This window comes from Bradyrhizobium sp. GW821-FHT13H06, assembly GCF_058803975.1.
Map to the genome: position 1 here is coordinate 115,344 of NZ_JBXAPN010000003.1, position 54,646 is coordinate 169,989.

At 65.1% G+C, this 54,646-nt stretch carries 55 protein-coding genes, 1 tRNA gene and 3 pseudogenes (2 of these 59 only partly in view); 32 read left to right on the top strand and 27 right to left on the bottom strand.

Features of this window, described 5'->3' with window-relative positions:
* From AC1RQP_RS12940 to AC1RQP_RS12980, 9 genes are all read left to right on the top strand, one after another.
* A protein-coding gene (locus AC1RQP_RS12940) for an acyl CoA:acetate/3-ketoacid CoA transferase (protein ID WP_492937251.1) crosses the window boundary here: on the top strand, positions 1-295 show its final stretch. 1,730 nt of this gene lie to the left of the window's left edge; 295 of the gene's 2,025 nt are visible here — the last part of the coding sequence; the start codon falls outside the window, past its left edge; the stop codon is at positions 293-295.
* A 109-nt stretch (positions 296-404) separates the two neighbouring features.
* On the top strand, positions 405-1,589 hold the full coding sequence (locus AC1RQP_RS12945) for a substrate-binding domain-containing protein (protein ID WP_492937253.1): 1,185 nt from the start codon (positions 405-407) through the stop codon (positions 1,587-1,589).
* 200 nt (positions 1,590-1,789) lie between these two features.
* Complete coding sequence (locus AC1RQP_RS12950) at positions 1,790-2,566, top strand: ABC transporter ATP-binding protein (protein WP_239628275.1); 777 nt, start codon at positions 1,790-1,792, stop codon at positions 2,564-2,566.
* Positions 2,563-3,285 carry an ABC transporter ATP-binding protein gene (locus tag AC1RQP_RS12955; RefSeq protein WP_492937255.1) on the top strand — a complete coding sequence of 241 codons (723 nt, stop codon included), beginning with the start codon at positions 2,563-2,565 and terminating at the stop codon, positions 3,283-3,285. The genes AC1RQP_RS12950 and AC1RQP_RS12955 overlap by 4 nt, the downstream gene beginning before the upstream one ends.
* The gene (locus tag AC1RQP_RS12960) at positions 3,282-4,292 is read left to right on the top strand and encodes a branched-chain amino acid ABC transporter permease (RefSeq protein ID WP_492937256.1); all 1,011 of its coding nucleotides are present in this window, start codon (positions 3,282-3,284) and stop codon (positions 4,290-4,292) included. Before AC1RQP_RS12955 ends, AC1RQP_RS12960 begins: the two co-directional genes overlap by 4 nt.
* Positions 4,289-5,374 carry a branched-chain amino acid ABC transporter permease gene (locus AC1RQP_RS12965; RefSeq protein ID WP_239628281.1) on the top strand — a complete coding sequence of 362 codons (1,086 nt, stop codon included), beginning with the start codon at positions 4,289-4,291 and terminating at the stop codon, positions 5,372-5,374. The genes AC1RQP_RS12960 and AC1RQP_RS12965 overlap by 4 nt, the downstream gene beginning before the upstream one ends.
* A gap of 174 nt (positions 5,375-5,548) precedes the next feature.
* Positions 5,549-8,659 carry a bifunctional diguanylate cyclase/phosphodiesterase gene (locus tag AC1RQP_RS12970; protein WP_492937258.1) on the top strand — a complete coding sequence of 1,037 codons (3,111 nt, stop codon included), beginning with the start codon at positions 5,549-5,551 and terminating at the stop codon, positions 8,657-8,659.
* Entirely contained in the window at positions 8,659-9,714 is a 1,056-nt protein-coding gene (locus tag AC1RQP_RS12975) for a sensor domain-containing diguanylate cyclase (protein ID WP_492937260.1), read from the top strand. The genes AC1RQP_RS12970 and AC1RQP_RS12975 overlap by 1 nt, the downstream gene beginning before the upstream one ends.
* A 59-nt stretch (positions 9,715-9,773) precedes the next feature.
* Positions 9,774-9,850, top strand: a tRNA-Arg gene (locus AC1RQP_RS12980).
* 29 nt (positions 9,851-9,879) lie between these two features.
* Here AC1RQP_RS12980 and AC1RQP_RS12985 read toward each other — a convergent pair.
* Together AC1RQP_RS12985 and AC1RQP_RS12990 are read right to left on the bottom strand one after the other, a co-directional pair.
* The gene (locus AC1RQP_RS12985; RefSeq protein ID WP_492937261.1) at positions 9,880-10,089 is read right to left on the bottom strand and encodes a hypothetical protein; all 210 of its coding nucleotides are present in this window, start codon (positions 10,087-10,089) and stop codon (positions 9,880-9,882) included.
* Positions 10,090-10,184: 95 nt separating this feature from the next.
* Positions 10,185-10,628 carry a TspO/MBR family protein gene (locus AC1RQP_RS12990; RefSeq protein ID WP_492937263.1) on the bottom strand — a complete coding sequence of 148 codons (444 nt, stop codon included), beginning with the start codon at positions 10,626-10,628 and terminating at the stop codon, positions 10,185-10,187.
* 43 nt (positions 10,629-10,671) lie between these two features.
* Here AC1RQP_RS12990 and dinB point away from each other — a divergent pair, with 43 nt between their 5' ends.
* Positions 10,672-11,772 carry a DNA polymerase IV gene (dinB, locus tag AC1RQP_RS12995; protein ID WP_492937265.1) on the top strand — a complete coding sequence of 367 codons (1,101 nt, stop codon included), beginning with the start codon at positions 10,672-10,674 and terminating at the stop codon, positions 11,770-11,772.
* A 105-nt stretch (positions 11,773-11,877) separates the two neighbouring features.
* Positions 11,878-13,290 (top strand): sensor histidine kinase, encoded by a 1,413-nt coding sequence (locus tag AC1RQP_RS13000; protein ID WP_492937267.1) that lies wholly within the window; start codon positions 11,878-11,880, stop codon positions 13,288-13,290.
* 117 nt (positions 13,291-13,407) lie between these two features.
* Here the strand turns inward: AC1RQP_RS13000 and AC1RQP_RS13005 are convergent, their stop codons facing one another.
* From AC1RQP_RS13005 to AC1RQP_RS13015, 3 genes are all read right to left on the bottom strand, one after another.
* Positions 13,408-13,701: a hypothetical protein gene (locus AC1RQP_RS13005; RefSeq protein WP_239628292.1), complete on the bottom strand. Its 294-nt coding sequence runs from the start codon at positions 13,699-13,701 to the stop codon at positions 13,408-13,410.
* A gap of 194 nt (positions 13,702-13,895) precedes the next feature.
* Positions 13,896-14,189 carry a DUF1330 domain-containing protein gene (locus AC1RQP_RS13010; RefSeq protein ID WP_492937269.1) on the bottom strand — a complete coding sequence of 98 codons (294 nt, stop codon included), beginning with the start codon at positions 14,187-14,189 and terminating at the stop codon, positions 13,896-13,898.
* A gap of 28 nt (positions 14,190-14,217) precedes the next feature.
* Positions 14,218-14,904 (bottom strand): DNA-3-methyladenine glycosylase I, encoded by a 687-nt coding sequence (locus AC1RQP_RS13015; protein ID WP_492937271.1) that lies wholly within the window; start codon positions 14,902-14,904, stop codon positions 14,218-14,220.
* A 155-nt stretch (positions 14,905-15,059) separates the two neighbouring features.
* Between AC1RQP_RS13015 and AC1RQP_RS13020 the strand changes: the two genes are divergently transcribed.
* On the top strand, positions 15,060-15,887 hold the full coding sequence (locus tag AC1RQP_RS13020) for a metallophosphoesterase family protein (RefSeq protein WP_492937273.1): 828 nt from the start codon (positions 15,060-15,062) through the stop codon (positions 15,885-15,887).
* On the opposite strand, the gene AC1RQP_RS13025 is transcribed toward AC1RQP_RS13020, so the two are convergent.
* The 4 genes from AC1RQP_RS13025 to AC1RQP_RS13040 form a co-directional block, all read right to left on the bottom strand.
* Positions 15,826-16,311, bottom strand: a complete 486-nt coding sequence (locus AC1RQP_RS13025) for a Crp/Fnr family transcriptional regulator (RefSeq protein WP_492937275.1) — start codon at positions 16,309-16,311, stop codon at positions 15,826-15,828. The genes AC1RQP_RS13020 and AC1RQP_RS13025 overlap by 62 nt on opposite strands.
* A gap of 255 nt (positions 16,312-16,566) precedes the next feature.
* Positions 16,567-17,307, bottom strand: a complete 741-nt coding sequence (locus tag AC1RQP_RS13030) for a di-trans,poly-cis-decaprenylcistransferase (protein ID WP_492937276.1) — start codon at positions 17,305-17,307, stop codon at positions 16,567-16,569.
* 31 nt (positions 17,308-17,338) lie between these two features.
* Entirely contained in the window at positions 17,339-17,713 is a 375-nt protein-coding gene (locus AC1RQP_RS13035; RefSeq protein WP_239628303.1) for a transcriptional regulator, read from the bottom strand.
* Positions 17,700-18,317, bottom strand: a complete 618-nt coding sequence (locus AC1RQP_RS13040; RefSeq protein ID WP_492937278.1) for a hypothetical protein — start codon at positions 18,315-18,317, stop codon at positions 17,700-17,702. The genes AC1RQP_RS13035 and AC1RQP_RS13040 overlap by 14 nt, the downstream gene beginning before the upstream one ends.
* Positions 18,318-18,520: 203 nt before the next feature.
* On the opposite strand from AC1RQP_RS13040, the gene AC1RQP_RS13045 reads away from it, so the two are divergent.
* Entirely contained in the window at positions 18,521-19,765 is a 1,245-nt protein-coding gene (locus AC1RQP_RS13045; protein WP_239629434.1) for a S1C family serine protease, read from the top strand.
* A gap of 151 nt (positions 19,766-19,916) precedes the next feature.
* Here AC1RQP_RS13045 and AC1RQP_RS13050 read toward each other — a convergent pair whose 3' ends face one another.
* The 5 genes and pseudogenes from AC1RQP_RS13050 to AC1RQP_RS13070 form a co-directional block, all read right to left on the bottom strand.
* On the bottom strand, positions 19,917-20,651 hold the full coding sequence (locus AC1RQP_RS13050; RefSeq protein ID WP_492937281.1) for a DUF899 domain-containing protein: 735 nt from the start codon (positions 20,649-20,651) through the stop codon (positions 19,917-19,919).
* Positions 20,652-20,667: 16 nt separating this feature from the next.
* Positions 20,668-21,003, bottom strand: a pseudogene (locus AC1RQP_RS13055) (SRPBCC family protein); the annotation flags it as partial.
* 8 nt (positions 21,004-21,011) lie between these two features.
* Positions 21,012-21,464, bottom strand: a complete 453-nt coding sequence (locus tag AC1RQP_RS13060; protein ID WP_492937282.1) for an ArsR/SmtB family transcription factor — start codon at positions 21,462-21,464, stop codon at positions 21,012-21,014.
* A 96-nt stretch (positions 21,465-21,560) separates the two neighbouring features.
* Positions 21,561-21,839, bottom strand: coding sequence for a DUF3551 domain-containing protein (locus tag AC1RQP_RS13065; protein ID WP_492937285.1), 279 nt, complete (start codon positions 21,837-21,839; stop codon positions 21,561-21,563).
* Between the two features lie 150 nt (positions 21,840-21,989).
* Positions 21,990-22,964, bottom strand: a complete 975-nt coding sequence (locus AC1RQP_RS13070) for a Bug family tripartite tricarboxylate transporter substrate binding protein (RefSeq protein ID WP_492937286.1) — start codon at positions 22,962-22,964, stop codon at positions 21,990-21,992.
* A 119-nt stretch (positions 22,965-23,083) separates the two neighbouring features.
* On the opposite strand from AC1RQP_RS13070, the gene AC1RQP_RS13075 reads away from it, so the two are divergent.
* Positions 23,084-23,494, top strand: coding sequence for a VOC family protein (locus AC1RQP_RS13075; protein WP_492937288.1), 411 nt, complete (start codon positions 23,084-23,086; stop codon positions 23,492-23,494).
* Between the two features lie 188 nt (positions 23,495-23,682).
* Positions 23,683-25,263 carry an AMP-binding protein gene (locus AC1RQP_RS13080; RefSeq protein WP_492937290.1) on the top strand — a complete coding sequence of 527 codons (1,581 nt, stop codon included), beginning with the start codon at positions 23,683-23,685 and terminating at the stop codon, positions 25,261-25,263.
* Between the two features lie 156 nt (positions 25,264-25,419).
* On the opposite strand, the gene AC1RQP_RS13085 is transcribed toward AC1RQP_RS13080, so the two are convergent.
* The 4 genes from AC1RQP_RS13085 to AC1RQP_RS13100 all read right to left on the bottom strand — a co-directional run bounded on the left by AC1RQP_RS13085 (position 25,420) and on the right by AC1RQP_RS13100 (position 29,422).
* Complete coding sequence (locus tag AC1RQP_RS13085) at positions 25,420-26,514, bottom strand: HD domain-containing protein (RefSeq protein WP_492937292.1); 1,095 nt, start codon at positions 26,512-26,514, stop codon at positions 25,420-25,422.
* A gap of 397 nt (positions 26,515-26,911) precedes the next feature.
* A complete protein-coding gene (locus AC1RQP_RS13090; RefSeq protein ID WP_492937293.1) occupies positions 26,912-27,583 on the bottom strand; it encodes a hypothetical protein in 672 nt (223 codons plus the stop codon).
* Positions 27,584-27,842: 259 nt separating this feature from the next.
* A complete protein-coding gene (locus tag AC1RQP_RS13095; RefSeq protein WP_492937294.1) occupies positions 27,843-28,520 on the bottom strand; it encodes a hypothetical protein in 678 nt (225 codons plus the stop codon).
* A 215-nt stretch (positions 28,521-28,735) separates the two neighbouring features.
* On the bottom strand, positions 28,736-29,422 hold the full coding sequence (locus AC1RQP_RS13100; RefSeq protein WP_492937296.1) for a hypothetical protein: 687 nt from the start codon (positions 29,420-29,422) through the stop codon (positions 28,736-28,738).
* A gap of 561 nt (positions 29,423-29,983) precedes the next feature.
* Between AC1RQP_RS13100 and AC1RQP_RS13105 the strand changes: the two genes are divergently transcribed.
* Complete coding sequence (locus tag AC1RQP_RS13105; RefSeq protein ID WP_492937298.1) at positions 29,984-30,685, top strand: helix-turn-helix transcriptional regulator; 702 nt, start codon at positions 29,984-29,986, stop codon at positions 30,683-30,685.
* Here AC1RQP_RS13105 and AC1RQP_RS13110 read toward each other — a convergent pair.
* Positions 30,672-30,917 (bottom strand): annotated as a pseudogene (locus AC1RQP_RS13110) (xanthine dehydrogenase family protein molybdopterin-binding subunit); the annotation flags it as partial. The gene AC1RQP_RS13105 and the pseudogene AC1RQP_RS13110 overlap by 14 nt on opposite strands.
* Before the next feature lie 73 nt (positions 30,918-30,990).
* Here AC1RQP_RS13110 and AC1RQP_RS13115 point away from each other — a divergent pair.
* The 3 genes and pseudogenes from AC1RQP_RS13115 to AC1RQP_RS13125 form a co-directional block, all read left to right on the top strand.
* Positions 30,991-31,149: pseudogene (locus tag AC1RQP_RS13115) on the top strand (alpha/beta fold hydrolase); the annotation flags it as partial.
* Between the two features lie 3 nt (positions 31,150-31,152).
* A complete protein-coding gene (locus AC1RQP_RS13120; RefSeq protein ID WP_492937299.1) occupies positions 31,153-31,488 on the top strand; it encodes a hypothetical protein in 336 nt (111 codons plus the stop codon).
* Positions 31,489-31,692: 204 nt separating this feature from the next.
* Positions 31,693-32,364, top strand: coding sequence for a dienelactone hydrolase family protein (locus tag AC1RQP_RS13125; protein ID WP_492937301.1), 672 nt, complete (start codon positions 31,693-31,695; stop codon positions 32,362-32,364).
* A 147-nt stretch (positions 32,365-32,511) separates the two neighbouring features.
* Here the strand turns inward: AC1RQP_RS13125 and AC1RQP_RS13130 are convergent, their stop codons facing one another.
* Together AC1RQP_RS13130 and AC1RQP_RS13135 are read right to left on the bottom strand one after the other, a co-directional pair.
* Positions 32,512-33,255, bottom strand: coding sequence for a polysaccharide biosynthesis/export family protein (locus AC1RQP_RS13130; RefSeq protein ID WP_492937302.1), 744 nt, complete (start codon positions 33,253-33,255; stop codon positions 32,512-32,514).
* Between the two features lie 155 nt (positions 33,256-33,410).
* Positions 33,411-33,728 (bottom strand): hypothetical protein, encoded by a 318-nt coding sequence (locus AC1RQP_RS13135; protein WP_028178126.1) that lies wholly within the window; start codon positions 33,726-33,728, stop codon positions 33,411-33,413.
* A 412-nt stretch (positions 33,729-34,140) separates the two neighbouring features.
* On the opposite strand from AC1RQP_RS13135, the gene rpsT reads away from it, so the two are divergent.
* From rpsT to murA, 10 genes are all read left to right on the top strand, one after another.
* Positions 34,141-34,407 (top strand): 30S ribosomal protein S20, encoded by a 267-nt coding sequence (rpsT, locus tag AC1RQP_RS13140; RefSeq protein ID WP_028178125.1) that lies wholly within the window; start codon positions 34,141-34,143, stop codon positions 34,405-34,407.
* 1,209 nt (positions 34,408-35,616) lie between these two features.
* A complete protein-coding gene (gene dnaA, locus AC1RQP_RS13145) occupies positions 35,617-37,026 on the top strand; it encodes a chromosomal replication initiator protein DnaA (protein ID WP_239628324.1) in 1,410 nt (469 codons plus the stop codon).
* 372 nt (positions 37,027-37,398) lie between these two features.
* Positions 37,399-38,517, top strand: a complete 1,119-nt coding sequence (gene dnaN / locus AC1RQP_RS13150; RefSeq protein ID WP_028178123.1) for a DNA polymerase III subunit beta — start codon at positions 37,399-37,401, stop codon at positions 38,515-38,517.
* A 126-nt stretch (positions 38,518-38,643) separates the two neighbouring features.
* Entirely contained in the window at positions 38,644-39,009 is a 366-nt protein-coding gene (locus tag AC1RQP_RS13155) for an endonuclease domain-containing protein (RefSeq protein ID WP_492937305.1), read from the top strand.
* Positions 39,010-39,098: 89 nt separating this feature from the next.
* A complete protein-coding gene (recF, locus tag AC1RQP_RS13160; RefSeq protein WP_492937307.1) occupies positions 39,099-40,235 on the top strand; it encodes a DNA replication/repair protein RecF in 1,137 nt (378 codons plus the stop codon).
* 109 nt (positions 40,236-40,344) lie between these two features.
* Positions 40,345-41,088 (top strand): hypothetical protein, encoded by a 744-nt coding sequence (locus AC1RQP_RS13165; protein WP_492937309.1) that lies wholly within the window; start codon positions 40,345-40,347, stop codon positions 41,086-41,088.
* 148 nt (positions 41,089-41,236) lie between these two features.
* Positions 41,237-43,399, top strand: a complete 2,163-nt coding sequence (locus AC1RQP_RS13170) for a hypothetical protein (protein WP_492937311.1) — start codon at positions 41,237-41,239, stop codon at positions 43,397-43,399.
* Between the two features lie 338 nt (positions 43,400-43,737).
* Positions 43,738-46,173: a DNA topoisomerase (ATP-hydrolyzing) subunit B gene (gene gyrB / locus AC1RQP_RS13175; RefSeq protein ID WP_492937313.1), complete on the top strand. Its 2,436-nt coding sequence runs from the start codon at positions 43,738-43,740 to the stop codon at positions 46,171-46,173.
* Positions 46,174-46,372: 199 nt separating this feature from the next.
* A complete protein-coding gene (locus AC1RQP_RS13180) occupies positions 46,373-46,840 on the top strand; it encodes a hypothetical protein (RefSeq protein ID WP_492937314.1) in 468 nt (155 codons plus the stop codon).
* Positions 46,841-46,977: 137 nt separating this feature from the next.
* Complete coding sequence (murA, locus tag AC1RQP_RS13185; RefSeq protein WP_492937315.1) at positions 46,978-48,273, top strand: UDP-N-acetylglucosamine 1-carboxyvinyltransferase; 1,296 nt, start codon at positions 46,978-46,980, stop codon at positions 48,271-48,273.
* A 110-nt stretch (positions 48,274-48,383) separates the two neighbouring features.
* Here murA and AC1RQP_RS13190 read toward each other — a convergent pair whose 3' ends face one another.
* The 5 genes from AC1RQP_RS13190 to AC1RQP_RS13210 form a co-directional block, all read right to left on the bottom strand.
* Positions 48,384-48,686: a cysteine rich repeat-containing protein gene (locus AC1RQP_RS13190; protein ID WP_492937316.1), complete on the bottom strand. Its 303-nt coding sequence runs from the start codon at positions 48,684-48,686 to the stop codon at positions 48,384-48,386.
* Positions 48,687-48,764: 78 nt separating this feature from the next.
* On the bottom strand, positions 48,765-49,208 hold the full coding sequence (locus AC1RQP_RS13195; RefSeq protein WP_239628342.1) for a periplasmic heavy metal sensor: 444 nt from the start codon (positions 49,206-49,208) through the stop codon (positions 48,765-48,767).
* The gene (locus AC1RQP_RS13200) at positions 49,205-49,633 is read right to left on the bottom strand and encodes a hypothetical protein (protein WP_492937317.1); all 429 of its coding nucleotides are present in this window, start codon (positions 49,631-49,633) and stop codon (positions 49,205-49,207) included. The genes AC1RQP_RS13195 and AC1RQP_RS13200 overlap by 4 nt, the downstream gene beginning before the upstream one ends.
* Positions 49,630-50,190, bottom strand: a complete 561-nt coding sequence (locus AC1RQP_RS13205) for an RNA polymerase sigma factor (protein WP_239628345.1) — start codon at positions 50,188-50,190, stop codon at positions 49,630-49,632. The genes AC1RQP_RS13200 and AC1RQP_RS13205 overlap by 4 nt, the downstream gene beginning before the upstream one ends.
* Positions 50,191-50,329: 139 nt before the next feature.
* The gene (locus tag AC1RQP_RS13210; protein ID WP_239628354.1) at positions 50,330-51,061 is read right to left on the bottom strand and encodes an outer membrane protein; all 732 of its coding nucleotides are present in this window, start codon (positions 51,059-51,061) and stop codon (positions 50,330-50,332) included.
* A 163-nt stretch (positions 51,062-51,224) separates the two neighbouring features.
* On the opposite strand from AC1RQP_RS13210, the gene AC1RQP_RS13215 reads away from it, so the two are divergent.
* From AC1RQP_RS13215 to AC1RQP_RS13225, 3 genes are read left to right on the top strand one after another with little or no spacing between them, the layout of a single operon-like run.
* On the top strand, positions 51,225-52,625 hold the full coding sequence (locus tag AC1RQP_RS13215) for an MATE family efflux transporter (protein ID WP_239628356.1): 1,401 nt from the start codon (positions 51,225-51,227) through the stop codon (positions 52,623-52,625).
* On the top strand, positions 52,622-53,110 hold the full coding sequence (locus tag AC1RQP_RS13220; protein WP_492937318.1) for a DUF2867 domain-containing protein: 489 nt from the start codon (positions 52,622-52,624) through the stop codon (positions 53,108-53,110). Before AC1RQP_RS13215 ends, AC1RQP_RS13220 begins: the two co-directional genes overlap by 4 nt.
* Complete coding sequence (locus AC1RQP_RS13225; protein WP_492937319.1) at positions 53,107-53,757, top strand: 2-hydroxychromene-2-carboxylate isomerase; 651 nt, start codon at positions 53,107-53,109, stop codon at positions 53,755-53,757. Before AC1RQP_RS13220 ends, AC1RQP_RS13225 begins: the two co-directional genes overlap by 4 nt.
* Before the next feature lies 1 nt (position 53,758).
* Here the strand turns inward: AC1RQP_RS13225 and AC1RQP_RS13230 are convergent, their stop codons facing one another.
* A protein-coding gene (locus tag AC1RQP_RS13230; protein ID WP_239628360.1) for an FUSC family protein crosses the window boundary here: on the bottom strand, positions 53,759-54,646 show its 3' portion. 228 nt of this gene lie beyond the right edge of the window; the window shows 888 of its 1,116 coding nt (coding positions 229-1,116); its start codon lies beyond the right edge, outside the window; its stop codon occupies positions 53,759-53,761.

Sequence of the window (54,646 nt, forward strand, 5' to 3'; positions counted from 1 at the left end):
CCTCGTCGAGGCCCGCCTGGCGCCGCTCGGCCGCCGGGTCTACGCCATCGTCAATTATGACAATTTTTCCATCCTGCCGGAGCTGATGGACGATTATTCAGCCATGGTGCGCAGCCTCGTCGACCGCTTCTATTCCGGCGTGTCGCGCTACACCACGTCGGGCTTCCTGCGCATCAAGCTGGGTGAAGCCCTGGAGAAACGCGGGGTCGCGCCGCACATCTTCGAAAGCGCGGAGGAGGCGCAGTCGGACTGGCGCCAGGTCGAGGCCGGCGCAGCGAGGCAGGCCCAAAAATGATGCATGCCCAAGCAAAGGCCAGCCCGCTCCATCGGAAGGTTCAATTGCAATGTTCGCAAGCTTGTGCAAATCGCTGTTACCGAGAAACTTCAAATCAGGAGGGACCATCGTGCGTCGATCACTCATCATAACAACAACCATTGTCGCGCTCGCCGCGGGCGCCTCCGCCCAGGCCGACGATCTCAAGATCGCGCTGATCTACGGCAAGACCGGTCCGCTCGAGGCCTACGCCAAGCAGACCGAGACCGGCCTGAAGATGGGCTTTGAATACGCCACCAAGGGCACCATGACGCTCGACGGCCGCAAGATCGTCGTCATCACCAAGGACGACCAGGGCAAGCCGGATCTGGCCAAGGCCGCGCTCGCGGAGGCCTATCAGGACGACAAGGCCGACATCGCGATCGGCACGACCTCGTCGGCGGCGGCGCTCGCGATTCTCCCGGTCGCCGAGGAGAACAAGAAGATCCTGATCGTCGAGCCCGCGGTCGCGGACCAGATTACCGGCGAGAAGTGGAATCGCTACATCTTCCGCACCGGGCGCAACTCCTCGCAGGACGCGATCTCCAACGCGGTCGCGATCGGCAAGCAGGGTGTCACCGTGGCGACACTGGCGCAGGACTATGCGTTCGGCCGTGACGGCGTCGCCGCCTTCAAGGAGGCGCTCGCCAAGACCGGCGCCACGCTCGCCGCCGAAGAGTACGCCCCGACCTCGACCACCGACTTCACCGCGGTCGGCCAGCGCCTGTTCGACGCGCTGAAGGACAAGCCCGGCCGCAAGGTGATCTGGGTGATCTGGGCCGGTGCCGGCAATCCGCTGGCGAAGCTCCAGGACATGGATCCGAAGCGCTACGGCATCGAGCTCTCCACCGGCGGCAACATCCTGCCGGCGCTCGCCGCCTATAAGGGCCTGCCCGGCATGGAAGGCGCGACCTACTACTTCTATGACATTCCGAAGAACCCGGTGAACGACTGGCTGGTCGCCGAGCACCAGAAGCGCTTCAACGCGCCGCCGGATTTCTTCACCGCGGGCGGCTTCGCCGCTGCGATGTCCGTCGTCGCTGCCGTCACCAAGGCGAAGTCGACCGACACCGAGAAGCTGATCACGGCGATGGAAGGCCTGGAGTTCGACACGCCCAAGGGCAAGATGGTGTTCCGCAAGGAAGATCATCAGGCGCTGCAGAGCATGTATCACTTCAAGGTCAAGGTCGATCCGAACGTCGCCTGGGCCGTGCTCGAGCCGGTGCGCGAGCTGAAGATCGAGGACATGGACGTTCCCATCCGCAACAAGCGCTGAGGTTTTCTTGCTTCACCTCTCCCGCTCTTGTCCGCCGAAGCCTTGGCGAAGGCGGATGCGGGAGAGGCCGGGAGAGGGCTCTATCCTCTCAGGGGTTCTCGCTTGCGGAAACACCCTCTCCCCGGCCCTCCCCCGCAAGCGGGGGAGGGGGCGTAGCGTAGCCGCGGATACATCTCGTTTCATCGATTGCCAGATACCCAATGCCGCTCACCCTCGAAACCCGCGACCTCACCATTCGCTTCGGCGGCCACGTTGCGGTCAACAACGTCTCCTGCACGTTTCGCCCGGGCGAGCTCACCGCCATCGTCGGGCCGAACGGCGCCGGCAAGACCACCTATTTCAACCTGATCTCGGGCCAGCTCCGCGCTTCACACGGCAGCATCCTGTTCGACGGCACCGACATCACGGGGCAGTCCGCGCCGATGCGCACCCGCGCGGGCCTCGGCCGCGCCTTCCAGCTCACCAATCTGTTCCCGAACCTGTCGGTGGAAGAGAACGTCCGCCTCGCAGTGCAGGCCGCCAGCGGCACCCATTACGACATGCTGCGGCCCTGGATGGTGCGCCGCGATTTGATCGCGCGCGCCGACGCCATCCTCGACCAGGTCGCGCTCGGCAGCCGCCGCGGCGTCGCCGCGACCGCGCTGTCCCATGGCGACCAGCGCAAGCTCGAAGTCGCACTGATGATCGCGCTGGAGCCGAAAGTGTTCATGTTCGACGAGCCGACCGCCGGCATGAGCATCGACGAGGTGCCCGTCGTCCTCAACCTGATCGCGCAGCTCAAGCAGGACAGGAGCAAGATCATCCTTCTCGTCGAGCACAAGATGGACGTGGTGCGTTCGCTCGCCGACCGCATCATCGTGCTGCATAACGGCCAGCTCGTCGCCGACGGCCCGCCCGCGGAAGTGATCGCCTCGCCGATCGTGCAGGAAGCCTATCTCGGCGTCGCGCCCAAGAACGCTGCAGAGAGCGCAGCATGACCGATCTCCTGAAGCTCTCCGGCGTGCACACTCACATCGGCCGCTATCACATCCTCCAGGGCATCGATCTCGCAGTCCCGCAAGGACAGGTCACGATGCTGCTCGGCCGCAACGGCGCCGGCAAGACCACGACGCTGCGCACCATCATGGGCCTGTGGCAGGCCTCGAAGGGCGAGATCACCCTCGACGGCGAGCGCATCGAGAGCCTTGCCACGCCCGACATCGCGCGGCGCGGCGTCGGTTACGTGCCGGAGAGCATGGCGGTGTTCTCCGATCTCACGGTGAAGGAGAACCTCGTGCTCGCGGCCCGCGACGGGCCGCTCGACGATACCCAGCTCGACTGGATCTTCGGCTTCTTTCCGGCGCTGCGCCGCTTCTGGCTGTCGCGCGCGGGAAGCCTCTCGGGCGGGCAGAAGCAGATGCTGTCGATCGCGCGCGCCATCATCGAGCCGCGCAAGCTGCTGCTGGTCGACGAGCCGACCAAGGGGCTCGCGCCCGCGATCGTGATGGCGCTGATCGAGTGCCTGAAGGAGATCAAGCGCAAGGGCGCCACCATCCTGCTGGTCGAGCAGAATTTCTTCGCCGCCCGCGAGCTCGGCGACAACGTGCTGGTCATGGACAACGGCGCCATCGTCCATCGCGGCGAGATGGCGGCGCTCGCCGCCGACGTGTCGCTGCAGGAGCGGCTGCTCGGCCTGAGTCTGGAGGCGCATCAGTGAGTGACATTGCCGCAACCGATCCGCTGCCGAAGCCGAAGCGCGATCTCGCGCCGATCCTGCTGCCGGTCGCGCTCGCCCTTCTGATGATCCCGCTGATCGGCTCGACCTCTTCCTGGCTGACCTTGACCGCCGCGAGCCTCGCCATGGGCATGATGATCTTCATCATGGCCTCCGGGCTGACGCTGGTGTTCGGCCTGATGGACGTGCTCAATTTCGGCCACGGCGCCTTCATCGCCGTCGGCGCCTATGTCGCCACCCTGGTGCTGGCGCCGTTCGCGGCGTCCATTCAGGCGGATTCGCTCTGGATGAACCTCGCGGTGCTGGCGCCGGCCGCGCTGCTGTCGATGGCGGTCTCCGGCGCGCTCGGCCTGATGGTCGAGCGCGTGCTGATCCTGCCCGTCTACGGCCAGCATCTGAAGCAGATCCTGATGACGACCGGCGGCCTGATCGTCGCCGAGCAGACGCTCTATGCGCTGTGGGGGCCGCAGATCATCCCGATGCCGCTTCCGACGTCGCTGCGCGGCTCATTCATCCTCGGCGACGTCGCGATCGCCAAGTACCGCGTGCTGGCGATGCTGATCGGCCTCGCCATCTTCATCGCGATCCAGCTCGTGCTCAACCGCAGCAAGGTCGGGCTCCTGATCCGTGCCGGAGTCGAAAACCGCGAGATGGTGGAGGCGCTCGGCTATCGCATCCGCCGCCTGTTCCTCGGCGTGTTCATGACGGGATCGGCGCTGGCCGGCCTCGGCGGCGTGATGTGGGCGCTCTATCGCGAACAGGTGCACGCCTCCATGAGCGACGACCTCACGGTGCTGATTTTCATCGTGGTCATCATCGGCGGCCTGGGGTCGATCGGCGGCTGCTTCATCGGCGCGATCCTGGTCGCCATGGTCGCCAATTACGGCGGCTTCCTGGTGCCAAAGCTCGCCCTCGTGTCCAACATCCTGCTGATGGTCGCCATTCTGATGTGGCGGCCGCGCGGCCTCTATGCGGTGACCAGCCGATGATGATCCTCTCAGGCGATCCGCCGAAGAGCCGCGTGCTCACGCTCCTTCTCGTCGTCATCATCCTGGCGCTCGCGGCGACGCCGTTCCTGTTTCCGGGTGCCAAGGCGCTGAACGTCGCGGCCAAGATCTGCGTCTTCGCCGCGTTGGTCGCCTCCTACGACCTCCTGCTCGGCTATACCGGCTCGGTCTCGTTCGCCCACACCATGTTCTACGGCATCGGCAGCTACGCCATCGCGATCGCGCTGTACGGGATGGGTCCGAACTGGGCCGCGGTCGCAACCGGAATCGTGACCGGCCTGCCGCTCGCAGCCCTGCTCGCGCTGGCCATCGGGCTCTTCTCACTGCGCGTCGCGGCGATCTTCTTCGCCATGATCACGCTGGCCGTGGCGTCCGCCTTCCAGGTGCTGGCCTCGCAGCTGTCCTGGCTGACAGGAGGCGAGGACGGACGCAGCTTCCAGCTGCCGGAGCTGCTGCGCCCCGGCACCGTGCTGATCTCCAAGAGCCTGTTCGGCTTCGAGATCAACGGCCGGATCCTGACCTTCTATCTAGTGTTCGCCGTTTCGGCGCTGATGATCCTCGCTTTGCTCCGCGTCGTGAACTCGCCGTTCGGCCGCGTGCTCCAGGCGATCCGCGAGAACCGGTTTCGCGCCGAGGCACTCGGCTTCCGCACCGTATTCCACCTGACCTACGCCAACTGCCTCGCGGCGCTCGTGGCCGCCAGCGCCGGCATCCTGAACGCGCTGTGGCTGCGCTATGCCGGCCCCGATACCTCGCTGAGCTTCTCGATCATGCTGGACATCCTGCTGATGGTCGTGATCGGCGGCATGGGCACGATCTACGGCGCGCTCATCGGCGCCACCATCTTCATCCTCGCCCAGAATTATCTGCAATCGCTGATGGGCGTTGCCTCCAACGCGGCGGGCGAAGCCGGCCTGCCGCTGCTGCCGGGGCTGCTGCATCCCGATCGCTGGCTGCTGTGGCTCGGGCTGCTGTTCATCGCCAGCGTCTACTTCTTCCCGACCGGCGTGGTCGGGCGGCTGCGCAAGGCCGGCGGCGACAAGAGCGCCGGCAGCTCGCATTAAGCCGTTAGTAATGATGCAGCGCGGCGTTTGCTACGCGCACCGCACAACCGGCACGCGATTCCCGCAGCAGCACATACGGACGCAATCACGCAACCGGATTAATGCTTAGGTAACTGGCTTTCCTAAGGTTTGCGCCATTTGTGTGGTGTAATCCTGTTCCCACGAGGAGGGGGAATGCGCCAGGTCTTTTCCAACGTGGCAGCCGGAATGTCTCTAGCCGCAAGGAACGGCTGGGAGGGATTGGCGCGACGTAGTCCCGTCCTGTGGTTGACGCTCTGCGGCGTGCTGCTGGTCGCCGGAATCTTCGCCGTCACGGCCATGGCCGTCGGCGAATTCCGCGAGCGGACCCTCACCAACCGCGAACGCGAGCTGGAAAACACGGTGCAGCTGATCGCGCGGCATTTCGATCAGCAATTCGACGATTCCGATGTCGTCGCCGCCGATCTGATCGGGCAGATGAACCTGGCCGACATCAGCTCCCCGGCAATGTTCCGCGAGCGCATGTCCGGCCCCGCCACGAACCAGATGCTGCGCAGCAAGATCAGCTCCGTGTCCCACCTGGGCGATATCGCGATCTATGATGCCGACGGCGAGCTGATCAACTGGTCGCGGGCCCACCCGCTGCCCAAGATCAATGTTTCGTCTCGGGCCTACTTTCAGACGTTCAAGACGAATCCGCAGTCCGAATCGGTGCTGCTGGAATCCGTCCGCAGCTTCATCATCAACAAATGGACCACGATCGTCGCACGCCGGTTGACCGGCGCCGACGGCACCTTCCTCGGCGCGATGGTGCGCCGGATCGACCCGGACAGCTACCGGCAGTATTTCGCGTCTGTCGCACTCGCTGAGGGCACGGCCATCTCGCTGTTCGACCGCCAAGGCAAGATGCTGGCACGCCATCCGCATGTCGAAGAGCTGATCGGGCGCGACTTCAGGGATGCGCCACTGATGCGGAAGGTGCTCACCAACGGCGGCCAGCAGACTCTCCGCGTCAGGGGCCTCATCGACGACGAGGAGCGGCTCGGCTCGGCGGCGTCGCTGACGCATTTCCCGCTGGTCATCGTCGGCACCAACACCACGGCGGCGGCCCTTGCGGACTGGCGGCAGCAGACCGGCTTCATGGTCACGACCGCCGCGCTTTCAGCCGCCGTCATCGCGCTGATCCTGTATCTGATCATCCGCCAGATCAACCGGCAGAACCGTGAGGCGCAGGAGCGGATCGAAGCGAAGCGGCTTCAGCTCGACACCGCCCTCAACAACATGTCGCAAGGGCTGATCCTGTACGACGCGAGCGGCACCATCGTCACCTGCAACCGCCGCTACGCCGACATGTTCGGCCTCTCCCACGACGTCATCAAGCCGGGCTGCCACATCCGCGAGGCGATGTATCATCGCAAGGAGCGCAACGCGTTCGACGGCGATGTGGAGACATTCTGCGCCGACGTGATGAGGATCGTCGCCGAAGGCACGGTCTCGACGAGAATTCATCAGTTGGCCAACGGCCGCGCCTTTCAGGTCATCAACACGCCGCTCGCACAGGGCGGATGGGTCGCCACGATCGAAGACATCACCGAGCGCCGCAACCTGGAACAGGAGCGCGACCGCAACTACACCTTCCTGCGCGAGATCATCGACCATATCCCCTCGCAGATCACCGTGAAGGATGCGCGCACGCGGCAATATCTGCTGCTCAACGGTGTCGCCGAACAGCTGTTCGGCAAGTCTCGTCAGGATGTCGTGGGCAAGACGGCGTTCGACATCTTCCCCGAGGCGCTCGCCGCCCGTATCACCCAAGACGACAGCAGCGCGCTGGAATCGGCCAGGGGATTGTTCAAGGACGAGCACGCCTGGCAAATGCCGGGCACGGGGCCTCGCTACATCACGTCGAGCCGGATCGGTATTCGCGATGAAGCCGGCGAACCGCGCTATCTCATCCATGTCATCGAGGACGTCACCGAGCGCCGCCGCGCCGACGAGCAGATCGCGCATCTGGCGCATTACGATGCGCTGACCGACCTGCCGAACCGAACCCTGTTCCGCGAGCAGATCGAATGCGAGCTGGCGAAGGTCGCCGACGGCAAGCAGTTCGCGCTGCTCTACATCGACGTCGACGAATTCAAGGGCATCAACGACTCGCTCGGCCACCATGTCGGCGACGAGCTGTTGAAGGCGATCGCGGACCGTCTCCGCGGCTGCCTCAGGCCGGGCGACCTGATCGCGCGGCTCGGCGGCGACGAGTTCGCGGTGATCCAGACCGGGATCGGATCCTCCGCCGACGTGCTGTCCTTCCTGGCGCGGATCTACCAGGCGATCCGGCAGCCCTATCATTGTCTCGGCCATCAGCTCTCCACCGATGCCAGCATCGGGATTGCGCTGGCACCGCAGGACGGCGCCGATCTCGATCAGCTGATCAAGAACGCAGACCTTGCGATGTACGGCGCCAAGGCCAATGGACGCCGCACCCACCGCTTCTTCGAGCCGGAGATGGATGCGAGCGCCAAGGCACGCCTGAGCATGGAGCTGGATTTGCGGCAGGCCCTCGTGAATGGCGGCTTCGAGATTCATTATCAGCCGCTGGTCGACCTGCGCACCAACGAAGTCTCCGGCTGCGAGGCGCTGCTGCGCTGGCGGCATCCCGAGCGCGGCATGGTGTCGCCCGCGGAATTCATTCCGGTCGCCGAGGACACCGGCATGATCAACGAGATCGGCGACTGGGTGTTGCGGATGGCCTGCAACGAGGCCGCGACCTGGCCGGCGCATGTGCGTGTCGCGGTCAACGTCTCGCCGGTGCAGCTCAAATGCGACACGCTGGCGCTGCGGATTGCGGGCGCCCTCGCCGCTTCCGGCCTGAACCCGCGTCGGCTCGAGCTCGAGATCACCGAGGCCGTGCTGATCCGCGACGACGAGGCGGCGCTCTCGATCCTGCATCAGCTCCGCTCGATCGGCGTGCGCATCGCGCTCGACGATTTCGGCACCGGCTACTCCTCGCTGAGCTATCTGAAGCGCTTCCCGTTCGACAAGATCAAGATCGACCGCTGCTTCGTCGTCGACATCGCAGAGGCGAGCGGCTCGCCCGTGATCGTGCAGGCGGTGGTGAACATTGCGGCCGCCAGCAGCATGACCACGGTCGCCGAGGGCGTCGAGACCGAGGCACAGCGCGACATGCTGCGCGCGCTCGGCTGCACCCAGATGCAGGGCTATCTGTTCAGCGCCCCGAAGCCGGCCAGCGAGGTGCGAAAGCTGTTCGGCCCCGGCGACTCCGCGCCCGTGGCTGCGGTGGCCTGATGGCGAAGTCGAGGACACTTCCGGCCACAGCCGTCGACGTTGCGGATTCCTACGCCGTGCGGCTGATGCAGCACCTGGTGGTGCCCACCTTCGTGATCGACCCCAAGCGCCGTGTGGTGATCTGGAACAGGGCCTGCGAGCGATTGACCGGCGTCGCCGCCTCCGAGGTGATCGGCACCGGCAAGCACTGGCAGGCCTTTTACGAGACCAGGCGCCCTTGCCTTGCCGACCTCGTCGCGCTCGACCGGCCGGAGCAGCTGCCGGAATACTATTCGGAATATGCCGCGCGCGGCCATAACGGGCTCGGCTTTTCCGCGGAGAACTGGTGCGTGATGCCGAAGCTCGGCAGCCAGCTCTATCTCGCCATCGACGCCGGTCCGATCCACGACGAGGCCGGCCGGCTGATCGCGGTGGTGGAGACGCTGCGCGACCTCACCGACCAGAAGCGCGCCGAGATGGCGCTGAAGGAGCTCGCCACCAAGGACGGGCTGACCGGGCTGGCGAACCGCCGCTCCTTCGACCAGATGCTGTCGGACGAATGGGCGCGCGCCCAGCGCACGCAGAAGCCGCTGGCGCTGCTGTTCGTCGATGTCGACCATTTCAAGCTGTTCAACGACCGCCACGGCCACCAGAGCGGCGACGAGTGCCTGCGCGCGGTTGCCGCCGTCGTCAGCCGGCACGCGGTGCGCCCGCTCGACCTCGCCGGCCGCTATGGCGGCGAGGAGTTCGCGCTGATCCTGCCGGACATGGATTGCGACACCGCCTGCAAAGTGGCCGAGGAGATCCGCTGCGCGGTCACGGCCTTGCAGATCGCCCACGGCGCCGCGGGCGCCGGCGACCACGTCACTCTCAGCGTCGGTGTCGCCAGCCACATCCCCGGCGGTGCCGACGGCGGCCCCGACCGGCTGCTGGGCGCGGCCGACGAGGCGCTCTATGTGGCCAAACGCCTCGGCCGCAACCGCGTCATGTGCGCCGAACGGGTGCTGGCCGAATTCGCCGCCCTCGGCCGGGAAGCGGCGACGGTTCCGGCTCCTGTCCGGCGCAAATCGGCTTGAGCGCATGCGGCGAGAAGCGGTTGCCCGCCCCTCGCCAATCGGCTAAATGAAATCCCACTGCACCCGTAGCTCAGCTGGATAGAGCGTTGCCCTCCGAAGGCAAAGGTCACACGTTCGAATCGTGTCGGGTGCGCCAGCGCTGCCAGCCGTTTTTCCGGCCGGACCTCACGTCAGCATCGCGACGATCGCCTGGACCTGATCGGAGGCGGACGTCACCAGTCCGTCATAGGACGTTTGGCCGTGTGCGGCGGCATTCAGGATGCATTCGGCGACGGCCGCCTTGAGACCGAAGACCGATTGATGGGCCGGCACGCTCGCCATCACAGTTTCCAGGGCCTGACGCATCGTCTGAATGAGCTCGGAGCTGTATTGCATTGGATGTCCTCCGCGGACTCATATTAGATCGCGGGCTCATGCCTGCCACTCACAAGCCCGGGACTGCTGTTTGAGATTGATTGAGAATCATCGTCTCAATTCAAACGCCAGATCGCCGCATTGAGCACGCCGGCAAACGCGACCCAGACGGCATAGGGCACGAACAATGCGGCCGCCAGTCTGTCTCGTGACATCTCGAGGCCGATGTAGGTCACGATCGCGGCGAACAGGCAGATGAGGATGACGAGCGCGGCGCCGATCTGGTGCATCGTGAACATGACCGGCGACCAGGCGAAATTGAGCGCGAGTTGCGCGGCCCAGGCCAGCATCGCCTTTCCCGACGGAGCACGACGAAAGGTCCGCCAGCCCGCGACGGCGATCATGATGTAAAGGATGGTCCAGGCCACCGGAAACGCCCAGTTCGGCGGCACGAAATCCGGCTTGGCCAGGCCCGCATACCACGCTCCGGGCAGATTGGTCGCGCCGATCAGCCAGCCGGTGCCGACCACGGCGACGACGAAGACCAACAACTGAAGCATCCATCACCTCGCGCTTCCCCTGGCCCGATTGTATCATCTTTCCATGAGCGAATCCGACACCGTGACCGGCGCAGCCTCGCCGGTGCGCAAGATCATCCATATCGACATGGATGCCTTCTATGCGTCGGTGGAGCAACGCGACAATCCGCAGCTGCGCCGAAAGCCGGTCGCGGTCGGAGGCTCCGCGGAGCGTGGCGTCGTCGCGGCTGCCAGCTACGAGGCCCGCAAGTTCGGCGTTCGCTCCGCCATGCCGTCGGTGACGGCGAAGCGGCAATGTCCCGAGCTGGTATTCGTCAAGCCGCGCTTCGAGGTCTACAAGGCGATCTCAAGGCAGATCCGCGAGATCTTCGCCGAGCACACGGCCATCGTCGAGCCGTTGTCGCTGGATGAAGCCTATCTCGACGTGACGGAGAACCTGCAAGGCATTCCGCTGGCGCGGGACATCGCGCTGAAGATCCGCGAGAAGATCAAGGCCGAGACGGGGCTCAACGCTTCGGCGGGCATCTCCTACAACAAGTTCCTGGCCAAGCTCGCCTCGGATCATCGCAAGCCCAACGGTCAGTTCGTGATCTCGCCGGAGATGGGGCCCTCTTTCGTGGAGACGCTGCCGGTCGGCAAGTTTCACGGCATCGGCCCGGCGACAGCTGCGAAGATGAATGCGCTCGGCCTGTTCACCGGCCGCGATATCCGCAACCAGACGCTTGAGTTCATGAACGCGAATTTCGGCAAGTCCGGCGCCTATTACTATTGGATCTCGCGCGGCGTCGACGAGCGGCCGGTGCGGGCCAACCGGATCCGCAAGTCGATCGGCGCGGAGAACACGTTCTCGATCGACCTCGACGCGTTCGATGCGCTGGCCGCCGAACTCAGGCCTCTCGTCGACAAGGTCTGGCGCCATTGCGAGGCGACCGGCAATCGCGGCCGCACCGTCACCCTGAAGGTCAAGTTCGCCGACTTCGAGATCATCACGCGCAGCAGGTCCGTCGCTGCGGCCGTTGCGGGACGGGACGAACTGGAGCGGCTGGCCTGCGGCCTGCTCGAAGCCGAGATGCCGCTGCCCAAGCGCGTCAGGCTGCTCGGGGTGTCGCTGTCCTCGCTCCAGGTCGGCGGCGATTCGGAGCCGCAGTTGACGCTCGGGATCTGAATGCTGCCTGGGGGCCGCTTCGGCGAACGCGGCATCTTTTTCGGCGACGCGCCGCAAAACCTGTCGTAGAGACGTCAAACAGGACTTTTCGCGATTGATGTTGGAATGCTTGCCTTATTGATACGCCTCGGACTGCGCTTCGAAGACCGCATCGAGGAGCGGCGATTTGTCGACCAATATGTCCGGGGCAGCCTCGGATGGACGCAGATCGCAATGCTGCTCGGCGCCGCCACCTATGCCGGCTACACGCTCTGGGATTGGGTGCTGTACCCCGAAGTGGTTCCGATCACGCTCGCAATCCGCGGCGGCACGGCCGTCTTTATCCTGCTGCCGTTGACGGCGCTGCTGTCGCGACGATGGATGAAGCCGCGGGCAGAGACGATCTTCCTCGTCTATTGCGTCATTCCCGGCTGCATCCTGCCCAGCATTTATCACGTGCTGCCGTCGGGCTTCACCTTTGCCGCGCCGGGCATGATGATGATCATCCTGTTCGTCTCGACCATGCTGCCGTTGCGGATCGGCTCGCTCGCGATTTTCTGTTTGCTCTCGTGGGTGGCGCTGCTGGTCGCCGAGTCGTTCGCGACGACGATGCCGACCGGGCTGAGCTTCATCAACCATTCTCTCGTCGGCAACGCCTACGCATTGTCGCTCTACGCCGTGGCTGCGCGCGAGTACCGGGCGCGAAGACAATTCCGGACGTCAGAGGCGCTGCAACGGGAAAAGGAACGCTCGGAAAAATCGCTGCGCGATCTGCGCGCGACCCAGGAGCAGCTCGTGCAGGCGGAAAAGCTCGCCTCGCTCGGCCAATTGGTGGCCGGTGTCGCGCACGAGGTCAGCACCCCGCTCGGCCTCGCCTTGACGACCTCGACCGCCATGCAGACCGATGTGCAGACGATGGCTGACGCATTGGGCGGAGCCTCGGTCCGGCGTTCCGACCTGACCAAGGGCATCGACAGGCTCAAGCAGGGGCTCGATCTGACCTTCGACAATCTGCACCGCGCATCCGAGATGGTGCACAGCTTCAGGCAGGTCGCCGTCCATCAGGCCGACGAGGACCGGCGGACCTTCGAGCTCAAGGACTGGCTGTCGGAGTTGATGTCCAAGCTCGGGCCCTTGCTGTCGCATCATGGCCTGACGGTCGAGGTCCGATGCCCGGCGGGGATCAAGCTCAACAGCTATCCCGGAGCGCTTGCTCAGGTGATCAGCAATCTCGCTCTCAATAGCGCGGGCCATGCCTATCCTGACAAGAGAGGCGGCCGGTTCGTCATCACGGTCAGCCAGCCGGACCCGACATCCGTCCGCCTCGTCTGCGCTGATGAGGGCGTCGGAATTCCCGAAGAGCTAAAGGCGCAGATCTTCGATCCGTTCGTCACGACCCGTCGTGAGAGCGGCCATGCCGGCCTGGGGCTCCACATCGCCTTTAATCTGGTGGCCTCATCGCTGAACGGGCGCCTTCGGCTCGACAGCAGGACGGGTCCGGGGACTCAGATCGCCATCGAGATTCCGCTCCAGACATGACTCCGGCAGCCATGTTGGAGCCGCCTCGAAAGGCGAAAACAGAGCGCCCGGCGAGTGCGACTGTCGGTGACGGATTTTCAGGCCCGCCACCGATGAAAGTCGATCTGCTCGGGCCGCTCAATGCCTCACGTGCTCGAACACCACGATCACGCCGGTCGGTTCGGGCTCATGCGCCATCAGGCGCGTCAGGTCGGAATCCCCCCAATCGGCGAGACTGACGACTTCGCCGCTCTGGCGATCGGCGCCGGGAGACGGCGTGGGCTCGAGGACCTTGAGGCCCGTCTCGTCGACGAAGAAGGTGTGCTCGCCGAACATGCTGTTGAGCTGCGGCATCGCGGGATGTTCGTCGGGCAGCACCTGAGCGCCGAGTTGGTTGACGGTCTGCTTCACCTGTTCGGATGTGAGCTTCATGAGCTGCTCCGTTTTTGTCTGCGGTTTCATTGACCCAGGCGGGAGCATGCGTTCCCTGCCCTTGTCCGCCTGGCTCAAAGTCCCGAACAGGCGCTGCGGACAAATGTTCCCGCAAAATGTATTTCGTGATCGCGCGCGGCATCTGCCGCGCTCGCGGCACGAGTTCGCCACAGGATGCACACGATCTGTCCGCTTTAGTCGGCGGCTTCGACGATCCGGATGTCGCGGTCGGCACCGTCGCCAAGCAGATCGTGGGCGGCCTGATAGGCCGGGCTCGCATACGCCGCCCTGGCGCGCTCCACACTGTCGAACTCGATGAGAACGACGCGTTCCATCTGGCCGAGCTCGAAAGCCGCAGCCGGCATCCCGCGTGCGAGCACACGGCCGCCGGACGCTTCGATCGCCGGACGCGACAGCTTGGCGTAGGCCGCCATGGCATCGGGATTCCTGATCGCTCGGTAGGTTGCAACCCAGTAGGCTTTGGCCATCGCTTCTCCTGACGTTCGGGGCGAATTGCTACTCGACGCGGTTCTCGCCGACCGACAAAGCGCAGATGCGTGACAGATAAGTGTAGGGCAGGCCGGTCTCCCCGGCCCAGGCATTGAACTGCGCCTGCACCTTGGCGAGGTCGCCCTTCGACTTGACCTCTTCGGCGATGTCGAGACCTGCATCGCGCAGGCAGACCACCACGTCCTTGGACGTCACGAAACCGTCCCAGCCGACGAAGCGCAGCAGCATCTGGCCGGTGTTGCCCCCTAACCGGCTGCCGCGCTTGTTGAGCAGATCGAGCAGGCCGATCTCGTCGGACGACGGCCACTTCGCCAGAAACCTCCCGAAGCTGCCGTGCTGCTTCGCGACCTCCTGAACGAAGGCGGCATTTTCGCGCACCGACATGATCTTGGCGCCGTTGCGCACGATGCGCGCGTCGCGCAGCAGGCCCTCCCAATAGTCCTCGGGCTGGAAGGTGAGCTTGGCGGGCTGGAAATGCAGGAAGGCATCTTCAAAGCCGTCCCATTTCGAATCGATCACGCTCCAGGCGAAGCCGGCGCAGAACACCCGCCTGGTCATCTCGGCGAGAATCCGGTCATCGCCGAGCCCGGCCAGCCGCTCGAGGTCCGGCTTGGCCGGCATCAGTTTCTCCAACGCCTTGGGCCCACCCTTGCGCTTCTCGGCCCGCGCGCGAATGGTCTTGAAGGGGGTCATACGGGCATCCGCGTTACGGTGCCCACGACACCAGAATTCGATCAACCGGTCCAGCCCCGCGACGATGACGCGCAGGGCGGCCACGGTGGTCCGCTTCTTGCTTCACGACGCCTGGAATTCCCAGACATTTTCGAGCTCTCGCCGACGGATTTTCGATGCGTTGCCTGGTCGTGGCCGACCTGCACTATTCGCTGCCCCAGCTCGACTGGCTGGTCAGCGCGGCGCCGCAATTCGACCTCGTGATCTTCGCCGGCGATGCGCTCGACATCGGCTCGATCGTGGACTTCCGCGCCCAGATCGTGGTGGTGAAGAAGTACCTCGCGCTGCTGGCCGCGCAGACCCGCGTGATCCTCTGCTCCGGCAATCACGACCTGGACGAGCGCAACGCCGAAGGCGAGAAGGTCGCACGCTGGATTTCGGAGGTGCGCGAGCTGGGCATCGCCTGCGACGGCGACAGCCTCGTCATCGGCGACACTCTGTTCACGGTGTGCCCGTGGTGGGATGGGCCCCTGGTGAAGCAGCGCATCGTCGAACAGTTGCACGATGCCGCCACCGGCCGGCTGCGGCGCTGGATCTGGGCGCATCACGCGCCGCCGGCCGATTCACCGACGAGCTGGGGCGGCAAGCGCTTCTTCGGCGACGTCGAGCTGGTGCAATGGATCATGCAATACCAGCCGTCGATGGTGATCTCGGGCCATGTGCACCAGTCGCCGTTCATCACCGGCGGCTCGTGGTTCGACCGGCTGGGCCAGACCTGGGTCTTCAACACCGGCCTGCAGCCGGGCCGGCCGCCGACCTGCATCGTCCTCGACCTCGACGCGGACAAGGCGTTCTGGCTCGCGGCCGGCGAAGCCCAGTGGATCGACCTGAATGCGCCGCTGACGCGCCCCGCCGCCCCCATCGAGGCGCCGCCCGACTGGCTCACATTCTTGGATCGGATTTCCGATCCGAGCCTGGCGAGACCTCAAGCGGCGGCAGGTTGATCATGCTCTGGAGCACCTCGCCGACCATGGCCAGATGCGTGCCATGGCCGGCATATTGCCGCTTGAGATCGGCGAGATAGGTGTTGGCGACATTGAGCCGCTGCGCCAGCATCTTTGCGATCAGCAGGGCCACACCCGGCTCCTTCTCGAGGAACGAGGCGGCGTCCTCGAACTCATAGACGATCGCGTCGGTGCAGGCCCGCACGGTGGCGGTGTGCGGCTGGCCCAGCAGCACGGACATCTCGCCGAGCACGGCGCCGGGTTCGGTGACGGTAGCCACCACCATCTCACCCTTGAGCACCTCGAGCTTGCCTTGCATCAGCACATAGAGGTGGCCGCTGGTGCCACCCTCGCTGACAATCAGCGCGCCGGCGGCGACCTGCCGCTCCGTTCCGCCGGTGCAATAATCCAGGACTGCGCGCATCGCAGAAGCTCCCGTCGCTGCGGACCCCATCGCCCCAGACCAGAGCATGATCCGTGCCACACGACAAATCAACGCGCCTATGACGGGCGCGGCGGCACTTGGCGAGGTGGACCAACCGCCAGTCTCCAGGGCCGGTATCCCCAAAACCCGCCTCCGTCGCCAGGCCTCGCATGTCCGAGGCCGCGCACCGGCCGCATCGTCTATGCTACCAACCTTGCGGCTGAAAACGAACAGCGCGTTCTCGCGTGCCGTGCGTCACACCCGGGAGAGCGAGGGTACCTCCTCCGGCACGATCGCCCGAAGCCCGCCGAAGCGGCGCTCGCGGCCGTGGAAGGCGGCGAGCGCCTCGGTGAGATCGGCGGCATCGAATTCGGGCCACATCCGCTCGGTGAAATGCAGCTCGGCATAGGCGCCCTCCCAGAGCAGGAAGTCCGACAGCCGCTTCTCGCCCGAGGTGCGGATGATGAGATCTACGTCGCGAAGGCCAGCCTCGCCGGTGACGAGCTGCGAGAACGCTTCGCGGGTGAGGCTGGTGAGCGCGGCCGCTTTGGCCGCCGCGTTGAGGATCGCATCGCGAGCCGAGTAATCCACGGCGATGCGCAAATGCAGCGCGCTTCCGCGGGCGGTCGCCTCTTCGGCGCGCGTGATCGCGGTGGCGATGCCGTCAGGCAGCCGGTCGCGGCGGCCGATCACGGTGAGACGCACGCCGTTCCTGACCAGGCTCTGCACCTCGTTGGCGAGATAGAAGCGCAGCAAGGTCATCAGCGCCGCGACCTCCGCCCTCGGCCTCCGCCAATTGTCGGCCGAGAAGGCGTAAAGCGTCAGCGTGCCGATGCCCTGCTTGGGCGCGGCCTCGACGATCCGGCGGATGCTCTCGACGCCGGCCTCGTGGCCGCGCACGCGGGACAGGCCGCGCCGCGTCGCCCATCTGCCGTTGCCGTCCATGATGATGCCGACATGAAGCTTCTCGTTGCGCGACGTGGATTCGCTTTGCATTGCAAAGTCTCCGGTCAATAAAAGGGGAGAATCAGGTCGAGGCGATACCGAGGCGGCCGAGCGGCGGCGCCTCGCGGCCGGCGGCTTTCGCCGCGTCGCGCACCAGCCGCTCGAGCACGGCGAGATAGTCGAGGAAACGGCGGCGGCCGGCCTTGGTCAGGCGACAGGTCGTGTGCGGGCGGTTGCCCTCGTAGCCCTTGGTCATCTCGACGAGGCCCGCGTCCTGGAGCACGGCGAGGTGCCGGCTGAGATTGCCGTCGGTGAGGCCGCAGAGCTGCTTGAGATCGCCGAATGCCAGCCCCTTGGGATGCGCCATCAGCGAGGTCAGAAGCCCGAGCCTCGCCTTCTCGTGGATCACGCGGTCGAGTCCTTCATAGGAGAAGGGCGCGCTGTCAGTCTTCGACATCATTGTCTCCAGACGCGAAATGCAGAATGGCCGCCATCACCGATTGCCCGATCACGAAGGGCAGCCCCATGGTCCATGGCGACAGCGTATGGGTTCGGCTTGCCAGCACCACCACCGCAAAGCCGGACACGAAATACCAGGCGCCGGCGAGTGCGACGGTGCGCGGCAGTGAGCGGACCGAGGCAAAGATGCCGAGCGACACCAGGATCTGCCACAGGCCCGGCAGCAGCCACAGCGTCTCGCTCGCGAACTTCCACATCACCACCGCGAGCAGCACGCCGGCAACGCCTGCCGGCAGGAACTGCTCGACGGCCTGGTGGATCATGGCATCCGCCAGGCCCGAATGGTGACGGCGCGAACGCGCCCGCATCTCGATGCCGATCATCAGCCCCGACAGCACGGCGGCACTGAGCCAGCCGATGAAGAACCCGAGCGGCTCGCCGGTGGGGTCATCCAGCAGCCAGAACTGCAGAACCGCGGTGATGAGCGCGACAGCGCCGGTCGCCACCATCGTCGCCGGGCCGTAGCCGCGGAAGGCGGTGCCCGCCGCGATCTGACTGCGGATCGCCACGATGTCGGCCAGCGCCTTGTCGAGATCGCGCATCGGCAACGTAAATCCTCGTTCCACCCGGGGCGTTTCGGGACGTGATGTCCCGTTACTTTGTATTGCAAAGTATATGGCGCCGCAAAGCAAAGGCAAGCCCGAATGTCGCGGCGGCCCGACCGGACGCGAGCGGACAACTGGCGGTTGCGCGCCACATACCCTGGCGGATAAGATGGACCCCGGAAGCGTTCCAGGGGGCTGGTATGTGGCTGAGGTCGTTTGTCGTTGCGTTTGTATTGCATGTGAGTGTTGTCGGCGCGAATGCGGCGGGACCGTTCGGTAGCGTCAATGTTGGCAACTGGATCGGTGGCGCCTTCAGCAATGATCAGACGGGCGCCTTCTCCCATTGCGCCGCGACAACGCCCTATGCGAACGGTGTCATCCTCGTCGTGAGCCAAAATGCCGCCGGCACCTGGTCGCTCGCCTTTGCGAGTCCCAGCTACCGCTTCAACAAGGGCGAGAGCGCCGCGATCGACGTGACCTTTGACGGGCAGGAGCAAGCCAGGCTGTACGCTACAGCGTATCAGTCCAACATGCTCACGGCCATCATGCCGCTCAAGGTCGTGCGTACGTTTCAGAAGGCGAGCCTTATGGTGGCAACAGCCGGCCGCGCCGTTCTGAATTTCGATCTGACATCGACCGGGCCGGTCATCTCGGCATTGGCCAATTGTGTGAGCAAGGTGAAAGCCGACGGGCTCGACAAGGCCGGCGACTTCACCAAAGGTGCGGCCAAGCCGGCAGCGACGTCGGAGAGACAGGCGTCACCGCCAGCTGGCGGCAAACCTGCGCGGTCCAAGAGCGGCACCGGCTTCGTGGTGAGCGCGAGCGGGCACATCGTCACCAACCACCATGTGGTCGACGGCTGCGCCGGCGACATCAAGGGCAATCTCACCGGCGAGGCCGCAATGGTGCTGCGCGTCGTGTCGAGCGACTCCAACAACGATCTCGCCCTGTTGCAGGCACCGTCGGCGACGACATTCAAGGACTTCGCCCGAATTCGTGACCGCTCGATCCGCTCCGGCGATTCCGTGGTCGCGATCGGTTTTCCCTACCACGGACTGCTGACCTCGGACTTCACCGTGACGACCGGCATCGTGAGCTCGCTCAGCGGCATGCGCAACGACTCGCGCTTCCTGCAAATCAGTGCACCCGTACAGCCCGGGAATAGCGGCGGGCCGCTGTTCGATAGCACCGGCCATGTCGTGGGCGTGGTCACCGGAAAGATCCCCGCATTGCGTATTGCCGCGGCGACCGGCAACATTCCCGAGAACATCAACTTCGCCATCAAGACCGGCGTATTGCGCGACTTCCTCGACAATTCCGTGGTGCCCTATCAGACCGCCGAACCAAAGGGCGAGCTCAAGACCACCGACATCGCCGCCAACGCCCGGCCCTATACGATGCTGATCTCATGCAACGGGACAGAGCAGGCGGACGCGAAGCGGTAGCGTGAGCTGCGCTTCAATCACCGCCGTCATTCCCCGCGAAGGCGGGGAATCCAGTGCGCCGCGGCTTCGCGATTCAACGACGCCCGTCTTGGAGTACTGGATCGGTCAAGCCGGGCGATGGCACTTTCTGATGGGGCTCCAGCGTGCTCCCTCAGCCCTGACAGCACGCCGCCTTCGCCTGCGGCTCGTACTGGTCGCGCAGGCGAACCCAGTCCATCGGATAGGGCAGCCCCTCCTCGTGACGACCGAGCGGCGTGAGGTCGAGATACTGATAGGCGGCGTTCATCATGTCGAGGCCGCGGGCGAAGCATGAATAGGTATGGAAGATCTCGCCGGCCTCGTCGCGGTAGAACACGCTGATGCCTGGCAGCTCCGGACCGTAGATCGCGGTCGTGCCGAAATTGTACATGGGTTCGCCGCTCGCAATCTCCTCCTGCGAGAACGTCACGCCGTAATCGCGGTTGAAGTCGGTGCCGCCTGAGGAGACCCAATCAAAGGTCCAGCCCATCCGCTTCCTGAACGCCTCGAGCTTTGCGCTGGGTGCCAAGGAGACCGCAGCCATGGACGTGTCGCGCGCGGCAAGATGCGGCACCATGCGCTCGAAACCGTCGGCCCAGAACGAGCAGCTCTTGCAGGCCGCGTCCCAGTCGGGTGCGAACATCACATGCTGCACGACGAGCTGCGGACGGCCTTTGAACAGGTCGCCGAGCGACACGACGCCGTTCGGCCCGTCGAATTGATAGGCCTTGTCGACCTTGACCCAGGGCAAGGCGCGGCGCTCCTCGGCGAGGCGTTCGCGGGCCGCCGTGAGCTCCTTCTCGCGCGCCAGATGGGCCCTGCGCGCGATGATCCATTGCTCGCGCGAGACGATCTGATGGTGCTGCATGGCGTTCTCCCTGGCGTCAGGTGACGAAGGCGTCGAGCTTGTCGAGGAACGAGTTCCAGCCGCGCTGGTGGTTGTCGCGTGCGGTCTCGTCGAAGAACTGGGCGTGATGGAAGACCATCAAGGTGCCGGCACCGTCCGGCTTCAGCGAGATCGTCACCAGCGATTCACGCTCCGGCGTCGAGTGCCACGCCCAGGTAAAGACGAGCAGCTCGTTCGGCACCACCTCGCGATAGAGGCCGCCGGCTTCGAAATATTCGCCGTCGTCGCGAATGAAGCTGATGCGGTAGCGGCCGCCGACGCGGACGTCGAGCTCGGCCTGAAGCGTCGCCGGCTTCATGTTCGGCGGCCCGAACCATTGCGCTAGCTGCGCGGCTTGCGTCCAGGCGGCGTAGACCTTTTCGGGCGGCGCGCGGAGCCGGCGCGTGAGCGTGAGGCTTGGACGTTCTGCCGGGCGTTCGGCGGCGTTGGCGGCTGCATTGGCCATTTCTCATCCTCCACGAAGGCGGCGAGACGATCGAAATTGTGGGACCAGAACTGCGCATAGCGATTGAGCCAGTTCATCGCCTGCTCCATCGGCTGCGCGGTGAGCCGGCAGGCGACCGTGCGTCCGGTCTTCTCCCGCATGATCAGGCCGGCATCCGTGAGCACGTCGAGATGCTTCATGATCGCCGGCAGCGAGACCGGAAACGGGGCCGCCAGCTCGCTCACCGTCAGGCCGCCCTGCTCGCCGAGGCGTGCGAGCAGCGCACGCCGTGTCGGGTCGGCCAATGCCGCAAAGGTCCGGTCCAGCGTCTCGTCCTTATACTTAACCATGTGGTTTAGTATAGACGCGGGCGGAAAGGCGTCAAGCAGGAACCCGTTCGGACGGGTCCGCACAACTGCGTGATCGGGCGAGCGTGCGACGCGCGATCAGTACGGAGTGACAGGCCGCGCGCGCCGGTGCGGCCGCGGTTGAGGGACCTGTTGCTGGCCGTAGGCAAAGCGAGGATTGCGATCGCAGAACAGCAGGCGGCCGGAGACGCTGGCCTGGCACTGCTCATAGGTGCTGTAGGCGCATTCGCCGGGATAATCGTACTCGCCGCCCTGCGCGCACCAGGGATAATCGTGCGCGGTGGCGGGGGTGCTGGCGGCGAAACCGGCGAGAGCCATGGTGGCCAGCGCCGGCAGCGCCAATTGCATCATGCGCATGATACCAATTCCTCTCTCTGTGACACGAGATACGGCCCCACATATCATCAGGTTTCGTTGCAGCCTTTTATTCCAGATCAACTGGCATTGAGCGCGCAAGAAAAAAGCCCTGCCGAACGGCAGGGCTCCATCTCGATCATCACAAGATCGCTACTCGACCTTCAGGCCGGCGAACTCGACGACCTTCTTCCACTTCTCGGTCTCGGCCTTGATCTCCTCGCCGAACGCCTCGGGCGTCTGCACCCTCGGCTCGCCGCCGAGCTCGACCAGACGCTTGGCCATGTCGGGCTCCTTCATCAGCGCGTTGACCTCGGCGTTGAGCTTGGCGATGATCTCCTTTGGCGTGTTCTTCGGCGCGCCCATCCCGAACAGCGCGCTGGCCTCGTAGCCCTTGACGGTCTCGGCGACTGTCTGCACGTCGGGCAATTGCGGCGAGCGCTCCGCCGTGGTGACGCCGATCGCACGAAGCGAGCCGGAGCGGATGTGCTGGATGATCGAGGGCATGTTGTCGAAGATCACCTGCACCTGGCCGCCGAGCATGTCGGTGATCGCGGGCGCCGCGCCGCGATAGGGCACGTGCTGCATCTTGCAGCCGGTCATGGCCATGAACATCTCGCCGGACAGATGCACCGAGGTGCCGTTACCGGACGAGGCCATGTTGACCTTGCCGGGATTGGCCTTCACATATTCGATGAACTCGGCGACGTTCTTGGCCGGCACGTCCTTGTTGACGGTCATCACGTTCGGCACGCGCTGGAACGAGGCGACCGGTGCGATGTCGTTCACGAAGTTGAACTTGAGATTCTTGTAGAGCGAGGCATTGATGTAGTTGGCCGGATTGACCAGCTGCAGCGTGTAGCCGTCGGGCTCGGCATTGACGACCGATTCGGTGGCGATATTGTTCCCGGCGCCCGGCTTGTTCTCGACCACGAATTGCTGGCCGAGCTTTTCCGAGAGCCGCTGGCCGAGCAGCCGCGCCAGGATGTCGGTAGCCCCGCCCGGCGGATAGCCGACTACCCATTTCACCGGGCGGGCCGGGTAATCGGCGGCAAGGGCCTTCGACAGCGGGGTGGCTGCAAGCGGACTGGCGGCGAGCAGGCCCAGCGCGGTACGGCGAGTGATCATCTCAAGGGTTCTCCCAGTGTTGTTCTTGAAAGTCGGATAGCTTGAAAGTCGCGTCGGTTGTAACAAAGCTTGCCACAGGCGGAAAGTGCGCAGCGCGCATCACGACGAAAGGATGAGACATGCCGGTCAAGGTTCACGCCCTGGATCATCTCGTGATCAATGTCAGCGATGTCGCGGTGACCGCGGAGTGGTATCGCAAGATTCTCGGCATGGAAGTCAAGCTGTTCGATCCTGGCGGCGGCAAGCCGCCCCGCACTTTGCTTGAATTCGGTAACCAGAAGATCAACGTCCGGCAACGCGACGCAGATAAAGTGGAGTGGTTCACCGCCGGCCACCCGACCGCCGGCAGCGAGGATCTGTGCTTTCTCACCTCGGCCACACCGGACGAGGTGGTGGCGCATTTGCAGGCACATGGCGTCGCGATCGAAGCTGGCCCAGGCCCGAGGCAAGGCGCGCGCGGCACGCTGCGCTCGGTCTATTGCAGGGACCCGGATGGCAGCTTGATCGAGATCTCGTCATACGAGGATTGAGGCCGACAGGACCGCACCGCCCGCCCCAAACACCGTCATTGCGAGGAGCGCTTGCGACGAAGCAATGACGGCCGAGGGAGCGCGGACGACATACGCCCCCAGATTTGCTCCCGGCGTCATCCGGTGGCAGGAAGACGCAATCATCAAAAAGCAGCCGCCAGCAAGATGCAGGCTGCACGGGAGGACCCATGGCTATCCAGAAAACCGCCGCCGGAATCGTGAGCCCCTTCGACGGGCTCGACGTGCCCTGGCTCTTGAGGATGCGCGCCGAGGTGCGCAGCTCCCATCCGTTCCTGATCTGGGCGCCGTTCGAGGAGCCGGCGCGGCACTGGAGCTATGGCGAATTTCACGAGCGAGTCGGTGCGCTCGCGGCAGGGCTGGCCAAGCGTGGCGTCAAGCCCGGCGAATATGTGCTCATTCATCTGGACAATTGCATCGAGGCGATGCTGGCCTGGTTTGCCTGTGTCGAGCTCGGCGCCATCGCGGTCACCACCAACACCCGCTCGGCGCCGGCGGAGATCGAGTATTTCGCCGATCATTGCGGCGCAGTCGCCGCGATCACGCAGCCGGCCTATGCGGAGGTCGTCGCGCAGAACTGCCGCAACATTCGCTGGATGGCGGTGACGTCGCATGACGCCGGCACGGCGCCTGCGCAGGCCGTCTCGCGCGGCGACAGTTTCGAGGCGGTGTTCGCCGACAGCGCCGACCGCCCGCAGCGGACAGCCGATCCGCTGGCGCCTTGCAGCGTGCAGTACACCTCCGGCACCACGTCGCGGCCGAAAGCGGTGCTGTGGACCCATGCCAATGCGCTGTGGGGCGCCAAGATCAACGCCGCGCATGAGGATCTGCATGCAAGCGACGTGCACCAGACCTATCTGCCGCTGTTCCACACCAATGCGCTGGCCTACTCCATGCTGGCGACGCTGTGGGTCGGCGGCTCCTGCGTGATCCAGCCGCGCTTCTCCGCTAGCCGGTTCTGGAGCGTCGCGCGCGAGCACGGCGCGACCTGGACCTCGACCATTCCGTTCTGCATGAAGGCCCTGCTCGAGCAGGAGATCCCGAAGGACCACAAATTCCGCCTGTGGGGTACGGCGATCAACGAGCCGCCGGCCTTCTCCGCGTTCGGGGTCAAGGTCATCGGCTGGTGGGGCATGACCGAGACCATCACCCACGGCATCGTCGGCGAGGTCGATCAGCCCAACATCCCGATGTCGATCGGCCGCGCCGCGCCCGAATACCAGATCCGCATCACCGATGACGACGGACGGCCGACGGAAGTCGGCGGCACCGGCAATCTCGCGATCAAGGGCATTCCCGGCCTGTCGTTGTTCGCCGAGTATCTGCACAACGAGAAGGCGACGCGCGAGGGTTTCGACGAGCACGGCTTCTTTCTCACCGGCGACCGCGTCGAGCGGCTTGCGAACGGCTACATCAAGTTCGGCGATCGCGCCAAGGACATGCTGAAGGTCGGCGGCGAGAACGTCGCGGCCTCCGAGATCGAGCAGGTGATCGCGCTGGTCCCCGGCGTGCGCGAGGCGGCGGTGGTGGCGAAGACGCATCCGATGCTGGACGAGGTGCCGGTCGTCTTCATCATCCCGCAGGGCGGCCTCGCGGGCGCCGCGCCCGATCTGCATGACAGGGTGATGGCCGCCTGCCGCAAGGGCCTCGCCGACTTCAAGGTGCCGCGCGAGATCAGGCTCGTCGACGACATGCCGCGCTCGACGCTGGAAAAGGTGGCGAAGGCGGAGTTGAGGAAGATGGTGGGGTAGGCGCAAACACTGTTCGACCCGTCATTGCGAGCGAAGCGAAGCAATCCAATTTTTCTCCGCGGAAGCAGTCTGGATTGCTTCGTCGCTACAGCGCAAAATTGCTACGCAATTTTGTCGCGAGCTCCTCGCAATGACGAGATCGGAGAGATCGGCGTCCTAGAACGATCCCAGCGCCACCGGCCTGAATGCCTGCAGCAGCTGCTGGTCGAGCTTGCCGCCCATGCCTTCCATCATCGTGAACGCGCGGGAGTGGGTGAAGGGCATCCGGTAGGCGCGCTTCTCCACCAGGGCGGCGTAGATGTCGACGATCGTCGTCAGCCGCACGATGTCGCTGATCTGGTTCGACGACAGGCCGTTCGGATAGCCGGAGCCGTCGAGGAATTCGTGATGATGCAGCACCACGTCCAGCATCTCCGGCGGGAAGCCGCCTTGCGCGGCGAGCGCTTCATAGCCGCGACGCGGATGCTGGCGCACCTCTTCCATCTCCTCGTCGGTGAGCTTGCCGGGCTTGTCGAGTAGCGCGGCGGGAACGAAGGCCTTGCCGACGTCGTGCAGCAGCGCGGCGCGGGTCAGGCGGCGCTGGTCGTCCTCGCGCATGCCGAGATGCTGGGCGAAGGCGACGGCGAAGCCGGTGACGAACAGGCAATGGCGATAGCTGCCGACATGGTGGCAGCCGACCGTGGTCAGCCATTCGCGCAGCGAGGAATGCTTGATCGCCTTCAGAATCTTGCTCTCGGCCGCAATGACGTCGTCGAAGGTCAGGGCCACGCCGAGCGGCATCTTCTCGAACATCTTGGCCAGCACCGCGTGCGCCGCCTCGACGCCGCGATTGAGCGTCTTGCCGCGATCGGTCGCGTCATAGGCGGCAGTGTCCGGGAAGGCGGCGCGGATGCGCTGAAGGATGGCCTCGGGCTGAAGCGGCCGCGAGATGGTGTCGGTGGCCCCCAACGCCCAGGCCTGCATGGTGCCGTGATGCAGGGCATCCGCGAGCACGAACAGCCGCGGCATCGAACGGTAGGCATCGCCGCGCAGCTTGTTGCGGACCCGCTGCACGCTCTCGGGCGAGCGCAGGTTGATGTCGACCACGAGGCCGGAGAGATCGCGCGCGGGCTGGGCGGGGATGGCCTCCGTCGTCACTGTCGAGACGTCGCCGACCGCTTTCAGAATGCTGGCGAGCTCGCTGCTCTCGTCGCTGCGATCGGAGGCGAGCAGAAGCCGACGTTTGGCGGCGGGTTTCGCTGAGGCGTTCATGACTTCCCCAAGGCACGGGACGGAATTTGGCGTCAGCCTAAGCCGGATCAGGTTCTCTGGCCCTTAAGAGGCGTGCTCAATGGAACCCTGCGGAATTGCGTACAACTTTACGGATCTTGGTTCCGCGACGGGAACAGAAAACGGTGAAACAACCCCATGCACAGTAGAGCGGCCGTTGTAAAAGCAGGGTTTTTTCGAACGAAAAATCCGCCGAAGGTTGGCCTCCGGCGGATCATCTGACCCGGCAATTATGCCTCGGCTTGCGCCTTCATCGCGCTCTTTAGGGCTTCCGTTGCGCAATGGCACCTGAAAGCGCCCCCTGTTTCCCCATCCTCTCATGTCGCTTGGCCGAAGCGGGCACTCGCCAACATTCCGCGACTGCGCAGGCTCGGATCCTCTACGAGGGTTTCGCCAGGCTCGCGTCCGGCCAGGTCACGTAGAAGTCTTGACCATTGATCGACCCGGTCGCCTGACGAATGCCTTGCGCCTGGATCTCGAGGTAGAGCTTCTTGTTGAAGGTGCCGCTGCCGAAGCTTACGCTGCCGAGGAGGTTCCCGTCGCTATACAGATCGAAGAAATTTGACTCGTAGCCGAGTTCGGGCACGTCGCTTGCCCGCTGTATTTTCAGCGTTCCGTTGGCGAGCGCGTCGTTGAAACCAGGCTCATCGGTCCAGTCCTCCATGCCGAACTGGAGGACCGTTTGCTTGAACTCTGCGTCGCTCAGTTTGACGCCTTCAACGCGCACCACCGCATCCGCCCCGAACCCCTTCAGATATTGGGCCTGATCCGCCGGCAGTTCGGAGACCTTCATCATGCGCGATTCGACATAGCCTTCGCGAGCGATAGCGCCGCCAGCAGCGCGGCCTCCAGTTGCTGCAGCCGTCTTTCCGTTGACGAGGGCGTCGATCTTCAGGAGCGCGTCGGCTACACCCGGCGCCAGCCGAGAAGATGCAGCGTTGATGTGCGGGATGACGCTGACGGGACTTGCTTCGGGCTCGGCAACCGTCTGAGCATCGGCGGCTTTGAGGATGGTGAGCGCGGTCGCGCCGACGGAATTGATGGCAACCATGTGGCCTCCTGGTCTGTGTCACCTGAACGTCCGCCAATCATTGCCGGGTCGCAAGCAGGGGCTGGCCTCATGCCAGTCGTCACGATAACACCGAGCCCTCAACCGCCCCGGCGGCTCCATCTCGCGTTGCCGGAGAGCACCGGCGGTCGCCGCCGGTGCGTAGCTGGCTCCGCAATAGATCGGCATGTCCAACGACCCGCCGATCTGCTTCAGCGCGGGTCCCCGCTCCCTCCGGTACGGGCCGACGCCGCAGGGTTGATCAGTTCTCCGAAGATTTAGCCAGGCTCGCGTCCGGCCAGGTCACGTAAAACTGCTGGTCATTGATAGCCCCGTAGGCCTGTCGAATGCCTTGCGCCTGGATCTCGTAGTAGAGCTTCGAGTTGAACGGGGAAGCCCCGAACATCACGCCGCCGAGCGAGTTTCCACCGCTGTAGATTGCGTACTGAACCGTTTCGATGCCAAGTTCGGGCACGTCGCTCGCCCGCTGTATCTTCAACGTTCCATTGGCGAGCGCCTCATTGAAGCCCGGCAGGTCGGTCCAGTTCTCCTGTCCGTACTGGAGGACCATTTGCTGAAAGTCCGCATCGCTCACTTCGACGGGATCAAAGCGTACGACCGCATCGGCGCCAAACTTCTCCAGGTATTGGGCCTGATACGCCGGCAGTTCGGAGAGCTTCATCATGCCTGATGCGGTATAGCCTTGGGAAACGGAAGCAGCACTCGCGGACTCTGGCGCGTTCGCAGCAGCCGCCTTTCCCTTGACGAGAGCGTCGATCTTCAGGAGCGCGTCGGCTACACCCGGCGCCAGCCGAGAAGATGCAGCGTTGATGTGCGGGATGACGCTGACGGGACTTGCTTCGGGCTCGGCAACCGTCTGAGCATTGGCGGCTTTGAGGATGGTGAGCGCGGTCGCGCCGACGGAATTGATGGCAACCATGTGGCCTCCTGGTCTGTGTCACCTGGACGTCCGTCAATCATTGCCGGGTCACAAGCAGGGGGCTGGCCTCATGCCAGTCGTCACGATAACAACGAGAACCGCCGCGCAGCTCCCTTTCGCGTTGCCGGAGAGCACCGGCGGTTTTCGCCGGTGCTCTCCGGCACTGCAATAGATCGGCGCTGATCTCGGGCCGACGCCGCGGGGCTGATCAGTTTTTACGAAGGTTTCGCCAAGCTCGCGTCCGGCCAGGTCACGTAGAACTCCTGACCGCGGATCGACCCGAGGGCCTGTCGAATGCCTTGCGCCTGGATCTCAAGGTAAAGCTTTTTGTCGCGGATGCCGCTCCAGCCTACGCCGCCGAAATAGTTTCCGCCGCTATAGAGATCGTACTGAAACGACTCGTAGAGTTCGGGCACGTCGCTTGCCCGCTGGATCTTCAACGTTCCGTTGGCAAGCGCGTCGTTGAAGCCCGGCAGATCCTTCCAGCTCTCCATGCCGAACTGGAGGACCGTTCGCTCAAAATCTGCATCGCTCAATTCGACGCCCTCAATGCGCACCGCTGCATCCGCGCCGAACCTCTTCAGATATTCGGCCTGATCCTTCGGAAGCTCGGAGAGCTTCATCATGGGCGAAGCGACAAAACCTTCGCGAGCGATAACCCCGCCAGCAGACTTCCCTGCATTCGCCGCGGCCGTCTTTGCGTTAACGAGCACGTCCTTTCCGTTGATGAGCGCGTCGATCTTCAGCAGCGCGTCAGATACGCCCGGCGCCAAGCGAGACGACAGAGCGTTGACATGAGGGACGACGCTGACGGGACTTGCTTCGGGCTCGGCAGCCGTCTGAGCGTTGGCGGCTTTCAGGACGGTGAGCGCGGTCGCGCCGACGGAATTGATGGCAACCATGTGGCCTCCTGGTCTGTGTCACCTGGACGTCCGTCAATCATTGCCGGGTCACAAGCAGGGGGCTGGCCTCATGCCAGTCGTCACGATAACAGCCGCACGTTAATCAGTATTAACCAGCCGAAGCGGATGCATCGAAAGGATGCCATGTCGCCGTCGACAGGCCTCGGTCGCGTTTCATCACACCCGCGGCTGATCAACCTCAAGGCGCGAAGCCGAATCAGTGCTCGCAGGCTAACGGTTCCGGTCAAGCCCGCGCAATCTGCGAAAATGCAAGTCAGCCCTCGGTGGTGAAGCAACTGTTAAACGGCGGTGCCGACTCCAGGATCACCCTGTCAGCCCGCCCAGATCACGCACGATTGGGATTCCACGCACGCTGCGAGCCAGCATGCCGGGAACATTCGTGTCGGGGATCGAATCAATCGGAGTTCGTCCCCACGCTGAGCGATCGGCACCCAGCGCGGCACCGACGGCTTCGCACCAGCTCCCGACACTATCACAACCCAAACGGGAATGCTCATGGTCCCGGGGCGAACTCACGACTGGTTGAGACTGGGAACGCAAATGTTTCCGCCGATCGAAGAAATCCTCGCAAGCATCTCGAGCGCGACGACTCTCGATGAACTGAAACTCGTGCTGGCCTGGATTTCGGCAGACTACGGCCTCACGCTCGTAACCTACCAAGCTGCGCACAGACCCGAGACCAATGCGCTCGCCCCGCCCATGCTGCTGTCATCCGACGATGACCTGGCGAAACAATCCCTCGAACGCGGCGGCCTACGGATGGCCTCCGCCTTTCAATGCGGCCGAAGCGGCTTCCTGCCGTTCGACTGGGACCAGGCCGCCGCGGATGCACGCCCGTTTCCTCGCGAGGACGATTACCGCGGCATGACGATTCCGATTCGAGGACCAGGCGGCGAACATGCACGCCTGTCGGTCGCCTCAAGCGCCACCGCCGACGTATGGGCCAGCCGGCGGATGAGCTACATGCGGGATTTCCTGATCATCGCCCATTTCATTCATGATCAGGCCGTGCGGCTCGCAGGCCTGCGCACGCAAGGGCTCGAACGATTGCTCTCGGCGCGCGAGCGCGAGACACTTCAGCTCGCCGCGCGCGGCTTCAGCCCGAAACAGATTGCCGCCGACCTGCACCTGTCATCGACCGCCGTCCGCCTCTATCTGCAGGGCGCTCGCAAGAAGCTGGAATGCGCGAACCTTCCGCAGCTGATCGCGAGGGCCGTGAGCCTCGAGATCATTCAACCCTGACGGCCTCGGCCGTGCTCGGCAGCGCCCGGACACGGGCACCACTGGCATTGAAGATGGCATTGGCGGGCGCCACGACCGTGACCGCGGACTCGCCGAAGCCGGCGGCCTTCGCGCCATTGGCAATCACGGCAACCGAAATCTCGGGCATCTGGCTCATGCACAAGGGCGTGTAGCCATCGAAATTGGTCTGCTCGATGCCACCGTCCTTCAACGTCGCCTTCTCGGACATCATCGCGGCGAGCAGGTGTTGCGCAGCCGCTGCGCGCCGCCGTCGTTCTTGCCGGCCTTCACCTTCTGATAGGTGAGCATCCGACTACATGGCGGCAAAGATCCCCGGCGCACAAAAGGTCGTGATCCCGGCGGCCGGACACGCCGTCAATATCGATCAGCCCAAGGCTTTTGTTGACGCGGTCGAGCCTTTCCTGAAGAACTTGCCGGCACAGGTCGATCAGGCAAGGACGTAGGCGATGAAGCTGATGATGCTGGCTGCGGGCGCGATGTTGCTGTCGATATCTGCGCAGGCCGAGCCGTTCGGCGTGGTTCCGCCGCGCCAGCCTTTCGTCGCGACCCTGTCGAACAACACGCCGCTCGCCTTCGGCATGGATGCCGAGCAGACCGCGCGCGCCCTCGGCCAGCCGCTGCAATATGTCCGGGGACGTCCGGGCAACGAGATCTATCTCGCGCTTCGCAACATCGGCGGCAGCGGCCTGATCCCCTACCGTCACCGCCTGTTCCTGCAATTCCGTCACGGACGGCTGGCGGGATGGAAGGAGGACTATGGCGAGAACTGGATGTGGGAGTGATGGCGGCCCTTCATGACACAGAGAAATCGTATCCGCGCTGTCGCGCATTGAAGTTGCCACATCGTCATGGCCGGGCTTGTCCCGGCCATCCACGATCTTTCGTGCGGCGCCAAGAACGTGGATGCCCGGGACAAGCCCGGGCATGACGAGATTGTGGCGCGAGTAGAATTCCCAACTAACGACCAATCAAGAAGGACAATTCGCGTGGGACAGGACATCAGACTGACCGCCTCCGACAATTTCCAGCTCGGCGCCTATCGGGCTGACCCCTCCGGCACGCCGAAGGGCGCGGTGGTGGTGATCCAGGAGATCTTCGGGGTCAATCACCACATCCGCTCGGTCTGCGACCGCCTCGCCAAAGAAGGCTATGTCGCGATCGCGCCGTCGATCTTCGACCGGACGTCGCCGAACTTCCAGTCGGGCTATTCGCCCGACGAGATCGCGGAAGCGCGCAAGTTCGTCGCCAATCCGGATTGGGCCGCGATGCTGCGCGACACGCAAGCCGCGATCGATGCCGTGAAGAGCGTCGGCCCCGTCGGCATCATCGGCTTCTGTCTCGGCGGCAGCGTCGCCTTCGTCGCGGCGACGCGGCTGTCGGGGCTGAAGGCCGCGGTGGGCTATTACGGCGGCGCCGTCGTGCGCTTTGCCGACGAGACGCCGAAGGTGCCGACGCAGCTGCATTTCGGCGAGAAGGATGCCGGCATTCCGCTCACCGATGTCGAGACGATCAAGGCGAAGCGGCCGGACGTCGAGGTCTTGATCTATCCGGGCGCCCAGCACGGCTTCCATTGCGACGAGCGCGCCAGCTACGACAAGGCCAGCGCCGACATCGCATGGCCGCGCAGCATGGCGTTCTTCGCGAAGCATTTGGGATAGATCGCGCGACTGTCTCGGGCGTCATTCCGGGATGCGCCGCGAAGCGGTGCAGGCCCGGAATCCATCCGGCGACGGAGTTGGTGGCGCGATGGATTCCGGGCTCGCGCCAAGAGGCGCGCCCCGGAATGACGGGAGTGAGGGAGAGAGCTAGAACCAGCGCTCGCCGACGAACACGGTATCGCCGGGGCTGAGGGGGGTGCCGAGCGGCACCACGGCGCGCATGGCGCCGCCGTTCTCGGTGTGCGTGATGGTGACCAGGTCGCGCTTGGCGCGCGGCGAGAAACCGCCGGCGATGGCGACGGCGCTCTCGACCGTCATGTTCGGCACGTAAGGATATTGGCCGGGCGCGAGGACCTCGCCGAGAATGAAGAACGGGCGATAGGCCTCGATCTCGACCGCCACGGACGGCTCGCGGATGTAGCCGTTGCGCAGGCGCGCGGCGATCTCGCCGGCCAGTCCTGCCGTGGTGCGGCCGCGCGCCGGCACGGCGCCGATCAGCGGCATGGTGATGGAGCCGCCGGCGTCGATCGCATAGCTGTTGGTGAGGCCTTCCTGGCCGTAGACCACGACGCGAAGCTTGTCGCCGGCGTCGAGATGGTAGGAAGTGCCATTGCGCACCGTCATCGGCGCGGCGTAGCCGACCGGCATGGGTGCGGGCGTCGAGGCAAAGGAGTTGCGCAGTGCGTCGATGGCGCCGCCGCCGCCGTCGGCGACGACGACCGGCTGCGGCGCGCTGTAGGGCTGGCCATAGGCCATGGAGTCGAGATCGGCGCGCGGCTGCATCACCGCGACGGGACCGGCGGTCTGCATGCAGCCGCCAAGGGCAAGCGCGGCGGACGCGGCCAGGGACGCTGCCAAGATCGACCATCGAAACGCGCGTGCAACCGGCACCGGACCTATCCCTCGAAACGAGACGGCCCCAGTGATGCACCGGTTATGGTTAATAAAGCGTTGAGCGGGGGCTTTGGTTGCAGGGCCGCCGCGCTATCATTCCGAGGCTTCGCGATAGCGACGCACCTGAAATCCTGCGCCACGGGAATTGAAGATCAATCCCGGGAATAGCCGATCAGCGGCTTGCGCGGGCGGAACAGGATCATCAGGAGAATGCCCAGAATGCCGAGCACGGCGAAGACCGGCTGATCCAGCACGAGGCGGATCACCGAGGTCCAGAGCCAGGGCGCCTTGGCCTCGACCCAGGTGCGGAACGCCGCCTGGCTGGCCTGATTGATGTCGTTCCAGAACTGGCCGAACCGGGTGAACCTGAGGGTCTGGTCGGCCACCCAGCGGGCGCCGTCATAGACCATGAAGATGAACCCGCCGGCGAGCAGCAACAGCCCAATCAGTCGGAAAAAGCCGCGGATCATGCCTCACCTACGATGGTCGTCCGATCGGACGACCTCCTGGAACGTTGCCAGCCAATAGCCGGACGACGGCAGAAATTCAACCTCTTCAGGGCGTTACGGCTCCGTCCAGGCCGCCAAAGGCCGGATTTCCAGCTCCCGAAAGCGTTGACGGTGCCAAAGACCCTCTCTATAAGGGCGCCAATTGGCGGTGGGCGCAATCCTGCCGCCGCTGTTCTTTGAGCAGTTGCAGGCACCTTGAGCTTTCCAGCTTGAAGACTCTTTGGAGCCTCAGAGACAGCCGCAAGGCCGTCGCTCATGTTCCGGGAACGGCCCAGCAACCGAACACCCTAAATCCGAGCGTCGATTACGCGGTCAAGCAAGCCGGCGCTACCCGACCAAGACGCGACCGGTACCCGCAAAGGACATTGAGACCATGGCCAATACCACTTCCGCCAAGAAAGCGACGCGCAAGATCGCCCGCCGCACCGCCGTCAACAAGTCGCGCCGCACCCAGATGCGCGGCGCCGTGCGCACCGTCGAGGAAGCCATCAAGACCGGCGACCGCGCCGCTGCCGTGAAGGCACTCGCGTCTGCCGAGCCCGCTCTGATGCGTGCCGCCCAGCGCAACATCATTCACAAGAACAACGCCAGCCGCAAAGTCTCGCGCCTCACCGCGCAGATCGCCAAGCTCGCGAAGTAATCTCGCGACATCATCTGATCGGTCGATCCGGTCAGCGCGTCAAACAGCCCGGCATCACGCCGGGCTTTTTTGTTGACTGTCATATTCACGCAAGCGGTCATGCGAAGTTCGACCGTGGACGCATCGTCTGCGTTATCTTGCCGACGAGTTGCAACGGCGGAAGCTTCACCGCGTTGCAAAAAACCCCTGCGCCGCGGGCTCGAATTGAATTGGCGCGAACGAGAGTTCTGCACACCGTAGATTCACTGGGCCGCGTGTGCCTTGGAGTTACCCTGCAAAACCAGTCTCGAAAAGCGATGCACCAATAATCACTTATCAACATAGCAGCGACAAGCATTTGGAAAATTCGCTCGCACGTCGGGCGCGTGACGAATTTGTAAAAAAATTTTGGCGGTGGCCGAAAATTGTCACACGATGCGCGACATTCTCGATTCTGTGCACGGATTCAAAAACTTGCTTCGGAGCCTGTGAACAACTCTCGCGCGGCGTTAACCGAGGTCAAGTTTTTTGACGCCTCAAGTGTGAATCAATTTCGTTGCGAGTCTTTCCGCTTAGTGTATTCCTTAAGCCGTCAGCGGCGCCCACGATCTTCAGACCAGTGCGGTTTAGGAAACGGGGCGAACGTGCAAATCGGCGGCGGTGTGCACGTAGGCGACGCTTCAACAAGCGATGTCGGTTCAAAACCCATAGCAGTATGGGAATGGTAGTTGTTTGTCTGAATGTCTCCAAGCGGGATCTTCTCGCTCGCGCCCGGCGCACAATATGAGAGACATCGCAATGCTACCCCGGCACGCAAGGGGGCGAAGTCGAGCGGACGACCAGAACATTGGGCAGGCATCCGCGACAGGAGTACGGCGCGGTTGTCTTAAGGACACGCAGGACCTTGTCGTGAGTGATCACGGCAGGACGGGGAGGTATCATGTCTTACGGACTCAACGCGGTATTGAAGCACGTTTTCTATTCCAACGATGCCGTTCCAGCTCCGTCGGATCTCCAGCCTCCCGCGTGTGACGAAGCGCCGAGTACGCGCTGACCTCGCGACCCCTCCATCCCCAGACATCGCTGATCTGACTTGCGGCGTCCGCGCCGAACGGTCGAGCTGTGCCTGACGATGGACTCGCTTGAGGTCGCGCCACTTCAGGGACCGTGGCAGGAACCCTGCATGGCGCTCACAACGCAACTATATCTCTCGAGAAAAGTTTTCTGACGATGACAATGGAACAGGATCGCTGGTCACGCGTGAAGGGTCGGCTGCGCTCGAGCGTTGGCGAGGACGTTTACACGAGCTGGTTTGCACGCATGGATCTGGAGGGCGTGCAGGAGGAGAGCGTGCGGCTCTCGGTGCCGACGCGTTTCCTGAAGAGCTGGATCCAGGCCCACTATGCCGAGCGCGTGCTGTCGTGCTGGCAGGCCGAGATGCCGGAGGTGCATCGCATCGATCTCACCGTTCGCTCCGCCGTGCGCCCGGTGGTGCAAACGAAGGAAGTGCCCGCGCCGGTCGAGGCGCGCCGCGCGCCGACGCCGGAGCTGCGCTCGACCGCGACCGCGCCGGTCTCGGCCAATCACGACGCGCTCGGCGGCTCGCCGCTCGATCCGCGCCTGACCTTTGCGAGCTTCGTCGTCGGCCGCTCCAACACGCTGGCGCATGCGGCCGCGCGCCAGGTCGCCGAAGGTCGCCGCGGCGACCCCGTGATGTTCAACCCGCTCTACATCCATGCCGGCGTCGGCCTCGGCAAGACGCACCTGCTCCAGGCGGTAACCTGGGCCGGCAATTCCGGCAACGAGCGCAAGGTGCTTTATCTCACCGCTGAAAAATTCATGTACGGCTTCGTCGCCGCGCTGAAGACGCAGACGGCGCTGGCCTTCAAGGAAGCGCTGCGCGGCATCGACGTGCTCGTGATCGACGATCTGCAGTTCCTGCAGGGCAAGTCGACGCAGGCCGAATTCTGCCACACGCTGAACGCGCTGATCGACGCCGGCCGCCAGGTCGTGATCGCTGCCGACCGTCCGCCGTCCGACCTCGAAAGCCTCGATGACCGCGTGCGCTCGCGTCTCGCAGGCGGGCTCGTGGTCGAGATGGGCTCGCTCGGCGAGGAGCTGCGCCACGGCATCCTCAAGTCGCGCGTCGCAGCTGCCCGCGCCCATCATGCGACGTTCGAAGTGCCCGAGGAGGTGCTGCACTATCTTGCGCGCACCATCACTCATAACGGCCGCGACCTCGAAGGGGCGATCAACCGTCTGCTCGCGCATTCCAAGCTCAACAACCGGCCGGTGACGCTGGAGATGGCGGAGCACGAGGTGCGCGATCTGGTCCGGCCGCAGGAGCCGAAGCGGATCAAGATCGAGGACATCCAGCGCGTGGTGGCGCGGCAGTACAATGTCAGCCGCTCCGACCTGTTGTCCTCGCGCCGCACCGCCAACGTGGTCCGCCCGCGCCAGGTGGCGATGTATCTCGCCAAGACGCTGACCTTGCGCTCGCTGCCCGAGATCGGCCGCCGCTTCGGCGGACGCGACCACACCACCGTGCTGCACGCGGTGCGCAAGATCGAGGCACTGGTCTCCAAGGACACCGCGCTGTCGGAAGAGGTCGAGTCGCTGAAGCGCCAGCTCCAGGAGTAAGGGCCTACTTCTTTGGCCTCTCTCCGCCTGCGGCGGGTCAATCGTCGAGGAGGCTCGCGCACACCGGCGGCCCCAGCGTCATGGCCGGGCTTGTCCCGGCCATCCACGCCCTTCCCTGCGGCACCAAGAACGTGGATGCCCGGGACAAGCCCGGGCATGACGGCTTGAGACAGCCGAAACTGCCTGTAAATCGTGGGGAACTGCCTCCGATCCCTTGAATCCGGGGGCCATCCGAGCCACCTTGCGCGACCCTGAAGGCTTTGGTCATATCGGCTGGATCCGGCTTCTCGGGGTCTTCGGTGCCGTGGCGCGCGTCCCGCCGCCCGGCCGTCTCAACGCTGTGTTTTCCTTGGGGATCGGGCGAGTAGTGCAATGAAGGTTACGGTCGAACGCGCGCAACTCCTGAAGTCGCTGGGCCATGTCCACCGCGTGGTCGAGCGCCGCAACACGATTCCCATCCTCGGCAACGTGCTGGTTCGCGCCGAGAACGCGAAATTGTCGCTGAAGGCGACCGACCTCGACCTCGAGGTGACGGAGACGCTGCCGGCGGAAACCGCGACCGCCGGTTCCACCACCGTGCCGGCCCACATGTTCTACGACATCGTGCGCAAGCTGCCCGATGGCTCGCAGATCGTGCTGGAAGCCGACGGCGACCGCGCCGTGCTGGCGATCCGCGCCGGCCGCTCGCGCTTCACGCTGCAGACGCTGCCGGAGAACGATTTCCCGGATCTGGCCGCAGGCGACATGTCGCACTCCTTCTCGCTCGCCGCCAAGGACGTCAAGCGGCTGATCGACCGCACCCAGTTCGCGATCTCCACCGAGGAGACACGCTACTACCTCAACGGCATCTATCTGCACGCCGCCGGCACGCCGAAGGCCGCCACCCTGCGCGGCGTCGCCACCGACGGCCACCGCCTCGCCCAGCTCGATCTGGTGCAGCCCAAGGGCGCCGAGGGCATGCCCGGCGTGATCGTGCCGCGCAAGACCGTCGGCGAGGTGCAGCGCCTGATCGAGGACACCGACGCCGAGATGACGATCGAGTTGTCGCAGGCCAAGATCCGCTTCACCATCGGTAACGTCGTGCTGACCTCGAAGCTGATCGACGGCACCTTCCCCGATTACGGCCGCGTCATCCCGCAGAACAACGACAAGGAGCTCGTCGTCGACAAGAAGGATTTCGAGAACGCGGTCGACCGCGTCTCCACGATCTCCAGCGAGCGCGGGCGGGCGGTGAAACTGTCGCTGTCGCCGGGCAAGCTGGTGCTGTCGGTGACCAACCCGGATTCCGGCAGCGCGACCGAGGAGCTCGAGGTCGAATACGCCTCCGACGCCCTCGATATCGGCTTCAACTCCCGCTACCTCCTCGACATCGCCGCCCAGATCGAAGGCGACGTCGCAACCTTGAGGCTCGCCGACCCCGGCTCGCCCACCCTGGTTCAGGACCGCGACGACAAGAGCGCGCTGTACGTGCTGATGCCGATGCGGGTGTGAGGGCGTGCTCCCTCGCCGGGGCACACCGTCCGTAGACCCGAGCGCGATCCGCATCGCTGCGCCCTCTCCCCTTGTGGGAGAGGGCAGCTCCGCTGGAGGATACAGACTCGGTCGGGTGAGGGGTTAGTGCTGCAAGACCCGTCCCATCGACCGGTCCCCAAACATCTCCGCCAGTTTGCGAAGAACATGCGGCACGCGCCGACCGATGCGGAAGCGGCGATGTGGCGCCTGCTCAGAGACCGCCGCATGTCGGCGTACAAGTTTCGCCGGCAGGTCCCGTTCGGAAACTACATCCTCGACTTCGTCTGCTTCGACAAGCGTCTCGTGATCGAAATTGACGGAAGCCAGCATGCAGAATCACGAGGCGATGTGGCTCGTGACGCGGCTCTGTCCACTGAAGGCTTTGCCATCGCCCGCTATTGGAACAATGACGTGCTTCAGCAGTCCACTTCCGTGTTGGAGGATATCCTTGCAAAGCTCGGCGCGCGGTAAGATACCCCTCACCCGTCGCCTCACTGCGTGAGGCGCCACCCTCTCCCACAAGGGGGGAGGGGAAGAATCGCGTCCATGACGAAGAGACCATGACCCCCTCCCGCATTCATCGCCTGACGCTGACGCATTTTCGCAATTATCGGGCGGCGGGGCTCGAGACGGCGGCTGACATGGTGGCGCTGGTCGGGCCGAACGGGGCAGGCAAGACCAATTGCATCGAGGCGATCTCGTTCCTGTCGCCGGGGCGGGGCCTGCGCCGCGCGACGCTGGAAGACGTCGCCGACAACCAGGGCGACGGCTCATGGGCGGTGTCGGCGCAGGTCGAGGGCGCGCTGGGGCTTGCGACGCTCGGCACCGGCATCGACGCGCCGCGCGCTGACAGCTCGGTGAGCCGGCGCTGCCGCATCGACCGCGAGCCGGTGGGTTCTGCCAGCGCCTTCGGCGACCACATCCGCATGGTGTGGCTGACGCCGTCGATGGACGGGCTGTTCATGGGCGCAGCCTCCGAACGGCGGCGCTTCTTCGACCGCCTCGTGCTCGCGATCGACAGCGAGCATTCCAGCCGCATCAACGCGCTCGAGCGCTCGCTGCGCTCGCGCAACCGTCTGCTGGAGACGCGCAATTACGACGACCATTGGTGTGACGCGATCGAGCGCGAGACCGCGGAGCTCGCCGTCGCGGTGGCGGCAACGCGCGGCCAGACCGCGGCAAGGCTCACCGGCATGCTCAACGCGCGCGCGCAGGAATCCGCCTTTCCCTCGGCGCAGATCGCGCTCGACGGCTGGATGGAGAACGCACTGCTGACGGAGACCGCGACCTCGGTCGAGGATCGCTACCGCCAGATCCTGCGCGACAACCGCCCGCGCGATGCCATCGCCGGCCGCACCACCGACGGCCCGCATCTCACCGACCTGCAGGTCGTCTATGCGCCCAAGAGCATGCCGGCGCGCGATGCCTCCACCGGCGAGCAGAAGGCGCTCCTGATCGGCCTCGTGCTGGCACATGCGACGCTGGTCGCCGAGATGACCGGCATCGTGCCGCTGCTGCTGCTCGACGAGGTGGTCGCGCATCTCGATCCGAGCCGCCGTGCGGCGCTGTTCGAGGAGCTGAAGAAGCTCGGCGCGCAGGTGTGGCTGACCGGTGCGGATCCTGCCGCGTTCGCCGAGATCGGCGCGGGCGGCGAAGTCTTTGACGTCGAGAGCGGACGAGTCTCGGCGCGAAGGTAGGCCGCCACATTGAACCCGCCCGTTTCAGGCCGCGACTAGCTGCATGTGGCTGCCAGAGGCGGCCATCGCGCAGGATTTCAGACGCGCGCGATATCCTTGGAGCATGAGCATGGCGACGGTGGGGCGTGGGGCGCAAGCTCCGGCACAATGGCAGCTTGTTGCGTGCGGCCTCGCTCTCTTCGCGAGCTGCCTGCTCGCGGCCAGCGCCGGCGCCTTCGTGTCGAATCTGCCGCCGCTGTTCTCGGCCGCGCTCACGCTCGATCCCGCTGCCAGGCTGCCTGCGCCGACCCGCTACAGCTATCGCGGGATCCACACCACCGTGATGCCCGGCATTGAAGAGCCGCTCCGGACCAGGCTCGAAGCCCGCGTGCCCGCAGCGCTCGGCGACGTCCTCGCCTTCTATCGAACCGAGCTTCGAAAGCTCGGTTGGCAGGAACGGCAGGAAGACGCGATGGTCACCGCCGATCGCGCGCGCCTCGCCTTCGTCTCCCCGATCGGGCCGGCAACGCTGGAGCTCGATCGCAATGGCGGCAGCACCGCGGTGCATCTCGTGCAGAAGAATTCCGATGTCGCGACCCGGGCAAACGTCCTGCCCGAACCCGGCCAGGCGAAGCTGGTGTTCAGCAACATCGGCGAGAACGAAGCCGTGCTCGAGATCAGCGAGCGGACCATCCCGCGCCCCGCCGGCGCCAACGCCGTCGCGCTGGACCTCGTGCCCGGCAAATATCCCTACGCACTGAGCGTGCCGGGCCGTCCGGCCACCACGAACATGCTCACCGTCACGGCTGGCGATACCTGGGAGCTCACGGTCGGACGCGACGGAGAGGCGTGGCCGCCGCTCCAGCTGTATTGAGACCTGCCTGCGCACACCGCGCAGCTCCTGCGCCGCCCGTTGAACCTGGCCGGTTCCTGCAGCGACTTCTTGTCCGAGGCCGCGCCGATGGTGTCGCCGCCTGCAATTGCGCGGACATGAAGCCGCGCCCAAATCCGGAGCTTTGACGATGCCGATGATCCGGCGCGGGGCGCAAGCCCCGGCAAGATGGCTGCTGCTTGCCTGCGGCATTCTCGCGATGGCGAGCGCCCCACATCCCGCGAGCGCAGCCGACGAAGGCATCGTCGACGTCCATACCCTGCCGCGGCTGGACGGCGCGGTGGAGGATACCTCGCGCCCGGACACCTACCGTGTGACGTACACCGTGCCGACCGGGGTTGCCGCCGCGTCGGAAGCGACGAAGAAGCTGCTGAGCGCGGACGGCTGGGTGCCCTATGTGTATCCGCTGGATGAGAAGAGCGCCGCGTTGACCTTCAAGAAGGGACGGCAGGGGGTGCGCGTCTCCTTCACGCAGGCGCGCGGGCGCCCCGATCAATCCGCGGTGTTCTACACGCCGAACCGGATCTATGCGAACGTACCCTTTCCGGACGGCGCGACGGACCTCGTGTTCGACGAGACCCGGCCCTATCTCGGCTGCATCGCGCCCGGCGCGCTCGATGCGACGTCGGAGTTCTTCGCGAAGGAAATGGCGGCGATCGGCTGGCGCAAGCTCACGCCCGAGACGGCGGCGCGCTGGCCGAACGCCAATCTCGGCGAGACGGTGCCGAACGGCGTGCGCACGTTCTACGACCACCCCGATCGCGACGCGACGCACCTCTACCAGAAGCCGGTGATGCTGACCTTGATGCGCCGCGACGACGGCCGCACCCATGTCGAGATCAGGGTGGCGCCGTTCGCGCTGCCCCCAGAGCTCGAGGCCGACGACGACATGGCCGGGCTGCCGCGGCCCAAGCCGACCAAATCGGCAAGGAGTCTCGGCAGCGCGAGCTCCAACAAGCGCGAGATGTCGGCGGCCGCGATGGCCGAGCTGCCTGCCGTGCTCGCCTTCTATCGTCGCGAGCTCGCCGCACGTGGTTGGCAGGAGGATGGCAGCGCGCCCCTCGCACCCGGCGACGAGGTCGCGATCAGGATTTCCTCGGCAGAGGAAACCGCCGTGCTGCGGCTCGGCCGCAAATACGATTTCACCATGATCAGCCTGACCGCGCAGGTGAAGGACTCCGCGCTTGCCGCCCGCGCCAAGGCGAAGAAGGAGGCCGACGAAAAATTCCTTGGCGATGCGTTGGGCGCGGCCCAGCAGCTCATTGCCGCTGATGAGGCCCGGCGCAAGGCGCACGCGACCTCCCTGTCCGATGCGCCGCTCAATGCGCGCGCCGACAGCAGGATGCCGGTGCCGCTGCCCGAGACCGCCGAGGGCGTGACGTTCGAGGGCGGCGACGGCCGGCTCGAATTCTCGTCCACGTCGACCGTGAAGGCGCTCAGCACGTTCTACCGCACGACGCTGAAGAGCTCGGGCTGGAAGGAGCAGCCCTCCGTCATCAACCAGCCCAACATGGCGGTGATGACGTTCTCCAGGGGCGGCAAGTCGATCTCGATGACCGTGATGCAGATGGGTCCGAAGGTGAATGTCCGCGCCAATGGATCGGGCCTGGTGACGGAAGCGGCCAAGCCTGCGCCCGGCGCAGAGGTGGAGGTGCAGGCCAAATCGTCCGAGCCGCTCAAGCCCGATCCCGACTCCCAACTGCCCGTGCCGACACAGCGTTCGTCGAAATCGTTCGCCACCACAAAGATGCCGGGCAACGAGGCGCCGTTCCGCCGCGAGCTGACGGCCAGCATCCCGGCACCGCTCGGCGACGTCCTCGCCTTCTACCGTGCGGAGCTGTCCAGGCTCGGCTGGCAGGAGAAGACCGACGGCGCGACTGTGTCCGCAGAACGCGCGCAGATCGACTTCACCTCGCCACAAGGCCCGGCTGTGCTCAAGCTCGGCCGCGCCAAGGGCGAGACCACGGTCAATCTGGCGCAGAAGAATTCGGATGCCGCGGCCAAGGCCGACATCATGCCGAAGGCAGGCCAGGCGCGGCTTATGCTCGGAAACATGGGATCCAGCGAAGCCTCGCTGACGATCAACAAGCAGACGGTGAAGATCGCGGCCGGCGCCGGCGGCCCGCAATCGCCGAAAGGCCCGATGCTCGACCTGCCGCCCGGCAAGTACCAATACGCGCTGCGCCTGCCTGGACGCCCGGCCCGCACCGAAGCGCTGACCATTGCCGCCGGCGAGACCTGGGGCCTCCTGGTGGGGCCAAGCGGGGACGCGCTGCCGCTTCAGATGTACTGAGGCTGCACCAAGCCGGTGCGCTCCCTCTCCCACCGGCAGGCGGGAGAGGAAGCACCGAGCCGGTGGCCCGACCAACTTCACCAAGACCCCGGAACCACCGTTCCCGACCCGCAAAATCCACGTCCTGCAAGACCCGACACGAGCCCTCGAATCGCGCTTTTTGCAGTGCCGGAAATCGCCCTTCAAAAGCCTTGAAAATCGGCCTAAAAACCCCATCTGTTCAAAGGGTTGCCGGGAGATACTTTGCGCTAGGCGCAAGCGTTCTTTCGTGGCACAAATAGCCCCGCAAATCAGCGCCTTTTGCGCCGCTGATTCGGGCGACATCTCGAAGGCCTCTCATGACAGAACCTGCTCGGCAGCCCGCTGCCGAAAACGAGCCCTCCACCGCGAGCGAATACGGGGCGGAATCGATCCGCGTGCTCAAGGGTCTGGACGCCGTCCGCAAGCGCCCGGGCATGTATATCGGCGACACCGATGACGGCTCGGGCCTGCACCACATGGTCTACGAGGTCGTCGACAACGCGATCGACGAAGCGCTCGCGGGCCATGCCACGCGAGTCGAAGTGATCCTCAATTCCGACAATTCCGTCACCGTGCGCGATGACGGCCGCGGCATTCCCGTCGACATCCACAAGGGCGAAGGCATCTCGGCGGCCGAGGTCATCATGACCCAGCTGCACGCCGGCGGTAAGTTCGACCAGAACTCCTACAAGGTCTCCGGCGGTCTGCACGGCGTCGGCGTCTCCGTCGTCAACGCGCTGTCGAGCAAGCTCGGCCTGCGCATCTGGCGCGACAACAAGGAGCACTATATCGAGTTCGCCCATGGCGATGCCGTCGCACCGCTGAAGGTGGTCGGCGACGCGCCGGGCAGGCGCGGCACCGAGGTGACGTTCCTGGCCTCGACCGAGACGTTCAAGAACATCGAATACGATTTTGCCACGCTCGAGCACCGCCTGCGCGAGCTCGCCTTCCTCAATTCCGGCGTCAACATCGTCCTCTCCGACATGCGTCATGCGGTCGAGAAGCGCGAGGAGATGCACTATTCCGGCGGCGTCGAGGAATTCGTCAAATATCTCGACCGCAACAAGAAGGCGATCGTGCCGGCGCCGATCATGGTGCGCTCGGAAGCCAACGGCATCGGCGTCGAGGCCGCGCTGTGGTGGAACGACAGCTACCACGAGAACGTGCTGTGCTTCACCAACAACATCCCGCAGCGGGACGGCGGCACCCATCTCGCCGGCTTCCGCGGCGCGCTGACGCGCCAGGTCAACGGCTATGCCGAGGCCAACGCCAAGAAGGAAAAGATCGCGCTGACCGGCGATGACTGCCGCGAAGGTCTCACCGCCGTTCTGTCGGTGAAGGTGCCCGATCCGAAATTCTCGTCGCAGACCAAGGACAAGCTGGTGTCCTCGGAAGTGCGTCCCGTGGTCGAGAACGTCCTCAACGAGGCGCTTCAGGCCTGGTTCGAGGAGCACCCCTCCGAAGCCAGGATGATCGTCGGCAAGGTGATCCAGGCAGCCGCGGCCCGCGAAGCCGCGCGAAAAGCGCGCGAGCTGACCCGCAAGAGCCCGCTTTCCGTCTCCTCGCTGCCCGGCAAGCTCGCCGACTGCCAGGAAAAGGATCCGGCCAAGTCCGAACTCTTCATCGTCGAGGGCGACTCGGCAGGCGGCAGCGCCAAGCAGGGCCGCAACCGCGAATTCCAGGCGGTGCTGCCGCTGCGCGGCAAGATCCTCAACGTCGAACGCGTCCGTCCCGACAAGATGCTCTCGTCGGAGCAGATCGGCACGTTGATCACCGCGCTCGGCACCGGCATCAGCGACGAATTCTCGATCGAGAAGCTGCGCTATCACAAGATCATCGTGATGACGGACGCCGACGTCGACGGCGCCCACATCCGCACGCTGCTGCTCACCTTCTTCTATCGCCAGATGCGCGAAATCATCGACGGCGGCTATCTCTATATCGCCCAGCCGCCGCTCTACAAGGTCAGCAGAGGCAAGTCCGAGCAGTACCTGAAGGACGAACGGGCACTGGAAGACTATCTGATCGACACCGGACTTGACGACTGCGTCTTCGTTCCCGGCACCGGCGGCGATCGCACCGGCCGCGATCTGCGTTCGCTGGTCGACGATGCCCGCTCCGTCCGCGGCGTCTTGCGCAATCTGCACAGCCGCTACAACCGCAAGGTGATCGAGCAGGCCGCCATCACCGGCGTGCTGAACAAGGCGATCTACGGCGATCCGGAGAAGGCTGCGGCGGCCGCGCAATACATCGCGAGCCGGCTGGACAACCAGGCGGAGGAGGTCGAGCGCGGCTGGGTCGGGCAATATGTGGAAGGCCAGGGCTTCCAGTTCGAGCGCACCGTGCGCGGCGTCAAGGAAGCCGCTGTCATCGACGCCGCCTTCCTGGGGTCCGCGGAGGCGCGCAAGCTCGACGAGTACACAGTGAAGCTTCAGGACGTCTATGCCCGCCCCGGCAAGCTGCGGCGGAAGGACGTCGAGCACATGGTCTACGGTCCGGTCGATCTGTTCGAGGCCGTCACCGACGCCGGCCGCAAGGGCGTCACGCTGCAGCGCTACAAAGGTCTCGGCGAGATGAACCCGGAGCAGCTCTGGGAGACCACGCTCAACACCGACGCGCGTTCGCTGCTCCAGGTGAAGGTCAAGGAGGTCGACGAGGCCGACGACATCTTCACCAAGCTGATGGGCGACGTGGTCGAGCCGCGCCGCGACTTCATCCAGGAGCATTCGCTCAGCGCGACGATCGATATCTGAGGCCTTTGGAATTGGATGGTCGTCATGCCCGGGCTTGTCCCGGGCATCCATGTTCTTCAATCCGCGCGGCAAGGCGTGGATGGCCGGGACAAGCCCGGCCATGACGATGTGGGTGCACCCCGGCTGAACCTCACCTCCCGCCACGGCGACGAAGTGGCATGAACCCGCAGCGCCAGTTCCGGCCGGGAAGCGCCACGTCATGACCATCTCCGCAGCGACCAGCTCCACCCCGCCCTCCCGCCGTCTCGGCGTGATCGGCAGCATCGTCGGGGTGCTGGCACTGATCGCAGCCGTCCTGCCGCACTGGGTCGTGCCGGTGCTCTATCCCCCGCCGCCGGCTGACAAGGTGATTGTCGACACCGGTCACCGCCTGAAGGACCGCCTGATCGCGCGTGTCAAAGGCGTCGAATATCAGGCGCCGCCGCGCGAGAAATCGACGGGAAACCAGTTGAGGGAGGCATCCTCCATCGGCGCGATCTCGCTCGGCCTGCTCGCCATCCTGCTGTCGGTTCTCGCCCTGGTGTTTCGCGAAGAGAGGCTGCTGGCCGGCGTGGCAGCCACACTGGGGGCCGGCGCCATCGCCGTCGAGATCTCCTTCCTGGCGATGGGCGTCTTGATGCTGATCGTGATCCTTTATGTGGTGGCGAATATCATCGGCTTGTTCTAAACGCCGGTGCAGCGGGCCTCTTCGGCCCAGCAGCGAGCCACGGCCGTGACAAGTGCAGAATTGCTACCCTGCTCAATTCTCGGTAGTTTCCGCCTCCGAAGCAGCCCACCCACCACGACAGGACAGCGAGAGACCAAGTGGCGCCCATCCAATACATCGTCGAGGGCGGTCACCGGCTCTCGGGCTCGATCGAGCCGTCCGGCAACAAGAACTCGGCGCTGCCCATCATCGCCGCCGCGCTGCTCACCGAGCATCCGGTGACGCTCCACAACGTGCCGCGGATCCGCGACACTGAGACGCTGGTCGAGCTGATCCGCTCGGTCGGCGCATCCGCGGAATGGACCGCCCGCAATACGCTGGTGATTCACGCCAAGAGCATCCGCGCCGCCGATCTCGACCCCGAGCTCTGCGTGCGCATTCGCGCCTCGATCCTGCTCGCGGGGCCCCTGCTCGCGCGCTGCGGCGAGCTGATGCTGCCGCCGCCCGGTGGCGACGTCATCGGCCGGCGCCGGCTCGACACCCATGTGCTGGCGCTGGAGCAGCTGGGGGCAAAGGTCACCGCGACCGACCGGCTGGAATTCCGTGCACCGAAGCTGACCGGGGCGGACGTGTTCCTGGACGAGCCCAGCGTCACCGCGACAGAGAATGCGCTGGTCGCGGCGGTCGCCGCCGACGGCGTCACCTATTTGCGCAACGCGGCCTCCGAGCCGCATGTGCAGGACCTCGCCAATTTCCTGGTCGCGCTCGGCGCCAGGATCGAAGGCATCGGCACCAACACCATGATCGTGCACGGGCCGGCGACGACGCTGGGGGAAACGACTTACCGGATCCAGCCCGACCACATCGAGGTCGGCTCGCTGATCGGCCTTGCCGCGGTGACGCGCTCGCCGCTGCGCATCACGCGCGCCGGCATCGAGCATCTGCGCTCGATCCGCATGGGTTTCGAGCGGCTCGGCATCGTCTGCCGCGTCGAGGGCGACGATCTCATCGTGCCCTCGAACCAGACGCTAAAGATCCAGGACGATTTCGGCGGCCATGTGCCCAAGCTGGAGGACCAGCCCTGGCCGGCGTTCCCGGCCGACCTGATGTCGATCGCGATCGTCACCGCCACGCAATGCGAGGGCGTGATCCTGATGTTCGAGAAGATGTTCGAATCGCGAATGTTCTTCGTCGACAAGCTGATCGCGATGGGCGCCCGCATCGTATTGTGCGACCCGCACCGCGCTATCATCGCCGGCCCCAGCCGCCTGCACGGCGCGACGATGACGTCGCCGGACATTCGCGCCGGCATGGCGATGCTGCTCGCCGCGGTGTGCGCCGAGGGCACCTCCACCATCAACAACGCCGATCAGATCGAGCGCGGCTATGAGCGCATCGAGGAACGGCTGAACGCGCTTGGGGCGAGGATCACGCGCGTGCCGGCGCGTAGCTGAAGCGCGATGCGATCGAGGACGGATCGTCATCGCGCTGTGGGTGGTCGTTCGAGCATGGTTCTTTCGGACGACCGCTGCGCGCTCTTCCGGATCGTGCTCAGCCCACCATCCTATTTTGGCGGGTTCGCGTCGAACGCCTGTTTGCAGGCCGCGGACAAGCTCGCGTAATTGTCCCCGAGGCATTTGCGAATGCGGCCGCCGCCCGGCATCGTTCCCGCGCAGAGGCGCGAATAGTCCGCCTTGCAGGCCTGCTTTGCCTCGCTCCGCGCGTCCTGCGCGGAAGCTTGCGAAAGAAACAGCACCAGAAGTGCGATCAAGCTCGCGGCCGCAAGAGCCGCACGCACATAGACGGGAGCCCGCTGCGAGAAACTCACCGCCGGTCCGCTTGCCGCCCTGCCAAATCGTTGCACCATGTCATCTCCACCAATTCGCAGACATCGATGTAGGTGATACGCCTGGACGGACCGAATCCCTCGTTCACCCTGCCAGACTCAGCGAAAATAGCCGCCGACGAGTTGGCGGCGTCCTTTCGGTGAAATTCGCTCCAGCATCTCGACGAAGGTTGCGACGACGAGGTCACCTATCTTCAGCCGCTTGTCGCGGGCGTCCTTCACGGCCGCTTCCAGCTCGGCCCTGTCTAGATTCGTCTGTGCCGCGGTCTTCATGGCCTTCATCAGCGCATGCCGGTACTCGGTCTGGAGAGGCAGCAGTTCGGCCTCCTTGCCCTGATAGATGCTCCACAGGATCTCTGCGTCTTCCTTCGGCAATCTCTCGGCCACACGCTCGATCATCCGGAGCGGCAGGCCCGCGCCCGGCACGAGGCCGCCGGGCTGCAGCCATTGCACCGAGACATAGGTGAGCAGGATGACGTTGAGGCAGAGCGACAGCAGCACGAGCGCTCGCAAAGGAGTGGACGATTCTCGCCAGAACTTCATTGCACCGATCCAAAACCGATTGCGTAGACGTCGAAGACGCCGCTCACGACGGACAAGGGGTCCGACGACGGATGAACATAGGGAATCGCGCCCGCCAGCCACACGCCCACCATCACGGAGCAGGCGAGACTTGCGGCGGGAACGAGAGCCGGCCAGCGCAGCAGGCGGCGATGCCATGGCGGCCGATGCTGCTGCGGCATCGCGGCCAGTCTTTGCAGCACAAGCAAGCTTGAACGATCCGCCCTTTCCGTCTCGATCTCCGGGGCGACCGCAAGGAGGCGGTCGAGGTGCGCCTGCCGATCCAGGACGGCAGCCCCTTCCGCACTCGCCGCAAGTCGCCGCGCGGCCTCACGCGTTGCCGCGGGCCAGCGCTCGACATCGCCTCCCCACGTCTCGGCCAATCGTCTGAACTGATCGGGCGTCATGCGTAGCTCCCCGTGTCCTGTATTTTCTGAACATTTGCCTTGAGCGCCGTGCGGGCGCGGCCCAGCAGCGATTCGAACGCCTTGGCGCTGAGGTTCATCGCCTTCGCCGCCTCCTCGCCGCTCAATCCCTCCATGTGGAAGAGCGCGATCGCGCCGCGCTGACGGTCCGACAGTCCGAGCATTGCGCGGTTGAGAAGGCGGAATTCCTCATCGGCGATCAGCCGCTCGACCGCGTGCGGCCCCGTATCGGGCACATCACCAGCCGCATCGAGCGGCTGGAACGTACGGCGCCTCGTGCGGTCGAACGTCAGGTTGAGGACGATGCGGTAGAGCCAGGTCGTGAATTTCGCAACCTGCGGATCGAACGAAGCCGCGTGAGTCCAGACGCGCATGAACGCCTCCTGGCCGATGTCATCGGCCTCGACCGGATCGCGGACGATCCGCTCCGCGACCCGCAGCGCCCGCGGCATGTGACGCCGCATGAGGATACGAAACGCATGCTGCCGCCGCGCCGAAACCTCCACCATCAAGGCCTCGTCCGATGGCTCTTCCATCATCTCGATCTGTTGCCCTGGCCTGCGGCCATCGTTGCTGCGGAGTGCGCGCCGGTCCCGGCCGGGAGAGATATGCCGCATTGCCGGGACGCACCGCCGCTTCAATTGAGGCACCTGCGGCAACAAGCCGCGATCGCCCCGGTCAAAAGCGCCAATACACGCCGGCTCGAACGGTATGCGTATCGAGCGTGGATTCGCGCTCACCGAAAGCGGTCGCCCCGACCGTCTGTGCTCCGAGCGTCTTTGATCCGTAATTGTCATAGAGATATTCGAGCCGGAGCGACGCCGGCCGGGCGAAGCGGAATTCCGCGCCCGCTCCGATCGACCAGCCGATTCGGGTGTCGCTCCAGTTCGCAACCGTGCCGCTCGCATTGTCGAACGCCTTGCTCTCGACGCCTGCGATTGCAAGGCCGCCGCTGGCGAACAGCAGCGTCCGGTCGAAAGCGTAGCCGATGCGCCCACGCAGATGGCTATTCCAGTTGACGGCGGATTGTAGCTGCGTGACGGCGGGGGTCGGCGCAAAGCCGATATCGATGGTCGCGCGCGCATCGACGAAGTTCACATCGCCCTCGATGCCGGCGACGATCCGGCCCCATTGCGCGGAGAAGCCGGCCGTGGCGCCTACCGTGGCTCCCTTCGGATCCATGAAGTGAAATTCACCGGTGGCCGGAAACGAGACCTCGGAGCGGCCCGACAGATAGCCGGCCTGGACGCCGAAATAGGGCCCGGCCCAGCTCAAGAGAGCCGCTGACGCGGCCTGGGCTTGCGGTGGGGGTGAGACAGGCAGCCGCAGATCGGCCGCCGCGACTTGGCCAGCACCCACGACAGAACCGATGATCACCGCGGCGAGCGTCAGTCCAAATCGCGCTGTCATGCTCAAATTCCCAATCTGAGACCGGCGGAAGTTCGCCGCACATGACGAATACGGCGCAAGCCACACTTTCCTTCGCTCAGCGCGCGCTTTTTTTCCGGCGGGACCCCACCCACCTCGTTCCTTTGCCGTTACTTCGCCAATCGGGGCTGCTATGCCCCCTGCCATGACTGATCTTGTGGATACCAAACAGCCGTACCGGGCACGCTCGGATGCGCCGCCAAACCATCTCGCGCAAGAATTCGTCGAGACGCTGCGCCTCGCCGTGCCGTTGATGCTGACGCAGCTCGGGCAGATCGCGATGATCACCACCGATCTCGCGATGATCGGGCGGCTCGGCGAGGATGCGGTGGCCGCGGCGGCGCTGGCCCATACGGTCTATTTCGTCAGCTTCACCTTCGGGCTCGGATTGACGTCCGCCGTGTCGCCGCTGGTGGCACAGGCGTTCGGCGCCGGCGACGTCAGGCTGATCCGCCGCTCCTTGCGCGTCGGGCTTTGGGTCGCGCTGCTGATCTCGCTGCCGATGATGGCTTCGCCGCTCTATGGCGAGCAGATCCTGCTCGCGCTCGGACAGGCGCCGCATTCGGCCAGCCTCGCCCAACACTACCTGAATGGACTTGCCTGGGGCATTGCACCGGCGCTCGGCTTCATCGCCCTGCGTGGCATGATGAGCGCGGTGAACCGGCCGCAGGCGCCATTGTGGATCACGGTCGCGGCGATTCCCGTCAATGCCGCGCTGGTCTATGCCCTGATCCACGGCCTGTTCGGCCTGCCGGAGCTCGGCCTGTTCGGCGCGGGGCTCGCGACCACGCTGGTCAATCTCGGCACCTTCATCGCGGCACTCGCCATCGCCGGGCTGCGCAAGCCGTTTGCGGACTACCGTCCGCTCGCCCGTCTGTGGCGGATCGACTGGCCCTTGATGCGCCAGCTCATTGCGATCGGCGCGCCGATCTCGTTTTCGCTGTTGCTGGAATATGGCCTGTTCTCATCGGCGGCACTGCTGATGGGACTGATCTCGACCGCCGCGATTGCCGCGCACCAGATCGCGCTCCAGGTCACGGCCGTGCTGTTCATGGTGCCGCTCGGCATCGGCATGGCGGCGACGGTGCGGGTCGGCCATGCCTTCGGCCGCGGTGATGCCGCGGCCGTGAAGCGTGCAGGGCTCGCTGCAGCCGTGCTCGGCGTCGCGCTGGTGTCCGCGCTGACGATCGCCATCATCATCGGGCGCTACCAGCTCGGCCGGCTGTTCTTCGGCGCCGGCAGCGAAAGCGCGGCCACCGTCGAACTGACCGCGACACTGCTGGTGGTCGGCGCCACCTTCTTCATCGCCGACGGCCTCCAGACCATCATGGGCGGCGCGCTGCGCGGCATCAACGACACCAGGATGACGCTGCTGTTCGCGGCGATCGGCTATTGGGGCATCGCCTTTCCCATCGCCTGGGTGCTGGCGTTCAATGCCGGGCTCGGCGCGGTCGGAGTCTGGATCGGATTCTCGATCGGCACGTTCGTCTATGCCGGCCTGCTGATCTTGCGCTTCCGGATGCTGACGCGCAGATTGGCGGGATGATCGGGATGGTCCGCGAAGTCACGCCGGAGGTCGACGCCAGTGCAGTGCTGGCCGGCGCCCAGTTCATCGACGCGTTTCGCGTGGAAGTCGGCGCGGCGGCTGTGAACGCCCGCGAGGCCTGCACCAGGATGGTGCTGGACGGGCCACGCTGGATCGACGCGCTGCTGCGCCTGCGCAACATTCTGGTGAGGCCGTTCGGGCTGAAGACATCGGGCGAGGGCGCGCCGGCGCCCGGCGGCATGATCGGTCTGTTTCCGGTGCTGGGTGAAACGCCCGAGCGGCTGGTCGCGGGCTTCGACGATTCTCACCTCGACTTCCGCATCGTGGTCGACGTGGAGGGCAATGCCGCGAGCCGTCGGGTGACCTCGACGACGCTGGTGCGGACACATAACCTGCTCGGACGGACCTATCTCATCCTCATCATGCCTTTTCACAAGCTGGTGGTCCGCAGCATGATGGGACGGATCGTGGAGCCGGCGCGATGACCTTGTCAGTCGATCTCTTCTTCTCCTTCCGCAGCCCCTACAGCTATCTGGCGCTGCCCAAGACGCTGAAGCTCGTCGAAGACTATGATCTCGCGGTGAACCTGCGTCCCGTCTATCCGCTCGCGGTGCGCGTGCCCGGCTTCTTCAAGAAAGCCAACCCGCAGTTCGCACGCTACGTTGTCCGCGATTCCACCCGCGTGGCGGAATACGAGGGCATTCCGTTCCGCTTTCCCCGGCCCGACCCGATCGTGCAGAACATGACGACGCTGGAGGTCGCGGCCGAGCAGCCCTACATCCATCGCCTGACCCGGCTGGGCGCCATGGCGCAGCTCGAAGGCCGCTCGCTCGTGTTCACCTCCGCGATCGCGCGCGTACTATGGGACGGCTCAGTGGCAGGATGGAACGAAGGCGACCACCTCGCACGCGCCGCCGCGGCGGCCGGCTTCGATCTCGCCGCCATGGATGCCGCGATCACCGCCGATCCGGACCGCTACGAGCGGGTGATTGCGGAGAACGAGAAGGACCACGCGGCCTCAGGCCATTGGGGCGTGCCGACCTTCGTGTTCGAGAACGAGCCGTTCTTCGGCCAGGACCGCATCGATCTCCTGGTCTGGCGCATGCAGGGCAAGGGGTTGGCGAAGCGGTAGCTCACCCTGCTACCCGCGCAGACTTGCCCGCGGCCGCCTCCGACCACTCCCCGACGACGCGATCGAGATCGCACAGATTCTGGTGCATCTGCTCCAGCGAGAAACCGAGTGCGAAGAAGCGCTCGGCGGTGTCGCCGGGCTGGCCGCGAATCAGGCCGTCATGGCGTACAGACGCGACCGCCTCGGCGTAATGCTGGAGCGCGACGTGGACGGGATGGATCGGCGGCGCGCCCGCGCCTTCGCGCAAGGCCGCCGCGGCCGAACGCAGGAAACGCGCGATCACGGTCGAGACTTCCGCCAGCGGGCCTGCGAGCCGCGTCTGCACGTCGGCGGGCAGCGGCACCACGGTGGCCCGGCCGATCATCACGACGTCATGGCGCAGCCGCAGGATGGTTCGCAGCAAGGGACCCGTGTCCGGGCCGCTCGACAGGCGCGCGGCGCGCTCGCGTTCGGCCTCGGAGCCGATCGCGTTGAGGCTGACCATGGCGGTGCCGATGCCGTCCTGGATCCGGTGCAGCGCGTCGTTGTCGCGGCCGCGCGTGAGGCCCGCGAGCAGCTCGGTGAAAGCATCCGCGATCAATTCGAGCAGCGTCGCCGCGGAGGCGCGGATCTGCCGCACTGCGCGCGAGGGCAGCACCAGGAACGAAACGAGCAGCCCCGTAACGGCGCCGACCGCGACCTCGCTGACCCGATCGATCGCCGAGGTCATGGGATCGGAGTGGTGCATGGTCGGGACCAGGAGCACGATCACCGCGGTGACCGTGGCCGCGCTGAGGCTCGGATTGATCGCGGCGATGAAGGCGAGCGGGGCGACGGAGAGAACCAGAAGCCCCAGCAGACCGGCTTCGCTGGAATAAGGGATCAGGATCGCAATGGCGCCGCCATAGAC

What these genes read in the sequence shown, in the direction of transcription:
- AC1RQP_RS12950 (WP_239628275.1), top strand. Translation starts at nt 1,790, where the DNA reads ATGCCGCTCACCCTCGAAACCCGCGACCTCACCATTCGCTTCGGCGGC.
- AC1RQP_RS12955 (WP_492937255.1), top strand. Translation starts at nt 2,563, where the DNA reads ATGACCGATCTCCTGAAGCTCTCCGGCGTGCACACTCACATCGGCCGC.
- AC1RQP_RS12965 (WP_239628281.1), top strand. Translation starts at nt 4,289, where the DNA reads ATGATGATCCTCTCAGGCGATCCGCCGAAGAGCCGCGTGCTCACGCTC.
- AC1RQP_RS12970 (WP_492937258.1), top strand. Translation starts at nt 5,549, where the DNA reads ATGCGCCAGGTCTTTTCCAACGTGGCAGCCGGAATGTCTCTAGCCGCA.
- AC1RQP_RS12975 (WP_492937260.1), top strand. Translation starts at nt 8,659, where the DNA reads ATGGCGAAGTCGAGGACACTTCCGGCCACAGCCGTCGACGTTGCGGAT.
- AC1RQP_RS12985 (WP_492937261.1), bottom strand. Translation starts at nt 10,089, where the DNA reads ATGCAATACAGCTCCGAGCTCATTCAGACGATGCGTCAGGCCCTGGAA.
- AC1RQP_RS12990 (WP_492937263.1), bottom strand. Translation starts at nt 10,628, where the DNA reads ATGCTTCAGTTGTTGGTCTTCGTCGTCGCCGTGGTCGGCACCGGCTGG.
- dinB (WP_492937265.1), top strand. Translation starts at nt 10,672, where the DNA reads ATGAGCGAATCCGACACCGTGACCGGCGCAGCCTCGCCGGTGCGCAAG.
- AC1RQP_RS13000 (WP_492937267.1), top strand. Translation starts at nt 11,878, where the DNA reads ATGCTTGCCTTATTGATACGCCTCGGACTGCGCTTCGAAGACCGCATC.
- AC1RQP_RS13005 (WP_239628292.1), bottom strand. Translation starts at nt 13,701, where the DNA reads ATGAAGCTCACATCCGAACAGGTGAAGCAGACCGTCAACCAACTCGGC.
- AC1RQP_RS13010 (WP_492937269.1), bottom strand. Translation starts at nt 14,189, where the DNA reads ATGGCCAAAGCCTACTGGGTTGCAACCTACCGAGCGATCAGGAATCCC.
- AC1RQP_RS13015 (WP_492937271.1), bottom strand. Translation starts at nt 14,904, where the DNA reads ATGACCCCCTTCAAGACCATTCGCGCGCGGGCCGAGAAGCGCAAGGGT.
- AC1RQP_RS13020 (WP_492937273.1), top strand. Translation starts at nt 15,060, where the DNA reads ATGCGTTGCCTGGTCGTGGCCGACCTGCACTATTCGCTGCCCCAGCTC.
- AC1RQP_RS13025 (WP_492937275.1), bottom strand. Translation starts at nt 16,311, where the DNA reads ATGCGCGCAGTCCTGGATTATTGCACCGGCGGAACGGAGCGGCAGGTC.
- AC1RQP_RS13030 (WP_492937276.1), bottom strand. Translation starts at nt 17,307, where the DNA reads ATGCAAAGCGAATCCACGTCGCGCAACGAGAAGCTTCATGTCGGCATC.
- AC1RQP_RS13035 (WP_239628303.1), bottom strand. Translation starts at nt 17,713, where the DNA reads ATGTCGAAGACTGACAGCGCGCCCTTCTCCTATGAAGGACTCGACCGC.
- AC1RQP_RS13040 (WP_492937278.1), bottom strand. Translation starts at nt 18,317, where the DNA reads ATGCGCGATCTCGACAAGGCGCTGGCCGACATCGTGGCGATCCGCAGT.
- AC1RQP_RS13045 (WP_239629434.1), top strand. Translation starts at nt 18,521, where the DNA reads ATGTGGCTGAGGTCGTTTGTCGTTGCGTTTGTATTGCATGTGAGTGTT.
- AC1RQP_RS13050 (WP_492937281.1), bottom strand. Translation starts at nt 20,651, where the DNA reads ATGCAGCACCATCAGATCGTCTCGCGCGAGCAATGGATCATCGCGCGC.
- AC1RQP_RS13060 (WP_492937282.1), bottom strand. Translation starts at nt 21,464, where the DNA reads ATGGTTAAGTATAAGGACGAGACGCTGGACCGGACCTTTGCGGCATTG.
- AC1RQP_RS13065 (WP_492937285.1), bottom strand. Translation starts at nt 21,839, where the DNA reads ATGCGCATGATGCAATTGGCGCTGCCGGCGCTGGCCACCATGGCTCTC.
- AC1RQP_RS13070 (WP_492937286.1), bottom strand. Translation starts at nt 22,964, where the DNA reads ATGATCACTCGCCGTACCGCGCTGGGCCTGCTCGCCGCCAGTCCGCTT.
- AC1RQP_RS13075 (WP_492937288.1), top strand. Translation starts at nt 23,084, where the DNA reads ATGCCGGTCAAGGTTCACGCCCTGGATCATCTCGTGATCAATGTCAGC.
- AC1RQP_RS13080 (WP_492937290.1), top strand. Translation starts at nt 23,683, where the DNA reads ATGGCTATCCAGAAAACCGCCGCCGGAATCGTGAGCCCCTTCGACGGG.
- AC1RQP_RS13085 (WP_492937292.1), bottom strand. Translation starts at nt 26,514, where the DNA reads ATGAACGCCTCAGCGAAACCCGCCGCCAAACGTCGGCTTCTGCTCGCC.
- AC1RQP_RS13090 (WP_492937293.1), bottom strand. Translation starts at nt 27,583, where the DNA reads ATGGTTGCCATCAATTCCGTCGGCGCGACCGCGCTCACCATCCTCAAA.
- AC1RQP_RS13095 (WP_492937294.1), bottom strand. Translation starts at nt 28,520, where the DNA reads ATGGTTGCCATCAATTCCGTCGGCGCGACCGCGCTCACCATCCTCAAA.
- AC1RQP_RS13100 (WP_492937296.1), bottom strand. Translation starts at nt 29,422, where the DNA reads ATGGTTGCCATCAATTCCGTCGGCGCGACCGCGCTCACCGTCCTGAAA.
- AC1RQP_RS13105 (WP_492937298.1), top strand. Translation starts at nt 29,984, where the DNA reads ATGTTTCCGCCGATCGAAGAAATCCTCGCAAGCATCTCGAGCGCGACG.
- AC1RQP_RS13120 (WP_492937299.1), top strand. Translation starts at nt 31,153, where the DNA reads ATGAAGCTGATGATGCTGGCTGCGGGCGCGATGTTGCTGTCGATATCT.
- AC1RQP_RS13135 (WP_028178126.1), bottom strand. Translation starts at nt 33,728, where the DNA reads ATGATCCGCGGCTTTTTCCGACTGATTGGGCTGTTGCTGCTCGCCGGC.
- rpsT (WP_028178125.1), top strand. Translation starts at nt 34,141, where the DNA reads ATGGCCAATACCACTTCCGCCAAGAAAGCGACGCGCAAGATCGCCCGC.
- dnaA (WP_239628324.1), top strand. Translation starts at nt 35,617, where the DNA reads ATGACAATGGAACAGGATCGCTGGTCACGCGTGAAGGGTCGGCTGCGC.
- dnaN (WP_028178123.1), top strand. Translation starts at nt 37,399, where the DNA reads ATGAAGGTTACGGTCGAACGCGCGCAACTCCTGAAGTCGCTGGGCCAT.
- recF (WP_492937307.1), top strand. Translation starts at nt 39,099, where the DNA reads ATGACCCCCTCCCGCATTCATCGCCTGACGCTGACGCATTTTCGCAAT.
- AC1RQP_RS13165 (WP_492937309.1), top strand. Translation starts at nt 40,345, where the DNA reads ATGGCGACGGTGGGGCGTGGGGCGCAAGCTCCGGCACAATGGCAGCTT.
- AC1RQP_RS13170 (WP_492937311.1), top strand. Translation starts at nt 41,237, where the DNA reads ATGCCGATGATCCGGCGCGGGGCGCAAGCCCCGGCAAGATGGCTGCTG.
- gyrB (WP_492937313.1), top strand. Translation starts at nt 43,738, where the DNA reads ATGACAGAACCTGCTCGGCAGCCCGCTGCCGAAAACGAGCCCTCCACC.
- AC1RQP_RS13180 (WP_492937314.1), top strand. Translation starts at nt 46,373, where the DNA reads ATGACCATCTCCGCAGCGACCAGCTCCACCCCGCCCTCCCGCCGTCTC.
- AC1RQP_RS13190 (WP_492937316.1), bottom strand. Translation starts at nt 48,686, where the DNA reads ATGGTGCAACGATTTGGCAGGGCGGCAAGCGGACCGGCGGTGAGTTTC.
- AC1RQP_RS13195 (WP_239628342.1), bottom strand. Translation starts at nt 49,208, where the DNA reads ATGAAGTTCTGGCGAGAATCGTCCACTCCTTTGCGAGCGCTCGTGCTG.
- AC1RQP_RS13200 (WP_492937317.1), bottom strand. Translation starts at nt 49,633, where the DNA reads ATGACGCCCGATCAGTTCAGACGATTGGCCGAGACGTGGGGAGGCGAT.
- AC1RQP_RS13205 (WP_239628345.1), bottom strand. Translation starts at nt 50,190, where the DNA reads ATGATGGAAGAGCCATCGGACGAGGCCTTGATGGTGGAGGTTTCGGCG.
- AC1RQP_RS13210 (WP_239628354.1), bottom strand. Translation starts at nt 51,061, where the DNA reads ATGACAGCGCGATTTGGACTGACGCTCGCCGCGGTGATCATCGGTTCT.
- AC1RQP_RS13215 (WP_239628356.1), top strand. Translation starts at nt 51,225, where the DNA reads ATGACTGATCTTGTGGATACCAAACAGCCGTACCGGGCACGCTCGGAT.
- AC1RQP_RS13220 (WP_492937318.1), top strand. Translation starts at nt 52,622, where the DNA reads ATGATCGGGATGGTCCGCGAAGTCACGCCGGAGGTCGACGCCAGTGCA.
- AC1RQP_RS13225 (WP_492937319.1), top strand. Translation starts at nt 53,107, where the DNA reads ATGACCTTGTCAGTCGATCTCTTCTTCTCCTTCCGCAGCCCCTACAGC.